Annotated in this window: 56 protein-coding genes (1 of these 56 cut by a window edge); 18 read left to right on the top strand and 38 right to left on the bottom strand. The window is 69.0% G+C overall.

Going from position 1 to position 53,873, the window contains the following annotated elements:
- Positions 1-13 precede the first annotated feature (13 nt).
- The 4 genes from dbpA to EJO66_RS12435 all read left to right on the top strand — a co-directional run bounded on the left by dbpA (position 14) and on the right by EJO66_RS12435 (position 3,055).
- On the top strand, positions 14-1,444 hold the full coding sequence (dbpA, locus tag EJO66_RS12445; protein ID WP_125965360.1) for an ATP-dependent RNA helicase DbpA: 1,431 nt from the start codon (positions 14-16) through the stop codon (positions 1,442-1,444).
- A 99-nt stretch (positions 1,445-1,543) separates the two neighbouring features.
- Complete coding sequence (locus EJO66_RS32540) at positions 1,544-1,714, top strand: hypothetical protein (protein WP_164547821.1); 171 nt, start codon at positions 1,544-1,546, stop codon at positions 1,712-1,714.
- 92 nt (positions 1,715-1,806) lie between these two features.
- Entirely contained in the window at positions 1,807-2,127 is a 321-nt protein-coding gene (locus EJO66_RS12440; RefSeq protein WP_125965359.1) for a hypothetical protein, read from the top strand.
- A 40-nt stretch (positions 2,128-2,167) separates the two neighbouring features.
- Positions 2,168-3,055 (top strand): EamA family transporter, encoded by an 888-nt coding sequence (locus EJO66_RS12435; protein ID WP_125965358.1) that lies wholly within the window; start codon positions 2,168-2,170, stop codon positions 3,053-3,055.
- Here EJO66_RS12435 and EJO66_RS12430 read toward each other — a convergent pair.
- The 25 genes from EJO66_RS12430 to EJO66_RS12310 form a co-directional block, all read right to left on the bottom strand.
- Entirely contained in the window at positions 3,052-3,987 is a 936-nt protein-coding gene (locus EJO66_RS12430) for a fatty acid desaturase family protein (RefSeq protein WP_125965357.1), read from the bottom strand. The genes EJO66_RS12435 and EJO66_RS12430 overlap by 4 nt on opposite strands.
- Before the next feature lie 86 nt (positions 3,988-4,073).
- Entirely contained in the window at positions 4,074-4,742 is a 669-nt protein-coding gene (locus EJO66_RS12425) for a GntR family transcriptional regulator (protein ID WP_124959166.1), read from the bottom strand.
- A 35-nt stretch (positions 4,743-4,777) separates the two neighbouring features.
- The gene (locus EJO66_RS12420; RefSeq protein ID WP_125965356.1) at positions 4,778-6,073 is read right to left on the bottom strand and encodes an NAD(P)/FAD-dependent oxidoreductase; all 1,296 of its coding nucleotides are present in this window, start codon (positions 6,071-6,073) and stop codon (positions 4,778-4,780) included.
- Complete coding sequence (locus tag EJO66_RS12415) at positions 6,070-6,306, bottom strand: (2Fe-2S)-binding protein (RefSeq protein ID WP_420856685.1); 237 nt, start codon at positions 6,304-6,306, stop codon at positions 6,070-6,072. The genes EJO66_RS12420 and EJO66_RS12415 overlap by 4 nt, the downstream gene beginning before the upstream one ends.
- A gap of 11 nt (positions 6,307-6,317) precedes the next feature.
- Positions 6,318-7,421 (bottom strand): NAD(P)/FAD-dependent oxidoreductase, encoded by a 1,104-nt coding sequence (locus tag EJO66_RS12410; RefSeq protein ID WP_125965355.1) that lies wholly within the window; start codon positions 7,419-7,421, stop codon positions 6,318-6,320.
- 120 nt (positions 7,422-7,541) lie between these two features.
- Positions 7,542-8,477: a 4-hydroxyproline epimerase gene (locus EJO66_RS12405; protein ID WP_124959254.1), complete on the bottom strand. Its 936-nt coding sequence runs from the start codon at positions 8,475-8,477 to the stop codon at positions 7,542-7,544.
- Between the two features lie 17 nt (positions 8,478-8,494).
- Positions 8,495-9,634 carry a branched-chain amino acid ABC transporter substrate-binding protein gene (locus tag EJO66_RS12400; protein ID WP_125965354.1) on the bottom strand — a complete coding sequence of 380 codons (1,140 nt, stop codon included), beginning with the start codon at positions 9,632-9,634 and terminating at the stop codon, positions 8,495-8,497.
- Between the two features lie 43 nt (positions 9,635-9,677).
- The gene (locus EJO66_RS12395) at positions 9,678-10,592 is read right to left on the bottom strand and encodes a dihydrodipicolinate synthase family protein (protein ID WP_124959171.1); all 915 of its coding nucleotides are present in this window, start codon (positions 10,590-10,592) and stop codon (positions 9,678-9,680) included.
- A 253-nt stretch (positions 10,593-10,845) separates the two neighbouring features.
- Positions 10,846-11,820 (bottom strand): tripartite tricarboxylate transporter substrate-binding protein, encoded by a 975-nt coding sequence (locus EJO66_RS12390; protein WP_399281411.1) that lies wholly within the window; start codon positions 11,818-11,820, stop codon positions 10,846-10,848.
- Between the two features lie 42 nt (positions 11,821-11,862).
- Positions 11,863-13,068, bottom strand: a complete 1,206-nt coding sequence (locus EJO66_RS12385; protein WP_124959173.1) for a M20 aminoacylase family protein — start codon at positions 13,066-13,068, stop codon at positions 11,863-11,865.
- Positions 13,069-13,148: 80 nt separating this feature from the next.
- Positions 13,149-14,432, bottom strand: a complete 1,284-nt coding sequence (locus tag EJO66_RS12380) for an aspartate aminotransferase family protein (RefSeq protein ID WP_124959174.1) — start codon at positions 14,430-14,432, stop codon at positions 13,149-13,151.
- A gap of 10 nt (positions 14,433-14,442) precedes the next feature.
- Entirely contained in the window at positions 14,443-15,498 is a 1,056-nt protein-coding gene (locus EJO66_RS12375) for a phosphotransferase (protein ID WP_125965353.1), read from the bottom strand.
- A 73-nt stretch (positions 15,499-15,571) separates the two neighbouring features.
- Positions 15,572-16,600 (bottom strand): histone deacetylase family protein, encoded by a 1,029-nt coding sequence (locus EJO66_RS12370; protein WP_124959176.1) that lies wholly within the window; start codon positions 16,598-16,600, stop codon positions 15,572-15,574.
- Between the two features lie 18 nt (positions 16,601-16,618).
- Complete coding sequence (locus EJO66_RS12365) at positions 16,619-17,407, bottom strand: GntR family transcriptional regulator (RefSeq protein ID WP_124959177.1); 789 nt, start codon at positions 17,405-17,407, stop codon at positions 16,619-16,621.
- On the bottom strand, positions 17,394-18,320 hold the full coding sequence (locus EJO66_RS12360; protein WP_124959178.1) for a DMT family transporter: 927 nt from the start codon (positions 18,318-18,320) through the stop codon (positions 17,394-17,396). The genes EJO66_RS12365 and EJO66_RS12360 overlap by 14 nt, the downstream gene beginning before the upstream one ends.
- A complete protein-coding gene (locus tag EJO66_RS12355) occupies positions 18,317-19,375 on the bottom strand; it encodes a histone deacetylase family protein (RefSeq protein ID WP_124959179.1) in 1,059 nt (352 codons plus the stop codon). The genes EJO66_RS12360 and EJO66_RS12355 overlap by 4 nt, the downstream gene beginning before the upstream one ends.
- Positions 19,372-20,742: an aminotransferase gene (locus EJO66_RS12350; protein ID WP_124959180.1), complete on the bottom strand. Its 1,371-nt coding sequence runs from the start codon at positions 20,740-20,742 to the stop codon at positions 19,372-19,374. The genes EJO66_RS12355 and EJO66_RS12350 overlap by 4 nt, the downstream gene beginning before the upstream one ends.
- A 30-nt stretch (positions 20,743-20,772) precedes the next feature.
- On the bottom strand, positions 20,773-21,729 hold the full coding sequence (locus tag EJO66_RS12345) for a 2-hydroxyacid dehydrogenase (protein WP_124959181.1): 957 nt from the start codon (positions 21,727-21,729) through the stop codon (positions 20,773-20,775).
- Positions 21,729-23,387, bottom strand: coding sequence for an ABC transporter ATP-binding protein (locus EJO66_RS12340; protein WP_124959182.1), 1,659 nt, complete (start codon positions 23,385-23,387; stop codon positions 21,729-21,731). Before EJO66_RS12340 ends, EJO66_RS12345 begins: the two co-directional genes overlap by 1 nt.
- Complete coding sequence (locus EJO66_RS12335; RefSeq protein ID WP_125965352.1) at positions 23,384-24,235, bottom strand: ABC transporter permease; 852 nt, start codon at positions 24,233-24,235, stop codon at positions 23,384-23,386. The genes EJO66_RS12340 and EJO66_RS12335 overlap by 4 nt, the downstream gene beginning before the upstream one ends.
- Positions 24,232-25,203: an ABC transporter permease gene (locus EJO66_RS12330; protein ID WP_124959184.1), complete on the bottom strand. Its 972-nt coding sequence runs from the start codon at positions 25,201-25,203 to the stop codon at positions 24,232-24,234. The genes EJO66_RS12335 and EJO66_RS12330 overlap by 4 nt, the downstream gene beginning before the upstream one ends.
- A gap of 40 nt (positions 25,204-25,243) precedes the next feature.
- Positions 25,244-26,812 (bottom strand): ABC transporter substrate-binding protein, encoded by a 1,569-nt coding sequence (locus tag EJO66_RS12325; RefSeq protein WP_124959185.1) that lies wholly within the window; start codon positions 26,810-26,812, stop codon positions 25,244-25,246.
- A 97-nt stretch (positions 26,813-26,909) separates the two neighbouring features.
- Positions 26,910-27,701 (bottom strand): class II aldolase/adducin family protein, encoded by a 792-nt coding sequence (locus tag EJO66_RS12320; protein WP_185738322.1) that lies wholly within the window; start codon positions 27,699-27,701, stop codon positions 26,910-26,912.
- 314 nt (positions 27,702-28,015) lie between these two features.
- Positions 28,016-28,879 (bottom strand): pirin family protein, encoded by an 864-nt coding sequence (locus EJO66_RS12315; RefSeq protein WP_124959187.1) that lies wholly within the window; start codon positions 28,877-28,879, stop codon positions 28,016-28,018.
- 28 nt (positions 28,880-28,907) lie between these two features.
- Positions 28,908-29,294, bottom strand: coding sequence for a DoxX family protein (locus EJO66_RS12310; protein WP_124959188.1), 387 nt, complete (start codon positions 29,292-29,294; stop codon positions 28,908-28,910).
- 85 nt (positions 29,295-29,379) lie between these two features.
- Here EJO66_RS12310 and EJO66_RS12305 point away from each other — a divergent pair, with 85 nt between their 5' ends.
- Positions 29,380-30,312 (top strand): LysR family transcriptional regulator, encoded by a 933-nt coding sequence (locus tag EJO66_RS12305; RefSeq protein ID WP_124959189.1) that lies wholly within the window; start codon positions 29,380-29,382, stop codon positions 30,310-30,312.
- Positions 30,313-30,319: 7 nt separating this feature from the next.
- On the opposite strand, the gene EJO66_RS12300 is transcribed toward EJO66_RS12305, so the two are convergent.
- From EJO66_RS12300 to EJO66_RS12275, 6 genes are read right to left on the bottom strand one after another with little or no spacing between them, the layout of a single operon-like run.
- The gene (locus tag EJO66_RS12300; RefSeq protein ID WP_124959190.1) at positions 30,320-31,003 is read right to left on the bottom strand and encodes a GntR family transcriptional regulator; all 684 of its coding nucleotides are present in this window, start codon (positions 31,001-31,003) and stop codon (positions 30,320-30,322) included.
- Positions 31,004-31,040: 37 nt separating this feature from the next.
- A complete protein-coding gene (locus tag EJO66_RS12295; protein ID WP_124959191.1) occupies positions 31,041-31,709 on the bottom strand; it encodes an amino acid ABC transporter permease in 669 nt (222 codons plus the stop codon).
- Between the two features lie 2 nt (positions 31,710-31,711).
- Positions 31,712-32,392: an amino acid ABC transporter permease gene (locus EJO66_RS12290; protein WP_124959192.1), complete on the bottom strand. Its 681-nt coding sequence runs from the start codon at positions 32,390-32,392 to the stop codon at positions 31,712-31,714.
- A gap of 33 nt (positions 32,393-32,425) precedes the next feature.
- Positions 32,426-33,277 (bottom strand): transporter substrate-binding domain-containing protein, encoded by an 852-nt coding sequence (locus EJO66_RS12285; protein WP_124959193.1) that lies wholly within the window; start codon positions 33,275-33,277, stop codon positions 32,426-32,428.
- Positions 33,278-33,328: 51 nt separating this feature from the next.
- Positions 33,329-34,282, bottom strand: a complete 954-nt coding sequence (locus EJO66_RS12280) for an aminotransferase class IV (RefSeq protein ID WP_124959194.1) — start codon at positions 34,280-34,282, stop codon at positions 33,329-33,331.
- 16 nt (positions 34,283-34,298) lie between these two features.
- Entirely contained in the window at positions 34,299-35,084 is a 786-nt protein-coding gene (locus tag EJO66_RS12275; RefSeq protein WP_124959195.1) for an amino acid ABC transporter ATP-binding protein, read from the bottom strand.
- Positions 35,085-35,221: 137 nt separating this feature from the next.
- Between EJO66_RS12275 and EJO66_RS12270 the strand changes: the two genes are divergently transcribed.
- Positions 35,222-35,698 (top strand): FKBP-type peptidyl-prolyl cis-trans isomerase, encoded by a 477-nt coding sequence (locus tag EJO66_RS12270; protein WP_124959196.1) that lies wholly within the window; start codon positions 35,222-35,224, stop codon positions 35,696-35,698.
- Positions 35,699-35,712: 14 nt separating this feature from the next.
- Positions 35,713-36,549 carry a DUF6216 family protein gene (locus EJO66_RS12265; protein ID WP_124959197.1) on the top strand — a complete coding sequence of 279 codons (837 nt, stop codon included), beginning with the start codon at positions 35,713-35,715 and terminating at the stop codon, positions 36,547-36,549.
- Here EJO66_RS12265 and EJO66_RS12260 read toward each other — a convergent pair.
- Positions 36,546-38,165: a CYTH and CHAD domain-containing protein gene (locus EJO66_RS12260; RefSeq protein ID WP_125965351.1), complete on the bottom strand. Its 1,620-nt coding sequence runs from the start codon at positions 38,163-38,165 to the stop codon at positions 36,546-36,548. The genes EJO66_RS12265 and EJO66_RS12260 overlap by 4 nt on opposite strands.
- A 75-nt stretch (positions 38,166-38,240) precedes the next feature.
- Between EJO66_RS12260 and EJO66_RS12255 the strand changes: the two genes are divergently transcribed.
- The 3 genes from EJO66_RS12255 (at position 38,241) to EJO66_RS12245 (ending at position 41,384) form a co-directional block, all read left to right on the top strand.
- Positions 38,241-39,611: an amidase family protein gene (locus EJO66_RS12255; RefSeq protein WP_124959199.1), complete on the top strand. Its 1,371-nt coding sequence runs from the start codon at positions 38,241-38,243 to the stop codon at positions 39,609-39,611.
- Positions 39,612-39,718: 107 nt separating this feature from the next.
- The gene (locus EJO66_RS12250; RefSeq protein ID WP_124959200.1) at positions 39,719-40,135 is read left to right on the top strand and encodes a VOC family protein; all 417 of its coding nucleotides are present in this window, start codon (positions 39,719-39,721) and stop codon (positions 40,133-40,135) included.
- A 76-nt stretch (positions 40,136-40,211) separates the two neighbouring features.
- Entirely contained in the window at positions 40,212-41,384 is a 1,173-nt protein-coding gene (locus tag EJO66_RS12245; protein WP_124959255.1) for a pirin family protein, read from the top strand.
- Positions 41,385-41,403: 19 nt separating this feature from the next.
- On the opposite strand, the gene EJO66_RS12240 is transcribed toward EJO66_RS12245, so the two are convergent.
- Entirely contained in the window at positions 41,404-41,694 is a 291-nt protein-coding gene (locus EJO66_RS12240; protein ID WP_021013135.1) for a YciI family protein, read from the bottom strand.
- A gap of 147 nt (positions 41,695-41,841) precedes the next feature.
- On the opposite strand from EJO66_RS12240, the gene EJO66_RS12235 reads away from it, so the two are divergent.
- Both EJO66_RS12235 and EJO66_RS12230 read left to right on the top strand, forming a co-directional pair.
- Complete coding sequence (locus EJO66_RS12235; RefSeq protein ID WP_124959201.1) at positions 41,842-42,912, top strand: M4 family metallopeptidase; 1,071 nt, start codon at positions 41,842-41,844, stop codon at positions 42,910-42,912.
- Positions 42,909-43,250, top strand: coding sequence for a protealysin inhibitor emfourin (locus tag EJO66_RS12230; protein ID WP_124959202.1), 342 nt, complete (start codon positions 42,909-42,911; stop codon positions 43,248-43,250). Before EJO66_RS12235 ends, EJO66_RS12230 begins: the two co-directional genes overlap by 4 nt.
- A 21-nt stretch (positions 43,251-43,271) precedes the next feature.
- Here the strand turns inward: EJO66_RS12230 and EJO66_RS12225 are convergent, their stop codons facing one another.
- The gene (locus EJO66_RS12225) at positions 43,272-44,600 is read right to left on the bottom strand and encodes an Nramp family divalent metal transporter (RefSeq protein ID WP_124959203.1); all 1,329 of its coding nucleotides are present in this window, start codon (positions 44,598-44,600) and stop codon (positions 43,272-43,274) included.
- Positions 44,601-44,702: 102 nt separating this feature from the next.
- On the opposite strand from EJO66_RS12225, the gene EJO66_RS12220 reads away from it, so the two are divergent.
- The 3 genes from EJO66_RS12220 to EJO66_RS12210 all read left to right on the top strand — a co-directional run bounded on the left by EJO66_RS12220 (position 44,703) and on the right by EJO66_RS12210 (position 46,311).
- Positions 44,703-45,011, top strand: coding sequence for a putative quinol monooxygenase (locus EJO66_RS12220; protein ID WP_124959204.1), 309 nt, complete (start codon positions 44,703-44,705; stop codon positions 45,009-45,011).
- A 77-nt stretch (positions 45,012-45,088) separates the two neighbouring features.
- Positions 45,089-45,685 (top strand): hypothetical protein, encoded by a 597-nt coding sequence (locus EJO66_RS12215; protein ID WP_124959205.1) that lies wholly within the window; start codon positions 45,089-45,091, stop codon positions 45,683-45,685.
- Positions 45,686-45,714: 29 nt separating this feature from the next.
- The gene (locus EJO66_RS12210; protein WP_124959206.1) at positions 45,715-46,311 is read left to right on the top strand and encodes a hypothetical protein; all 597 of its coding nucleotides are present in this window, start codon (positions 45,715-45,717) and stop codon (positions 46,309-46,311) included.
- A 74-nt stretch (positions 46,312-46,385) separates the two neighbouring features.
- Here the strand turns inward: EJO66_RS12210 and gap are convergent, their stop codons facing one another.
- Together gap and EJO66_RS12200 are read right to left on the bottom strand one after the other, a co-directional pair.
- Positions 46,386-47,387: a type I glyceraldehyde-3-phosphate dehydrogenase gene (gene gap / locus EJO66_RS12205; RefSeq protein ID WP_124959207.1), complete on the bottom strand. Its 1,002-nt coding sequence runs from the start codon at positions 47,385-47,387 to the stop codon at positions 46,386-46,388.
- Between the two features lie 63 nt (positions 47,388-47,450).
- Complete coding sequence (locus EJO66_RS12200) at positions 47,451-49,562, bottom strand: transketolase family protein (protein ID WP_124959208.1); 2,112 nt, start codon at positions 49,560-49,562, stop codon at positions 47,451-47,453.
- A gap of 135 nt (positions 49,563-49,697) precedes the next feature.
- Between EJO66_RS12200 and speD the strand changes: the two genes are divergently transcribed.
- From speD to EJO66_RS12185, 3 genes are read left to right on the top strand one after another with little or no spacing between them, the layout of a single operon-like run.
- Positions 49,698-50,078 (top strand): adenosylmethionine decarboxylase, encoded by a 381-nt coding sequence (gene speD / locus EJO66_RS12195; RefSeq protein ID WP_124959209.1) that lies wholly within the window; start codon positions 49,698-49,700, stop codon positions 50,076-50,078.
- A gap of 23 nt (positions 50,079-50,101) precedes the next feature.
- Positions 50,102-50,812 (top strand): nucleotidyltransferase family protein, encoded by a 711-nt coding sequence (locus tag EJO66_RS12190; RefSeq protein ID WP_124959256.1) that lies wholly within the window; start codon positions 50,102-50,104, stop codon positions 50,810-50,812.
- Positions 50,809-52,203, top strand: coding sequence for an aminopeptidase P N-terminal domain-containing protein (locus EJO66_RS12185; protein ID WP_124959210.1), 1,395 nt, complete (start codon positions 50,809-50,811; stop codon positions 52,201-52,203). Before EJO66_RS12190 ends, EJO66_RS12185 begins: the two co-directional genes overlap by 4 nt.
- Here EJO66_RS12185 and EJO66_RS12180 read toward each other — a convergent pair.
- Entirely contained in the window at positions 52,145-53,119 is a 975-nt protein-coding gene (locus EJO66_RS12180) for a LysR family transcriptional regulator (protein ID WP_124959211.1), read from the bottom strand. The two genes, EJO66_RS12185 and EJO66_RS12180, sit on opposite strands and share 59 nt — an antisense overlap.
- Positions 53,120-53,164: 45 nt before the next feature.
- Positions 53,165-53,873 carry the 3' portion of an esterase-like activity of phytase family protein gene (locus EJO66_RS12175; RefSeq protein ID WP_124959212.1) on the bottom strand. The gene runs 653 nt beyond the window's last position, so the window shows 709 of its 1,362 coding nt (coding positions 654-1,362); its start codon lies off the right edge, out of view — the gene reads right to left on this strand; its stop codon occupies positions 53,165-53,167.

Below are 53,873 nucleotides of genomic sequence, written 5' to 3'. Positions count from 1 at the left end.
CGGCTGCAAAACGATGACCACATCCCATTCCACAGCCGGCGGCCCGCCAGCCGGCAACGGTTTTGCCACGCTGGCGCTCTCGCCCCAGATGCTGGCCAACCTCACGCAGCTCGGCTACACGCAGATGACGGCGATCCAGGCGGCCGCGCTGCCGCCGGCGCTGCTCGGCAAGGACCTGATCGGGCAGGCCAAGACCGGCAGCGGCAAGACCGCCGCCTTTGCCCTCGCGCTGCTTGCCAACCTGAACCCGCGCCGCTTCGCCATCCAGGCGATGGTGCTGTGCCCGACGCGCGAACTGGCCGACCAGGTCACGACCGAAATCCGCCGCCTGGCGCGCGCGGAAGAGAACATCAAGGTGGTCACGCTCTGCGGCGGCGTTGCGCTGCGCGGGCAGATCGCCAGCCTGGAGCACGGCGCGCACATCGTGGTGGGCACGCCGGGCCGCATCATGGACCACCTGGAGCGCGAGAACCTGAACCTCGAGGCGCTCAACACGCTGGTGCTCGACGAAGCCGACCGCATGCTCGACATGGGCTTCTTCGACGACATCGTGAAGGTGGCGCGCCAGTGCCCCAAGGAGCGCCAGACGCTGCTGTTCTCGGCCACCTACCCCGAAGGCATCGCCAAGCTCGCGCAGCAGTTCATGAAGAGCCCCGAGCAGATCACGGTGCAGGCCCAGCATGAAGGCAGCAAGATCCGCCAGCGCTGGTACCAGGTGAAGGAAAGCGAACGGCTGCACGCCGTGAGCCTTTTGCTCGACCATTTCCGCCCCGTGAGCACGCTGGCCTTCTGCAACACCAAGCAGCAGTGCCGCGACCTCGTCGAGGTGCTGCAGGGCCAGGGCTTCAGCGCGCTCGCCCTCTTCGGCGAACTGGAGCAGCGCGAGCGCGACCAGGTGCTGGTGCAGTTTGCCAACCGCAGCTGCTCGGTGCTGGTGGCGACCGACGTGGCGGCGCGCGGGCTCGACATCGCGCAGCTCGAAGCCGTGATCAACGTCGACGTGACGCCCGACGCCGAAATCCACATCCACCGCATCGGCCGCACCGGCCGGGTGGGCCAGCAGGGCGGCGCCGAGGGCCTCGCGCTGAACCTGGCCAGCATGGACGAGATGGGCAGCGTCGGCAAGATCGAGCAGCTGCAGGGCCGCGAATCCGAATGGCACCCGCTGGCCGAGCTCACGCCGGGCAAGGGCGCGCCGCTCGCGCCGCCCATGGCCACCTTGCAGATCGTGGGCGGGCGCAAGGAGAAGATCCGCGCCGGCGACGTGCTGGGCGCGCTCACCGGCGACTGCGGCTACGCCAAGGACCAGGTCGGCAAGATCAACGTCAACGAGTTCTCGACCTACGTGGCCGTGGAACGCGGCATTGCGGCCGAAGCGGCGCGCAAGCTCTCGAGCGGCCGCGTGAAGGGCAAGAGCGTGAAGGTGCGCCTGCTGGAGCTCTGAAAGTCACCCTGCCGTGCCGGTTGCTTCGGCTTCCGGCAGGCAAAATCCCCGCTGTGGCCTAATTGAGCCTCGAACATCACTTTTTTACCCGAGCTTTTCATGCCCAAGAAAATTCGTACCGAAGCCGACCGCGTTGCCACCCCGAAGCCGACGCCCCTGCCCGGCTACGCCCTGCCCAAGTCCGGTGGCGGCCAGAAGGTCAGCCTGGAACGCGGCACCGCCACGCGCAGCAAGAAGAACCCCGGCAAGCGCGCCAAGAAGGGCGGCTGATCCAGCCCCCACTGGCTCGCAAGAGCCGCGACGAACGCGCCCCCGGGCGCGTTTTGTCATTGGGGAGCCCCCGTCAGATCCACAGGCCCGCGATGTCCGACGACAACCAGATCTTCATTCCGCCCTCGTTCTTCGCGGTCTACAGCGATGCGCGCCAGCGCCTCCTGGAGCCGATCGGCGTGGTGCGCGAGCGCTACGAGATCTGCGAGGACCTGGCCAGCCACCTGGTGGGCCACGCGCAGATCCAGCACCACACCGAGGTGCCGGTCGAGGGCGAGATCCTGCGGCGCATCCATGCCGGGCTCACGGCGCCCGAAGCCGGCGTGTCGGCGGCCGAGGCCGGCTGGATCGTGCAGCGGCTGGCCGAGCTGCTGGGCTGGCCCGGACCCGAGCCGGCGCCGGCCGAAGACTGAAGCGCGGACGCCCAATGGGGCAACTGGCTACATTCATCGAATGACCAGCCGCACCACCGACCTCCTGCTCACCGCGGCCGCGCCCGCCATCTGGGGCAGCACCTACATCGTGACCACCGAGCTCCTGCCGGCCGACTACCCGCTGACGGTCGCGCTGCTGCGCGCGCTGCCGGCGGGCCTGCTGCTGCTGCTGATCGTGCGCCAGCTGCCCGAACGGGCGTGGTGGGGGCGCATCCTGGTGCTGGGGGCGCTGAACTTCTCGATCCTCTGGGCCATGCTGTTCCTCGCGGCCTACCGCCTGCCGGGCGGCGTCGCCGCGACGATCACCTCGGTGCAGCCGCTCTTCGTGGTGTTCCTGGCGAGTTTCTTCCTGGGGTCGGCGGTGCGCGCGCTCTCGGTGGCGGCGGCGGTGGTCGGCATCGGCGGGGTCGCGCTGCTGGTGCTCACGCCGAACGCCGCGCTCGATGCGCTCGGCATTGCCGCGGCCTTTGCCGCCGCGGTGTCGATGGCCTTCGGCACGGTGCTCAGCCGACGCTGGCAGCCGCCGGTTTCGGCACTGGCCTTCACGGCATGGCAGCTGACCGCGGGCGGCCTGCTCCTGCTGCCGGTGGCGCTGTGGCTGGAGCCGCCGCTGCCGGCGCTCAGCGCCGCGAACTGGATCGGCTTCGCCTGGCTCGGCCTCGTGGGTGCCGCGCTGACCTACATCGTCTGGTTCCGCGGCGTGGCCCGGCTGGAATCGTCGGCGATCGCGCCGCTGACTTTCCTGAGCCCGGTCACGGCCGTGATCCTCGGCTGGGCGCTGCTGGGGCAGAGCCTGTCGGTGCTGCAGGTCGTGGGCATCCTCGTGGTGATCACGAGCATCTGGCTCAGCCAGCATGCGCAGCGCGGCGTGCAGCCGCCGGCGCTGGCAAGGCCGGCCGCCCGCTAGACCGAGCGAGCCGGGGCGGCGCGCTTCAGCAGGGCCAGGTAGCCGCCGGGCTGAACTTCCATGCGCGCGGTGGCGCCGCGCCGCTGCAGCAGGCGGTGCGCCCTCGGCAGGCTCCAGCAGGGCAGGCTGGTGAACATGTGGTGCTCGCAGTGGTAGTTGACCCAGTAGGGCGCCACCAGCGCGCGTTCGAGCCAGCCGGCGTGCGTAGTGCGCGCCTGGCGCAGCGGATCGGCCTCGTTCTGCGCCACCAGCGCATGCTCGGCGATGTTGCGCACGCGGCTCACGAGCGGCAGCCAGGTGGCCATGGGCAGCAGCCACATCAGAAGCCAGGCCCATCCATACCCGGCCAGCGCGAAGGCCAGCAAGCCGAGGCCGTTGCCGGCAAGGAAGCGCCGGTCTCTTGCCAGCTCGCGCCCGAATGCCTTCAGCGCCGATTCGCCGGGTGCGCGACGGCGGATGCCATCGGCGATGTGGCCGAAGCGCTGCTTGTAGAAGGTCTGGCCGGTCAAGTCGCGCACGACCTTGCGCCACATCGAATCGCGCGTGACCGGAAAGGGCGCCGACAGCACGAGGTCCGGGTCTTCGGTCTGCTGCACGAAGCGGTGGTGCTGCAGGTGATAGGGCCGGTAGTCGCGCAGCGTGGACGAGCACAGCCAGTGGCCCACCCAATCGTTGACCTTGCGGTTGCGGTGCAGGCCCGCATGCGCGGCATCGTGCATGAGAATGAACAGGCCGAGCTGCCGCGCGCCGACGATCGGCACCATGAGCGGCATGGTCCACGGCCAGACGATGCCCACGAGCATCGCGGCGCCGATGACGCCCCAGCAGTGCGCCACCAGCCACAGGCCCTTCCATGGCGAGCGGCGGGTGAGCGACTGCCACTCTTCGGCGCTGAAGAAGTCCTCGGGTTGGGCGCGGGGGGCGACGGCCATCGGGCCAGTATGCGCCGATGGCCCGGCCGCGGCACGCGGAATTCCCCGGGCTTGCCGCCCGGCGGATGCGCCCGCAAGCCAGGACCTCAGTTGTCGATCACCTTGCGGGCGAACAGCTCGAGGTAGTCCATCAGACGATCGGCGCCGGCAACAGCCGCGGCCTCGTCGCCGGTCGCGATGCCCTGCGCGAGTTCGAGGTGCGCATTGGCGCCCTCGACGATCTCGCCCTCATGCTGGTAGGCGTACCAGAAGCGCCGGCACTGCACGATGAGCGGGATCACGGCCTTCACCGCCGAATCGTTGTGGCTCGCCTGGTGGTTGACGAGGTCGAGCGCACGGTCGGCCTGCATGTAGTCGTTCAGGTCGCCGCGATGGGCGGCCTTCACCATCAGCTCGGCGCAGCGCACGATCTCCTTGCGCTGCAGCGCGGTGGCGCGGCGCGCCGAGCAGGCTGCGATCAGCCGTTCGAGCACGCGCCGGGTCTGGATCACGTCGAGGTGGTCGGCCAGGTCGATGGTCGACACCAGCAGGCCGCGGCGCGGCTGCTGCACGATGAGGCCGATGGATACCATGCGCATCAGCGCCTCGCGCACCGGGGTGCGGCCGAGGCCGGTGCGCTCGGCGAGATCGGCCTCGACGATCTGGCTGCCGGGCTCCAGCTGCAGCGTGGACAGCAGCGTCTCGATCGCGTCGTAGGCGAGGTCGGCGGCTCGTCGCTTGGGCTGGGGGCGGGGCACGGTCTTCGGGGGGGCCATTGGTTTCTTTTGCTACTGGTGCTGCTGCTTCGGCTTCATTGTCGGTCCACATCGCCATCGGGGCGCGCGAGGCCGGCCAGGGTGGCGATGCGCGCCGGCGAGAGCGGCGGCCGCGGCGCGGGCGGCGTCCAGCCGAACAGGAACTGGGCCGCATCGCCGCAGACACGGCCCTGGCAGGCGCCCATGCCGCAGCGGCGATGGAGCTTGGCGTCGGTCCAGCCGCTGCAATCCGCGAGTGCCGAAAAGGGCACGTCTTCGCAGCGGCACACGAGGGTGTCGGGCTGGGGCATCTGCCTGATGGCGGGGCCGAGCGCGAAACTGCGGTGCAGCTGCGCGGCGAAGGCATCCCAGCGGGCGCGCCCGGCTTCGTGCAGCCTCGCTGCGCGCTCGTTGCCGACGGCTGCATGGCCGGCGATGGCGCCCTGGGCCAGCGCGCGCTCGCTGCCGCCGAAACCGGTGCATTCGCCGGCCGCGTAGATGCCGGGCAGGCTGGTGGCTTGCAGCGCATCGACGGCCAGCGCCTGTGCGCCGCCGTCGGCGGGCGCGAGGGCACACCCGAGCATCCGGCCGAGCTGCGTGTTGGGCACGAGGCCGAAGCCGCAGGCGATGCGGTCGCATGCGATCTCCTCTTCGCGGTGGCCCCGGAGAAGCCGAACCGATTCGACCTGTGCGCCGCCGTGTGCCGAGACGACGTGCGACGAGGTGCGGTACTGCAGATCGGCCAGCGTCACCGCCTGCGCTGCCTTGCCAGGCCAGCGCAGCAGGCTGGCGGCGAAGCCCGCGACTGCCGCGAACGAAGCCTGCTCGGCGGTGCGCACGACCTTTGCGCCCGCCGCGCGCGCAGTCGCCGCGGCGGCAAGCAGCAGAGGTCCGCTGCCGGCGATCACGATGCGCTCTCCTTCGACCGGCAAGCCCGCCTTGATGAGCGCCTGCAAACCACCCGCGCCCGTGACGCCGGGCAGCGTCCAGCCCGGGAAGGGCAGCAGCAGCTCGCGCGCGCCGGTGCAGAGGATCAGCTTGTTCCACCGCATGCGCCAGCCGCGCTCGGCATCTTCGAGCAGCAGTTCGTCGCGCGCCGGCGCCGCGACGACGCGCGTGCCGCTGCACACGCGGATGTTGGCGTGGCGCCCGAGCGCATCGCGCCAGGTGCGGGCAGCCGCGGGCAGCGTTGCGCCGGGGCCGTCGCGCCAGATCTGCCCGCCGGGTGCGGGGTTGTCGTCGATCACGGCGATCGATGCGCCGCTCGGCGCTGCGGCCACCGCCGCAGCCATGCCGGCAGGGCCTGCGCCGACGACAAGCAGGTCGCAGTGCTCCAGCGCCATGGCCGTCATGCCGAGGTCTCCACGCGCATGCCTTCGGCGCAGACCGCCTGGCAGGCGAGCCTTTGCCGGCCGTCGATCCGCACGCGGCATTCCTGGCACGCGCCCATGCCGCAGAAGGGCGCGCGCGGCTGGCCCGTGACGGAGGTGCGCGCCACGCCCATGCCGCCGGCCAGGCGCAAGGCGGCGGCGACCGAGCTGCCCGCCTTCACGCGGACGGGTTGGCCGTCGATGTGCAACAACAGCACGGGCGCGCTCATGCCGTCTCCAGCAAGCCGCGCGGCGCATAGGGCGCCGCGTCGAACCCGGGTGCGGCGCCGGTCATCAGCGCCGCGAGCAGGTGCGCGCTGCCCGGCGCGGTGGTCACGCCCAGGCCTTCGTGGCCGACCGCGAGCCAGAGCTTCTCGCGCCAGGGGTGCTTGCCCAGCAGCGGCAGCCCGTCGGGCGTGGCCGCGCGCATGCCAGTCCACGAGCGGACCGCGTTGAGCTCCGCAAGCCCCGGCAGGTAGCCGAGCGCGCGCTGCAGCATGCGCGCGAGCATCGGCGCTTCGACGGCCGGATCGGTGGTGCCGAACTGGCGCGAGGAGCCGATCAGCAGCTGGCCCGTGGGCCGCGGCTGCACGTTGAAGGCGACCGAATCGCCGTCGCTGTGGTGTGCGCTCGTCACATAGCCGAGTTCGACGAGCTGATGGTGCACCGTGCCCGGGTAGCGGTCGGTGATCAGCAGGTGGCCCTTCTTGGGGCGGATCGGGAGTTCGGGGCACAGCGCCGTGGCCTCGATGCCGCTGGCCAGCACGATTTGCGGCGCGCTGCGGCGGCTGCGGTCTGCGAGGCGCAGCGTGCCGTCGTCTTCGATGGCATCGACCTTCGCGTGCTCGACGCGGATCGAAGCGCCGCCCTGCGCGAGCAGCCAGCGCGCCGCGTTCGGCGCATAGAGGATGCCGTCGCCGGGCACTTCGAGCGCGCCCGCAAGGCCCTTGCGCAGTGCGGGCTCGGCGCGCGCGAGCGCAGGCGCATCGAGCAGGCGGCTTTCGACGCCGTGTGCATGCAGCCGCTGCCGCTTGCGCTCGGCCTCGGCCATTTCGTCTTGGTTCGCGGCGATCCAGAGCGTGCCGCAGGCGCGGTACGCGCAGTCCTCGCCCATGCGCGGCGCCAGGGCGCGCCACTGCGCAATCGAATGGCGGCTCAACGCAAGTTCGGCCGGGTTGTCGTCCATCACCACCAGGTGCCCCATGCCCGCGCCGGTGGCGCCGCCGATGCGCGCATCGAGCACCAGCACGCGACGGCCAGCCTGCGCCAGCGCATGCGCGCAGGCGGCACCGACGATGCCGGCGCCGATGACGATCACATCCGCGTTCATGAAGTGTGGCCTAGCGTTCTTCGCGAAACACCGCGGAACCGGCTTCGCCGGGCCGCAGGTGTTGTCCCCGGTAGGGGGGAGGAGAAGCGACACGAAGTGCGCGAAGCCTGGGGGCGAGCCTCACGTTCTGATGCCCCAGCCGAAGGGGTCGCTGTCGTCGATCAGCAGCGTGGCTTCGGCGCTGATGTGCGCGCGGCCGCGCAGCGTCGGAATGACCTTGCCGTCTTCCAACGTGTAGCTGGCCTCGAAGCGGCTGCCGATCACGCTGGCCTGCGTCCACGCTTCGCCCGGCGCGAGCTTGCCGTCGGCCGCGAGGCAGGCGATCTTGGCGCTGGTGCCGGTGCCGCACGGCGAGCGGTCGTAGGCATTGCCGGGGCACAGCACGAAGTTGCGGCTGTCGGCGCCTTCGCTGTCGTCGGAAAAGAGTTCGATGTGATCGATCTCCGCACCCTCGGCGCCCGTGATGCCTTGCGCCGCGAGCGCGCGGCGCAAGGCGGCGGTGTAGCCGGTCAGCGCGGCGAGGTTGTCGCTGGCCACGCGCTGGCCGTGCTCGCTCACAAGGAAGAACCAGTTGCCGCCCCAAGCCACATCGCCGCGCACGGTGCCATGGCCAGGCAGCTGCACCGCCGCCTGGTGCAGATGCCGGTAGGCCGGCACGTTGCGCACGCTGACCGAACCATCCGCATGCAGCGTGGCCGTGACCGTGCCCACGGGCGTCTCGATGCGGTGTTCGCCGGCGCCGATGCGCCCCATGTGCGCGAGGCTCGCGACCAGGCCGATGGTGCCGTGGCCGCACATGCCGAGATAGCCGGTGTTGTTGAAGAAGACCACGCCGGCTGCGGCATCCTTCGACACGGGTTCGCACAAGAGCGCACCCACGATCACGTCGCTGCCGCGCGGCTCGAGCACCGTGGCCGCGCGCCATTTGTCGTGCTGGTCGGCCAGCAGCGCGCGGCGCTCGGCCATGGAGCCGCCGCCGAGGTCGGGAAATCCGCCGACGACCAGCCGCGTGGGCTCGCCGCCCGTGTGCGAATCGATGACCTGGATGCGCTGCAGCATGTCGTTCCTCGGGTTCAGTAGCTCGCGAGGGGAACGGGCGCGGCGTTCTTGAAGGTGAACACCGTGATCGGCGCCTGCTTCATGTTGCCCTTGTCGTCGTAGCTGTAGGTGGCGGCCACGCCTTTGTAGGTGGTCTTGTAGAGCTCGGCGCCCACCTTGTCGGGGTCGATGGAGTTGGCCTTCTGCATCGACTCGCCGATGAACAGCAGCTGGTCGTAGTACGAGGCGGCGTAGGCATCGGCGTCGGCGTTGAAGCGCTTCTTGAACTTGGCCTTGAAGGCCGGGCCGCTCTGCGCCTTCTCGAGGATGGAGCCGCCCTGCGCGCAGAACACCAGGTCGTTGACCGCATCGCCGCCGAGCTTGCCGGTGGCCGGGCTGCAGACGGTGTCGCCGCCCAGCAGCTTGCCGGGCACGGCCAACTGCTTCATCTGGCGCGCCATGGGTGCGGCCTGCGGCGCATAGCCGCCGAAGAAGATGGCTTCGGGCGCCTTGGCCTTCATGTTGGTGAGGATCGCGGTGAAGTCCACGGCCTTGTCGGTGGTGAACTCCTGGCCCACGATGGTGAGGCCCTGCTTCTTCGCTTCCTTGGTGAACTCTTCCGCCAGGCCCTGGCCGAAGGCGGTGCGGTCGTCGATCACGCCCACCTTCGTCACCTTGAGCACCTTGGCCGCATACACCGCCATGCTGGAGCCGATCTGGTTGTCGCTCGCGATGATGCGGTAGAGGTTCCTGTAGCCGCCCTGCGTGACCTTCGGGTTGGTGCCCACGGTGGAGACCATGGTGCCGCCATCGGCATAGATGCGCGACGCCGGAATGGCCACGCCCGAGCAGTACGGGCCCATGACGTACTTGACGCCGTCGTCCACGAACTTCTGCGCCACGCTGACGCCGGACTTGGCATCGCACTGGTCGTCTTCGGACACCAGCTCGAACTTCAGCGTCTTGCCGCCGGCCGTGATCTTCCTCGCGTTGAGTTCCTCGATGGCCAGGCGCACGCCGTTTTCGTTGTCCTTGCCCGCGAAGGCATTGGGGCCCGAGAGCGGCCCGCTGTGGCCGATCTTGACGACCTGCTCCTGCTGCGCATGCGCATGGCCTGCGATGGCGATGGCCGCCACGAGGCCGAGAAACGGAATCATGTGTTCTTTGGACTTCATGCTTGTTCCCAGGTAAGGACGATGAAAAAGAGTGAGAGCGCTATTACACGACCGACTGGTACTGCACCGGCCGCGTGGCCAGCGCCTTCTTCACGATGGCCTCGATGGCCGCGCGCTCCTGGCCGATGAGCGGCAGCCGCGGGCGGCGCATGTGCTCGCTGCCCACGCCCACCAGCACGTCGATCAGCTTGAGGTTCTGCACCAGCTTGGTCGACACGTCCAGGTGCAGCATCGGCGTCATCCACTGGTAGAGCTTCAGCGCTTCGGCGAACCGGCCCGCCTTCATCAGGTCGTAGAGCGCCACCGTCTCGCGCGGGAACGCGCAGCCCACCCCGGCCAGCAGGCCGTCGCAGCCCAGCGCCAAGCCTTCGTAGGCCAGGTCGTCCACCCCCAGGAACAGCTGGTAGCGATCGCCCACCGTGTTGCGCAGGTCGGTGATGCGGCGGATGTCGTCCGAACTCTCCTTGATGGCCGCGATCCATTCGCAATCCGCCAGCTCCAGCATGTGCTCGGGCTTCAGGTCCACCCGGTAGGCCACCGGGTTGTTGTAGACCATGACGGGCTTCTGGGCCGCGTTGGCGATGGTGCGCACATTGAGCATGGCTTCGCGCGCGTCGGCCACGTAGATCACCGAGGGCATCACCATGAAGCCGGCCACGCCGAGCTGGTTGGCCCCGTCCACGTAGCGCAGCGCCTCGCGCGTGCTGGTTTCCGACACATTGGCCAGCACCGGGATGCGGCCGTCGGCGGCTTCCAGCGCGATCTTGGCGACTTGCAGCTTTTCTTCGAGCGTGAGCGTGCTGGCTTCGCCGAGCGAGCCGCAGGTCACGAGGCCGTGGATGCCGTTGCGGATCTGGAAGTCGATGTGGCGGGCGGTGCCCTCGGCATCGATGCTTTCGTCGGCGTGGAACTTGGTGGTGATGGCGGGGAAGATGCCTTGCCAGCGGGGTTGGGTCACGTGAGCGCTCCTGGATGTGCGGTGGGGAAGGCCCGTACTTTAAATATATTAACGATATATCGTCAAGATATGCGTCGAGTGGGCGCTCTTCCGGGTCGGGTTCTTCTGTGATTTCGGGGCGAAGGCGGGACGCGTTATTCAGGGCGCGATCACGCCGACGGGGGACATTCGCGGAGGGGAGTACCCGGTGGCCTGTGCACGCGCCCCGAACAACGGCGCCCTGAACAAGAGCGCCAAGAACAACAGCACAAGATCAGTCGATCTTCGCCCCCGAAGCCTTCACCACAGCCCCCATCGCATCCCAGTCCGCGCGCAGCAGCTTCTGGAACTCTTCGGCGCTCTGCGTGCGCGGCTCCACGCCCAGGCGCTTGAAGCGCTCCTGGATCGCCGGATCGGACAGCACCTTGTTGGTGGTCGCGTTGAGGCGCTCGACCTCGGCCTTGGGCGTGCCGGCCGGCGCGAGCAGGCCGATCCATGAATCGAAGGCGTAGCCCGGCAGGCCGCTCTCGGCCACCGTCGGCAGGTTCGGCAGGAACGGGCTGCGCGCCTGGCCCGTGGAGGCGAGCAGCTTCATGCGCGGATCGGCCTGGAAGCCCATCACGCCGATGCTCGACGAGATCACCGCCTGCACGCGGCCCGCGAGCACCTCGTTGACCGCCTCGCCGGTGGACTTGGTCGGGATGTGCGTCATCTGCAGCCCGGCCTTGGCAAGGAACGACGCCATCGCCAGGTGCGTGGCGCTGCCGTTGCCGGCCGAGGCGTAGTTGTACTTGCCCGGGTTGGCCTTGACCTCCTTGATGAAGTCGGCCGTGCTCGACACGTTGAGCCCGCTCGCCACCGCCAGCACATAGCCTGCGTTGCCGATGCTGGCCACGCCCACGAAATCCTTCAGCGGGTCGTAGGAGAGCTTGCTGTACAGGAAGCCCGCGATGTTGTGGCTCGCGGCCGCGAGCACCAGCGTGTTGCCGTCCGGCGGCGCCTTGGCCACGACGGCCGCGCCCACCGTGCCGCCCGCGCCCGCGCGGTTCTCGACGATGGCGCTGGCGTTGAGCGCCGCGCCCAGCTCGGCGTTGAAGGCGCGCGCCACGGTGTCCTGCACCGCGCCGGTGCCGAAGGGCACGACGATGTGGATCACGCGCTGCTGCGCGTGCACGGGCGTGAAGGCGCCGAGCGCCGTGGCGGCTGCAAGGGCAGCGAGCGAGCGCCGGGTGAGCAGGGTGGGGGTCATCGGGGTGGCCGCTTTCATCATCGTCGTTGGCAGTGGAAAAATTCAGGCACCCGACGGCAGCCAGCGCTGCACCAGCTTCACGAAGTAGCTGGCGCCGATCGGAATGATCTCGTCGTTGAAGTCGAACGAGGTGTTGTGGATGATGCAAGGGCCGGGCCCGTGGCCATCGAGCCGGTGGTCGCCGTCGCCATTGCCGAGGAACGCATAGCAGCCGGGCCGCGCGAGCAGCATGTGGGCGAAGTCCTCGGCGCCCATCACGGCGGGGAAGTTGTCGGTGACCATGCCGTCGCCCACCACTTCGCGCATCACGCTGGCGGCAAAGCGCGCCTCGGCCACGTGATTGACCACCGGCGGCGAGGAGCGGTTGAAGAAGACCTCGGCCGTGCAGCCGTGCGCCGCGGCCACGCCGGCGGCCACTTCGCGCAGCCGCGCCTCGATCTTGTCGATGGCCTCGATGGAGAAGGTGCGGATGGTGCCGCCGACCGTGGCCACGTCGGGAATCACGTTGGGCGCATCCGAGCCCTGCAGCTGCGTGACCGCGAGCAGGGCGCGCTCGGTGCTCGGAATGGTGCGCGGCACGATGGTCTGCAGCTGCTGCGCGAGCGTGACCACCGCGGCCACCGGGTCGATGCCGGTGTGCGGCATCGAGGCGTGCGTGCCGCGCCCGTGCATGGTGATCCTGTAGGTGTTGCTCGAGGCCATCAGCGCGCCTTCGTTGAGCGCGAAGCGGCCCACGTCGCCGACGGGAAAGTTGTGCAGCGCAAAGACCGCGTCGCACGGAAAGCGCTCGAACAGGCCGTCCTGGATCATCTTCCTGGCGCCGGCCTTGCCCATCTCCTCGGCGGGCTGGAAGATGAAATGCACGGTGCCGTCGAAGTCACCCGGGCCCTGCTGCGACAGGTGCCAGGCGGCGGCCAGCAGCATGGTGGTGTGGCCGTCGTGGCCGCAGGCGTGCATGCGGCCGGCATGCGTGGACTTGTGGGCGAACTCGTTGGCCTCGTGCAGCGGCAGCGCATCCATGTCGGCGCGCAGGCCGATGGTGCGCGTGCCGGTGCCCTTGCGCAGCACGCCGACCAGGCCGGTGCCGGCAATGCCGCGGTGCACCTCGATGCCCCATTCGGCGAGCAGGCCCGCCACCTTTTCGGAGGTGCGGTGCTCCTCGAAGCCGAGCTCGGGATGGGCGTGGATGTCGCGCCGGATATCGACGAAGCGGGAGGCGTGGGCGGCAAAGGAGTCGACGATGTTCATGGTGGCAAGGGTCGTGGGGGCGAACGATTCTGGCGCAAGGCGGCGAGGGGCGCCATGCGCAGTGGCGAAGAGGCGATCGGTCAGAGGCCGGCCAGCACCTGGCCGAGCGTCTCGGCCAGCAAGTCGGCATGGGCTTCGGTAAACACCAGCGGCGGACGGATCTTGAGCGTGCTGGCGTGCTCGCCGGTGGCGCTCAGCAGCACCTGCCGCTCGCGCAGGCCGTTGACGATGCGCGCGGTTTCCGCGGTGGCGGGCGTTCGGGTGCGGCGGTCGGTGACGAGCTCCACGCCCACGAACAGGCCCGCGCCGCGCACGTCGCCGATCAAGCTGTGGCGCTCGGCGAGCTTCGCGATCTGCGCACGCAGGTAACTGCCGACGCGCTGCGCATGGGCCATCAGCCCTTCGCGCTCGACCACGTCGAGCACCGCCATGCCCGCGGCCATCGAGACCGGGTTGCCACCGAAGGTGTTGAAGTAGCGGCACTCGCGGCCGAAGGCGGCCAGCACCCCGGGGCGCACCGCGAGGCCGGCCAGCGGATGGCCGGCACCCAGCGGCTTGCCCATGGTGACGATGTCGGGCACCACGCCGTGCCGCTGGAAACCCCAGAACGCATCGCCGGTGCGGCCGAGGCCGGGCTGCACTTCGTCGGCGATGAAGAGGCCGCCGGCCTCGCGCACCGCCTCCACCGCCTCGGCCATGAAGCCGGGCGGGTCGGTGAAGATGCCGTCGCTCGAGAACACCGTGTCGACCATCAGCGCGGCCGGGCGCATGCCATGCTCCTTGAGGTCGGCGATGGCCGCGCGCACGCCGTTCGCGAACGCGCGGCCCAGTTCGCCGGGCGCGATGCGGTAGCTGTCGGGCGCCGGCACGGTGCGCACCGCATCGCCGAGCTGCACGAACTTGCCCAGCGAGGGCGAGGCCTCGGCGATCGACGCGGTGACGCCGTGGTACGCGAAGCGCGTGACGATCAGCCCCTCGGCCTTGGTGTGCGCGCGTGCGATGCGCATCGCGAGGTCGTTGGCCTCGCTGCCGGTGCAGGTGAACATCGCATGCGCGAGTTCGCCCGGCATGGTGGCGAGCAGCCGCTCGGCGTAGTCGAGCACGCCTTCGTGCAGGTAGCGCGTGTGGGTGTTGAGCACGCCGGCCTGGCGCGCGATGGCCTCGACCACGTGCGGGTGGCAATGGCCGACCGAAGCGACGTTGTTGTAGGCGTCGAGATGGGGCCGGCCCTCGGCGTCGTACAGCCACACGCCTTCGCCGCGCACCGGGTGCAGCGGCGTTTCGTAGAACAGGCGGTAGGCCGGGCCGAGCACGCGCGCGCGGCGCTCGACGAGGGCCTGGATCGAAGGGGCGAGGGTGGTCATGGGCAGTCTCTCAGAGATTCAGCGCGCGGCGGAAGGCGGCCGTCGCGGCGGCGCTGCCGACGCGCTCGCAGGCCTGCAGCCGCGCCCACGACAGCGGGTTGTTGCGCAGCAGGTAGGGCGCGTTCTCGGGATAGCGCGCGGCGCGCCAGCCGCTGATGGCCACCACCATCACGAGCCGCGCCGTGATCAGGTCGAACAGCACGCCGGCCTCGGCCGGCGACAGCGGCCGCACCGCGTGGTACGCGGCGACCAGCGGCACGATGGCCGCGAGCGGATCGCCGTCGGTGCCGGCCTGGTAGGCGGCGGCCACGGCGAGGTCGTTGATGCACGGTGCGCGCACCATGTCGCCGAAGTCGAGGATCGCGGCGATGCGGTCGGTGTCGGCCGGGTCGACCAGCAGGTTGTAGATGTTGAAGTCGTTGTGGATCGGCTGCGCGGGCAGCGTGCGCAGCACGGGCTTGGCATCGCGCTCGAAGCGGTCGAGCGCGGCGGCGGCCAGCGCGCGGCGCTCGGGCTCGGCGATGTGCGCGAGCAGGCCGCGCACGCCGTCGGCGCGCTGCAGGTCCCAGGGCAGCGGCAGCTCGCCGGCCGGGTGGTCGAAGCCGGCGAGCGCGAGGTCGAGCCGGGCCAGCATGCGCGCGATGTTCTGCTGCTGCAGCGGCGTGCGCGGCGCCTCGGGCAGCGGCAGGCCGGGGAGGTAGCTGAAGAGGCGCACCACGCGCGGCAGGCCGTCGCCCGGGTCGCACACGAAAGAGGCGGCGCCGCCTCGCGTCGGCACGATGCGCTGCACCGGCAGGCCCGGGTCGGTGGCCGCGAGATGCAGCAGGGCCTTGGTCTGGAAGTCGGCGACCAGCGCAGTCTCGGCCGGGTGCGAGATCTTCAGCATGAAGCGGGCACCGTCGGCGGCGCGCTCGAGCCGGTAGTTGCGGTCGCGCTCGCCGGTCAGTGGCTTCATCTCGCCGTCGATGCCGTAATGCTCGCGCGCGAGCTCGCGCACCCAGGCGTCGTCGAGTGCGGGCGAGGCATCGCTGAGCACCTGCGCGTCGGCGAACTCTGCATTGGTCATGAGTGCACCCTTGGCGCTGCGCGCCTTCCCGCCGAGCGGGAGCGAGCTTGCTTGGGGCGGCCCGGTGCTGCGCTCATGCCGCGCTCTCGAATCCGCGCAGCGCGCTCGCGATGTTCGGACCCAGGTCGTCGGAAAGGTAGCCGCCTTCCTGCACCAGCACCGTGGGCAGCCCCAGGCGCGCGATCTCGGCCAGCAGCACGGCGAAGCCGGCGGTCTGGATCTTCATGCCCTTGTAGGGATCGCGCTCGTGCGCATCGAGCCCCAGCGCCACCACCAGCGCGCCGGGCGCATAGGCGCGGATGCTGTCGCAGGCGTCGCGCAGCGCGGGCAGGTAGCCGTCGATGTCGGTGCCCAGCGCGAGCGGCTTGTTGATGTTGTAGCCGAGGCCTTCGCCTTCGCCGCGCTCGTGCGCATGGCCGATGAAGAAGGGCGTGAAGTTGCGCGGATCGCCGTGCAGCGAGATGGTCAGCACGTCGGCGCGGCGGTAGAAGATGCCCTGGGTTCCGTTGCCGTGGTGCACGTCGATGTCGAGGATGGCCACGCGGTCGTGCACGCCGCGCAAGTGCTGCGCGGCAATCGCCACGTTGTTGAGGTAGCAGAAGCCGTTGGCGCGGTCGGCGTACGCGTGGTGGCCGGGCGGGCGGCACAGCGCATAGGCCGCGCGCTCGCCATCGAGCACCAGCTGCGCCGCATGCGTCGCCATGTTCGCCGAGGCGATGGCGGCCTCCCAGGTGCGCGCGCCGATCGAGCAGGCGTTGTCGCCCATGTGGAAGCCGGCCTGGCCGACCACGCTGTCGGGGTAGGTGCAGGGCTGGCCCGGGAAGGGATGGATGTTGGGCATCACCTCTTCGGAGGGGTCGTCCAGCAGCTGCCAGCGCGCGTAGGCGTTTGCTAGAAATCGCAGGTACTCGGGCGTGTGGATGGCGGCGCGCGGGCCGGCGCCGAAGTCGCGCGTGGCGACGATCTCGTGGCCCTCCCGCTGCACCGCCTCGAGCAGGCGGAACGCGCGCTCGGGCTGCTCGTTGCTGCGCTTGAGCTTGCCGCGCACCATGAAGAGCTGCGGATCGTGGTCCTTGTGCGTGTCGCTGTAGACGACTTTCATCGGTGTGTTTCTCCAGTCTCAGGCATTGGCGGGAAGGGGTGCGGCGCCGTGCTGCTTCACGAACAGTGCACGCACGTGCTGCCAGGCGTCTTCCAGGTGCACGCGCATCGCGGCCTTGGCGGCCTCGGGGTCGCGGCGCACCAGGGCGTCGACGATGGGGCGGTGGGTCGCGGCCATCGCGGTGGGGTCGTGGTAGACCGCGTCGATCAGCGCGATGATCATCTGCATCTCGGTCTGCGTGTTCATGAAGATGCGGTGCAGGTGCGCGTTGCCCGAGAGCTCGCAGATCAGCGTGTGCAGCGCCAGGTCGTTGGCGATGCGGTGGTGCTGCGGCTGCGTGTTGGCCTCGCGCACCATGGCCTCGACCAGCGCCTGCACGCGCGCGATGCCCGCGTCGTCGGCCTTGCGGCAGGCCAGCTCGATGGAGGTGAGCTCCAGGCTCAGGCGCACTTCGAACAGATCGTCGATCTCCTGCACGCTGATGGTCCGCACCGCGAAGCCGTGGCGCGGCTTGGCGACCAGCACGCCCTGGCGCTCGAGCCGCCGCGCCGCCTCGCGCACCGGCGCGCGGCTCACGCCCATGCGGCGCGCGATGTCGGCTTCGACGATGCGGCTGCCGGGTGCCAGGCGGCCTTCGACGATGGCGCGCGTCAGCTGGGCCTCGACCAGGCCGACGAGGTCGGTCGACTCGACCGATTCGAACAGGGCCGCGTCGGCAGCAGCAGGAGGAGGAGAAATTGTGGAAGTTGCCATGTTGCTTGTCTCGTCATTGGTGTGCGCCAGGGGCGATTCTTCACCGGATGGCATCCGGCGCGGCCGGTGCGGTCTTCAGGCCCCGCCCCGCGCGCGCCAGGTAGATGCCCGCCGCCATGATCAGCGCGATGCCGGCCATCGCGATCGCGTCGGGCGGCCGGCGGAACCAGAAGGTGCTGAAGGCCACGGCCAGCAGCAGCTGGAAGTAGTTGAGCGGCGCCAGCGTCGAGGCCTCGACACGCTCGAAGGCGGCCAGCAGCAGCCACTGCGCCGCCGCGCTGCAGGCGCCGCCCGCCAGCAGCAGCGCCACGTCGCCCCAGGGCGGCGGCTGGGCGGGCAGGAAGAAGGGCGCGGGCAGCAGCGTGACGACGAAGCAGGCCAGCGCGGTCCAGGCGTACTGCACCGGCCCCGCGACCAGGCCCGCGAGCCGCCGCGTGAGCAGCTGGAAGATCGCATAGCAGACGGCCGCCACCGCCATCAGCACCGTGCCGAGCAGCGGCAGGTCGGCGCCCGGCCGCACGATCAGCAGCATGCCGCCGAAGCCGACCGTCACGGCCACCCAGCGGCTGCGCCGCACCTGCTCGCCGAGCAGCCACGGCGACAGCGCCACCATCAGCAGCGGCGCGGTGAAGTAGATGGCCGTGGCTTCGGCCAGCGGCATCCAGATGAGCGCCGTCATGAAGCAGGTGGCGACCGTCGCGAGCATCAGCCCGCGCAGCAGCAGCAAGGGCTTCTGCGGCGTGCGCCACATGCGCAGGTCGCCATGGCGCAGCAGCATCGCGAAGGCAATGCCGCTCACCGCGACATAGCGCATCACGTTGACGAAGGGCGCCGGGTAGAACTGCAGCATGTACTTGCAGAACGCGTCGTAGGAGGCAAAGGCCACCAGCGCGCAGAAGAACAGCGCCACGCCGGCGCGCCTGGAGCCCGCCGGACGCAGTGCGAGGGCCGTGGCGGCGGTGCTCATCGCGCGGCCTGGAAGCCCCGCAGGAAATTGTCGAGCGCGGGGCCGATGGCCTCCACCATGTAGCCGCCCTCCTGCACGACCACCGTGGGCAGCTTCAGCGCGCCGACGCGCTCGCCGATGTGGCGGTAGGCGTCGAGGTCGAGTTTCAGCACGCTGATGGGGTCGTCCTTGTAGCTGTCGAAGCCGAGCGCGAGCACCAGTGCCTTGGGCGCGAATTCGCGCAGCGCGGCCGCGCCCTGGTCCACCGCCTTGAGGAACACCGCGTTGTCCGCGCCGTGCGCGAGCGGCAGGTTCAGGTTGAAGCCTTCGCCCGCGCCCACGCCGCGCTCGTGCGCGTAGCCGGTGTAGAACGGGTAGTAGCCCGAGGGATCGGCATGCGTCGACACGGTCAGCACGTCGCCGCGCGCATAGAAGATGTTCTGCGTGCCGTCGCCGTGGTGCGCATCGACGTCGAACACCGCCACGCGGCCGTGCCGCTCGCACAGGCGCTGCGCCGCGATGGCGCTGTTGTTGATGTAGCAGAAGCCGCCCGCGCGGTCGCGGTGCGCGTGGTGGCCCGAGGGGCGGCACAGCGCATAGGCCGCGTCGCCGCTTTCCAGCACCGCATCGGCCGCAGCCACCGCGGTGTGGGCCGAGCGCAATATCGAGCGCCAGGTGTGCGGGCCGAGCGGGCACGAGAGGTCGCTGATGTAGTAGCCCGTGCGTGCCACCAGCGAAGGCGACGGACACGGCGCGCGTGCCACGCCCGGCGTGCCGTTGTCGTAGGGCGAAAGATTCGGCAGCACCTCGATGCCGGGCTCCACGCCGGGCACCTCGAGCTCGCGCCACAGCGCGTAGGCGGTTTCCAGGTAGTCGAGGTAGTCGGCGCTGTGCACGGCTTCGAGCGGCGCGCGGCCGTAGTCGCGCGGCTCGGCCAGCGCAATGCCGCGCAGGGCCAGCGCATCGCGCAGCGCATGCGCGCGGCTCGGCAGGTCGGTCGGCTTGCAGATGCGGCCCAGCCGCATGAACTGCTGCGGGTCGTGCAGCAGCTGCTCGTCGGTGAAGAAGGCCTTCACGCGAAGCTTTCTTCGAAGATCGCCATGGCACGGCCGAAGCGCGCGAACATGTCGTCGACCTGTTCGGCCGTGATGATGAGCGGCGGGCAGAAGGCGATCGAATCGCCCATCGCGCGCACGATGAGCCCCTGCGCCAGCGCGAGCTCGGCGAGGCGGGCGCCGGCCTTCTGCGCGGGATCGAAGGGCGTGCGCCTGGCGGGGTCGGCATACAGCTCGATGGCGCCGATGAGCCCCACGCCGCGCACCTCGCCGACGTACCTGCGCGCGGCGTGGGCCTGCAGCCCTTGCTGGAATTGCGGCACGAGCGACTGCACGTGCGCGAGGATGTTCTCGTCCTCGTAGACCTTGAGCGTCTCCAGCGCGATGGCGCAGGCCACCGGATGGCCCGAGTAGGTGAAGCCGTGGCCGAAGGTGCCGATCTTGCCGCTGTTGGCGGCCACGGCCGCATGCACCTTCTCGCTGACCATCACGGCCGAGATCGGCACGTAGCCCGAGGACAGCGCCTTGGCCGCGGTCAGGATGTCGGGCCTGAGGCCGAAGGTGGCCGAGCCGAACATCTGGCCGGTGCGGCCGAAGCCGCAGATCACTTCGTCGGCAATGAGCAGCACCTCGTACTTCGCCAGCACCTTCTGCACCTTGTCGAAGTAGGTGGCCGGCGGCACCAGCACGCCGCCCGCGCCCATCACGGGTTCGGCGATGAAGGCACCGACCGTCCCGGGGCCTTCGTCGAGGATGCGCTGCTCGAGCGCGGCGGCCAGCCGCGTCGCGAAGTCTTCCTCGCTCTCGCCGGCTTCGGCGTAGCGGAAATGGTGCGGGCAGTCGACGTGCAGGATGCGGTCGATCGGCAGATCGAAGTCGCGATGGTTCGGCACGAGGCCGCTCAGGCTCGCGGCCGCGACGGTGACGCCGTGGTACGCATTGCGGCGCGCGATGATCTTTTTCTTTTCGGGCTTGCCGATGGCGTTGTGGTAGTACCAGACCAGCTTGACCGCGGAGTCGTTGGCCTCCGAACCCGAGTTGGCGAAGAACACCTTGGACATCGGCACCGGCGCCAGCGCGAGCAGCTTTTCGGCCAGCGCGATGGCGGCCGGGTTGGAGCGGCCGTTGAACGTGTGGTAGTACGGCAGCCCGTGCAGCGCCTCGCTGCCGGCCTTGGCCAGGCGTGCGTTGCTGAAGCCGAGCGACGCGCACCACAGGCCCGACATCGCCTCGAGATAGCGGCGGCCCTGGTCGTCCTCCACGAAGATGCCGTCGCCGCGCTGGATCACCAGCGGGCCGAGCTGCGGATGGGTCGCAAGGTTGGTGAAGGGGTGCAGGTGCGCGGCGATGTCGTTGGCGGCGTTCTCTGCGTGCGTGCTGGCGTTCATGAAGGCGGTTCCGTTGTGTAGGGAGTTCAATCAATAGCCGCGCGCCAGGTCGACCTGGTTGGCGGGGCGGCGGCCCTGCCGCACCGACGTGAGGTTGTCGAGCGTCTGGCGCGCGATCACGAGGCTGTCGGTGCGCGTGGCGATGTGCGGCGTGACGAGGATGCGCGGGTCGCCCCAGAACGGATGGTCCGGCGGCAGCGGCTCCTGCGAGAACGCATCGAGCGTGGCCGCCGAGAGCTGGCCCGCATCGAGCGCCGGCTGCAGGTCGGCCTCGACCAGATGGTCGCCGCGGCCGACGTTGATCAGGTGCGCGCCGCGCGGCAGCTTTGCGAACAGCGCGGCATCGAGAAAGCCGTGCGTCTCGGCGGTGAGCGGCAGCAGGCACACCAGCGTGTCGCACCCCGAGAGAAATTCGTCGAGCTGCGCCGCACCGTGGAACCCGGCGACGCCGGACGGCAGGGATTCTTTCGCGCTGCGGCTCCAGCCGCGCACGGGGTAGCCGATGGCGGCCAGCGCCTCGGCGCAGGCCATGCCCAGCGTGCCCAGGCCCGCAATGCCCACGCGATGGTGGCGCGGCGACACGATCGGCTGCTCCTCCCACCGGCGGACCGCGGAACTCGCGACGTAGGCCCGCATGCCGCGGTGCTGCTGGACCACGGCCCAGCAGACATAGGCCGTCATGCCGGCCGCCATGCCGGTGTCGACGATGCGGCACAGCGGCAGATGGCGCGGCAGCTGCGCATCGGCCGTGATGTGCTCGATGCCCGCGGCCAGCGACTGCACGAGCCGCAGCTTCGGCATCTGCGCGAGCAGGCCATGCGGCGGAAACCAGCAGACGGCCGCATCGATCTCGTCCAGTGCGCCGAGCTCCGCGCCCAGGCGCAGGTCGATGCCCGGATGGGCCTCGCGGAAGGCCGCGGCGAGGTACTCCATGTCCAGCACCTCGCTCAGGATCGCCACGCAGGGCACGTCGTCCTTCGGCGCCATCACGCGACCAGCGCCTCGGCCGGCGACGCGGCGGACACCAGCCGCGGCACCGCCTCGATCAGCTTGCGCGTGTAGGCGTGCTTCGGATCGCCGAGCACCTTGTGCGTCTCGCCGTATTCGACGACCTCGCCGCGCTGCATCACCGCGATGTGGTCGCACATCTGGCCGGCCACGCGCAGGTCGTGCGTGATGAAGACCATCGCGAGCTGGAACTGCTCGCGCACCTGCGCGAAGAGTTCGAGCACCTGCGCCTGCACCGACACGTCGAGCGCCGACACCGGCTCGTCGGCCACCAGCAGTTCGGGCTGCATGGCCAGCGCGCGGGCAATGCCGATGCGCTGGCGCTGCCCGCCCGAGAACTCGTGCGGATAGCGCTCGGCCGCGTCGGCGCCCAGGCCCACGAGCTTCAGCAGCTCGAGCGCACGCGCCATGGCTTCGGCCTTGCCCACGCCCTGCGCAATGGGCCCGCCCGCGATGGCCGCGCCCACGCGGTGGCGCGGGTTCAGCGATGCGTACGGGTCCTGGAACACCATCTGGATCCTGCCCGCGGCCTCGCGCCGGAAGGCCGGCCCCTGCGACAGGCTGCGGCCCTTGAAGAGGATGCGGCCGCTGTCGAACGGCGAGAGCCCCACCAGGCAGCGCCCCACGCTCGACTTGCCCGAGCCCGATTCGCCGACCAGCCCCAGCGTCTCGCCGCGGCGCAGCTCGAAGCTGACGTTCTTCGCGGCCTGCACCGAGCGGCCGCGCTTGAACAGGCCGTTGCCCGAGCTGTAGGTCTTGCACAGGTCCTGCACCTGCAGCACGCGCGCGACCTCGCCGGTCGGCGTGGCGCGCTCGGCATGGCCGGTGGGAATGGCGGCGATGAGCTTGCGCGTGTAGGGGTGCTGCGGCGCATCGAGCACCTGGCGCACCGGCCCGGCCTCGACCACCTGGCCGGTCTGCATCACGACCACGTGGTCGGCAATCTCGGACACCACGCCGAAGTCGTGCGTGATGAACAGCACCGCCGTGCCGCGGCGCTGCTGCAGCTCGCGGATCAGCGCGAGGATCTGCGCCTGCGTGGTCACGTCGAGCGCGGTGGTCGGCTCGTCGGCAATCAAGAGCACGGGCTCGAGCACCAGCGCGCAGGCGATCATCACGCGCTGGCGCTGGCCGCCCGAAAGGCGGAACGGATAGGCGTCGATCAGCAGTTCCGGGTCGGGCAGGCCGACGTCGGCCAGCGCGGCCAGGATGCGCCGCCGCTTCTCGGCCGCGGGCACGCTGCCGTGCGCATCGAAGACTTCGCCGATCTGCTCGCCGATGCGCATCACGGGGTTGAGCGCCGTCATCGGCTCCTGGAACACCATGCCGATGCGCCGTCCGCGCAGCTCGCGCATCTGCGGCTCGGTGAGCTGCAGCAGGTCGCGGCCCTCGAACAGGATCTGCCCGGCCACGGGCTCCACGTGCGGACGCGGCAGCAGGCCCATCACGGCATTGGCGATCATCGACTTGCCCGAGCCCGATTCGCCGACCACGCACAGCGTCTGGCCCGGCAGCACCGACAGCGTGGCGCCGTCGACGGCCAGCGCGCGGTCCGCGCCCCTGGGCAGGCGGATGCCCAGGTTGACGACGTCGAGCACCGGCTGCACCGGCTTCATGGGCGTGACGGTGGCGCTCATTTGCCCCTCCCGTCGAGCCGCGTGTTGAGCCCGTCGCTGAGGCCTTCGCCCACCAGGTTGAGCGCAAGCACGGTCAGCACGATGGCCAGGCCCGGGAACAGCGCCATCCACCAGGCCTGGCGCAGCACCGTGCGCGCGGCGCCCACCATGTAGCCCCAGCTCATCTGGTTCGGGTCGCCCAGGCCAAGGAAGCTCAGGCTCGACTCCAGCAGGATGGCCGTGGCCGTCATGAGCGAGGCCATCACGATGATGGGCGACATGGCGTTGGGCAGTATCTGCGTGAGGATGATGCGCGGTGTCGACTGGCCCGCGAGCAGCGCGGCCTGCACGAAGTCGCGCTGGCGCAGCGTGAGGAACTCGCTGCGCACCAGCCGCGCCACCGGCGGCCAGGAAACGATGGCAATGGCCACCACGATCGAATTGACCGAGGGCTGGAAGATGGCCACCAGCACGATCGCGAGCGCAAAGCTCGGCACCGCCTGGAACAGCTCGGTGAAGCGCATCAGCGCCGCGTCGATCCAGCCGCCGAAGTAGCCGGCAATGGCGCCGAGCGTCACGCCGATCAGCAGCGCGACCACGGTCGACACCAGCCCGATCAGCAGCGAGATGCGCGCGCCGTGGATCACGCCCGAGAGGATGTCGCGGCCCAGCGTGTCGGTGCCGAGTGCGAAGCCGGGCTCGGTCCACGGCCGCAGGAACGGCTGCTCGACCATGTTCCACGGATCGTTGGTCGCGACCCACGGGCCGATGAGGGCGACGACCGCCACCAGCACCAGCACGGCCATGCCGAGCACGGCGCCCTTGTTGCGGCAGAAGCGCCGCCAGAATGGACTTTGCAGCAGGGTCATAGCTCGATCCGGGGATCGACCAGCGTGTAGACGAGGTCGGTGATGAGATTGAACAGCACGGCCATGGCCGCGGTCACGAGGAAGGCGCCGAGCAGCAGGTTGTAGTCGCGCTGCAGCAGCGCGTCGAACATCAGGCGGCCGATGCCGGGCCAGGCGAACACGGTCTCGGTCAGCACCGCGCCGCCGATCATTCCGCCGGCCTGGATGCCCGCGAGTGTGACCACCGGCAGCAGCGCGTTGCGCAGCACGTGCGCGCGCAGGATGCGGCCGGGCTTCACGCCCTTGGCGCGCGCGGTCTTCACGAAGTCCATCTGCGCCACCTCGAGCATGGCGGCGCGCGTCATGCGCGCATACACCGCCATGTAGAAGAGCGCGAGCGTCAGCGCCGGCAGCACCAGGTGGCCCGCGATGTCCCAGGCCAGCGCCAGGCCGGTGGCGCCGGAGCCCACGGTGCTGAAGCCGAAGCCCGGCAGCCAGTCGAGCTGCACCGTGAACACCAGCACCGCCATCAGCGCGAGCCAGTAGAGCGGCGTAGCATAGAAGATGAGCGCCACCACGGTGATCGAGCTGTCGACCCAGGTGCCGGCGCGCCGCGCGGCCAGCGCCCCGAGCGTGATGCCGAACAGCAGCGACAGCGCAAACGCGGTGCCGGTGAGCAGCAGCGTGGCGGGCAGCCGGTCCATGATGAGCTTGAGCACCGGCTGCTGCTGGCGGTACGAGAAGCCCAGGTCGAGCTGCACCACCTTGCCGACGTAGGTGGCGAGCTGCGTCGTGATCGGCTGGTCGAGCCCGAACTGCGCGCGCAGCTGCGCCACGAACTGCGGATCGGACGCGCCCGCCTCGCCCGCCAGCACCGACACCGGATCGCCCGGCGCCGCGCGCACCAGCATGAAGTTGACCGTGGCGATCAGCAAAATCGCCAGCAGGCCCTGCATCACGCGGCCCAGCATGAACTGCGTACGTTTCATCGGCAACTCCTGTTGCGTTGCATGTGCTGCGGGCTGGCCGTCATGCGAGCGTGGCTGTGCCCAGGCTGTCGTTCAGGCCGATGCCGGAGGTGATCAGGTTGCCAAGCTTGGTGCGGTACAGCGTCGGAAAGTTGAGCTCGTGCAGCCAGGCCACGGGCACTTCGTCGAGCAGGATCTTCTGCACCTGCAGGTAGATGGCCTTGCGCTTCTCGGGATCGCTCTCTTTGGCGCCGGCGTCGAACAGCTCGTCGACCTTCGGGTTCGAATAGCCCTCGACGTTGTTGAAGGGCGAGCCCTTGGCGATGTTGCTGGTGGTGTAGTTGCGCGCCACGCCGAGCGCCGGGTCGCCGTACTGGTAGACGTAGGTGAAGGCGAGGTCGTAGTCCCACTCGTTGAGCTTCTGGTTCCAGCCGGCCACGTCGGTGGCCACGAGCTCGACCTTGATGCCGGCCTGCGCGAGGTTCTGGCGCAGGATCTCGGCCGAACGCGCCCAGGTCTCGCCGTAGGGCAGCGGCAGCAGGCGCAGCGTCTCGCCCTTGTAGCCGGCTTCTTCGAGCAGCTTCTTGGCGGTGGCCACGTTGCGCGGGTACTTGGCGACGTCGGTGCTGTGGAACTTGATGTTGCTGTTGAACGGCCCGGTCGCCGGCTTGGCGAAGCCCTGCCAGGCGATCTTGGCCATGGCTTCGCGGTCGATCGCGTACATCACGGCCTGGCGGAACTTGACCTTGTCCATCGGCGCCTTGCGGTTGTTGAGCCACAGCCACGAATGCGGCGCGAAGAACTCCCAGCCCTTGGTGGTGACCGCCGCGCCCGGCAGCTTGGAAAGCCGCAGCACGTCGAAGTACTCGACCGCGCCGCCCGGCACCAGGTCGACCTTGCCCGACTCGAAGGCCGCCGCGCGCGAAGCGGCATCGGGAATGATGTGGAAGTAGACGCTCTCGACCAGCGGCACGTCCTTGACGTGGTACTTGTCGTTGGCCACGAGCTGGATGTACGAGCCCTTGACCCACTCCTTGAACTTGAACGGCCCGGTGCCGATGGGCGTGGCATTGGCCGGGTTGGTCGCGAACTCGGTGCCTTCGTAGATGTGCTTGGGGATCATCGGCATGCTGCCGACCTCGAAGATGCCGATGAAGGGGCCGAAGGGGTACTTGAGCTTGAACTCCACCGTGAGCGGATCGACGGCCTTGATGCTTTCCACCGCCGCCAGGTTGGCGCGCAGCCGCGCATGCGTCTTGCGCAGGAACACGTCGGCCGAGAACACCACGTCGGCCGAGGTGAAGGGCTTGCCGTCATGCCAGGCGACGCCGGGCTTGAGCTTGAAGGTGTAGAGCGTGCCTTCCTTGTTGACGGTCCACGAGGTCGCCAGCGAGGGCAGCGGGTTGATCTTCTCGTCGTAGCGCAGCAGGCCCTCGTAAATGTTGCCCGAGATCATCTGCGTGGGGCCGTTCTGCGTGATGCCCAGCATCAGGCCCGGCGGCTCCGGCTGCACCACGGCGTTGATCACGCCGCCCTTCTTGCCTTGCGCCAGCAGGTGCAGCGGGACACCCGCCAGCGTCAATCCGGCGGCCGAGGCGGCGCCCATCTGGATGAGGTTGCGACGTTTCATGTGCGGAAACTCCTTGTGGCTCTGTGCGAGCGGGTGGGGACGAAGAAACAACGGGAACGCAAGAACGCGGGCGCCGCAAATGGCGGCGCCGCCGCGCTCAGTCGCGGTACGACGTGGCGGGAAGCGGGTCGATGCGCTGCAGCAGTGCGCGCCATTCGCGCGCGTTGGGGTCGGGCTGGCCCGGCTGGCGCACGCTGTCGCCGCTTTCGTACTGCTGCGCGGTCTTCTCGCAGACCTCGGCCGGCACCGGATACACCGGCAGGCCGCTCGACTGGATCGCCACCTGCACGCGGCAGGCGCGCTCCAGGTTCAGCATCAGGATGAAGGCCTCCGAGACCGTGCGCCCCAATGTGACCAGGCCGTGGTTGCGCAGGATCAGCGCGCGCGCGGTCGGGCCCAGGTCGGCCACCAGGCGCTCGCGCTCGTCGGCATCGAGCGCGATGCCCTCGAAGTCGTGATAGACCACGCGGTTGTAGAACTGCAGCGCCCACTGGTTGCAGGGCTGCAGCCCGCCCGCCAGCGACGACACCGCCACGCCCGCCACCGTGTGCGTGTGCAGCACGCAGGCCGCGTCGTGGCGCGCCGAATGCACCGCGCTGTGGATGGTGAAGCCGGCCGGGTTCACGTCCCAGGGCGAGTCGTCGAGGATGCGGCCGTCCAGGTCGATCTTGACCAGCGACGAGGCCGTGATGTCCTTGAACAGCATGCCGAAGGGGTTGATCAGGAACTGGTCCTCGGTGCCCGGCACGCGCGCGGAGATGTGCGTGTAGATGCTGTCGTCCATGCCGTAGTGCGCCACCAGCCGGTAGGCGGCGGCCAGGTCTTCGCGCACCTGGCGCTCGGCATCGGAAACGGGTGGGGCCTTGCGGCCCACTGCCTGCAATTGCATGTCGCGTTCCTTTATCAGGCCCGGCGGAAGGCCGCCGGCGCCATGTTCGGGGTTCATCGGATCGACTGTGAAAACTGTCGACAGTCAACCGACGACAGTCTTAAGCAATATGCAGGCCTGCGTGATGGGGTAAGCCCTTGGTGAGGCGGATCGAAGTGCGCAAAGGCGCGCCGGCAAAGGGCGGGTGCCAGGAAAAACGCCGCGCGCACCAGGAAAAGTGCGCGCGGCGCGTGGGGCCGGACGATGCCTTTGGGGCGGCTTGGCTGCGCCACGAAGGCGCCGGATGCACCAGGGTGCAGCGGGAAAGACGCACCTCAGCGCAGGCGGCCTTCCTCGCGCAGCCGCGCGCCGATGCGGCGGATCTCGGCCTCGCCCTGCTCGAGCGCCGCCTTGCTGGTGTGCACCGAGTAGTGCCCCATCACCAGTTCATGCGGATGCTTTGCGGCCGAGCCCAGCACGAAGGACGTGTCGCCGTGGGCCACGAAGCCGATGGCTGCGCCCGATTCCTCGAACACCGCCAGCTCGCCGGCGGCGACCGGTTCGCCGCCGCCCGCATCGAGCCGGCCCGCGTCGACCGCGATCCAGCCCACCGTGTGGCCGGCGGGCGGCGTGTAGCGCCAGTGCTCGCCGTCCTTCAGCTGCACGGCCAGGTAGTTCATCGGCGCCGGGGCCGGAATGGGGCTTTGCGCCGCGCCGTGGCGCCCCAGCAGCACGCGCGCCGGGCCTTCCCGCGGCACCTGCGAGGGCGACAGGTAGATGCTCTGCGCCGGCGCGTTTTCCTCCGAGGCCGGCAGGGCCACCCAGAGCTGGAAGCCCTGCACGCGCTTCGTGTCCGGCGCGGGCGCGCCGTCGTGCCACACGCCGTTGCCGGCGCGCATCCACTCGACGCCGCCGGCCGGCAGCACGCCCTGTTCGCCGGTCGTGTCTTCGTACAGCGTGTCGCCTTCGATCAGCCAGGTCAGCGTGGCAATGCCCGAATGCGGATGCATGCCGAAGCCCTTGCGGCCGCCCGAGGTGTCGAAGCCGAAGAGGTCGAGGAACACGAAAGGCTTGAGGAATTCGCCCAGGTCGCCCGGGCTCATGAGCCGCGTGATCGGCCCGTGCTGGGTGCCGCGCGTGCGGTAGACGATGGCGCGGGCTTCGGTGGTGGTGGCGGTGTTTGCAACGGCGGTGGTCATGGGAGGCTCCTTAACCGATGGAAAAAAATCAGGCGGCGCTGGACATCGGCACGGGCCGCAGGCGCCAGGCCACCAAGGCCGACAGCAGCATGAGCACCACGGCCGGCGCGGGACTGCCGCCGATCAGCACGAGGTGCGTGGCCACGGCGCCGGCCATGGTCGCGGCCAGCAGCAGGCCGCCGGTGAAGCCGGTCGCCGGCACCAGCAGCAGCACCGCGCCGCCGACCTCGACCACGCCCGTCACGTAGCGGAACCACTGGCCGAAGCCGACCGCCTCGAACACCTGGACCATCTGCGGCACGCCGGCCAGCTTGGCGAGGCCGGCGGCACCGAAGGCCAGCGCCAGAAGAATGCGAACGCCCCAGACCATGCGGCGCTGGGTTGGTGAAGTGGAAGCGAGAGCTGAGGAAGTCATGGGCACAAGGTTAGGGCTGCACCCATTGGTCGACTAGACGGCAGAATCGGATTGCACTCGTCCATCAATAGAAGGAATCACCGCCATGCTCGACCTCAACGACATCGCCATCTTCGTGCAGGTGGTGCGCCACGGCAGCTTTGCCGGGGCGGCGCGCCGGCTGGGCCTGCCGCCCAACACCGTGAGCCGGCGCATCCAGCAGCTCGAGGCGCAGCTGGGCACGCGGCTGATGCAGCGTTCCACCCGCAAGCTCACGCTGACCAGCGCGGGCCAGGCGTTTCACGAGCGCTGCGCGGGCGCGGTCGACGGGCTGGTCGAGGCCGGACAGGCGCTGATCACCGGCAGCCAGCAACCCAGCGGGCTGGTGCGCGTGGCGGCGACGGCCGATTTCTTCGACTTCTTCCCGATGGAGTGGGTGGCCGATTTCCTGGCCGCGCATCCGCTGGTGCGCGTCGACTTCGTTCTAAGCGACGCCCGGGCCGACCTGATCGCCGAGCAGATCGACATCGCGTTCCGCGGCGGCGCGCTGCCCGACTCGGGCTACGTCGGCCGCAAGCTCCTGGGCGCCCGGACCGACGGCATGGTCGCGAGCCCCGCCTACATTGCCGCGCGCGGCGCGCCCGCCACCCTGCAGGACCTGGCGGACCACGACTGCGTCACCTCGCCCCATCCGAGCGGCCGCACCCTCTGGCGCCTGGCCGGCCCCGGCGGCGCGGAAGAAGAAGTGCAGGTCACGGGGCGCTTCAGCGGCAACACCGCGCAGGCGCTGCGCAAGGCCGCGCTCGCCGGCCTGGGCATCGCGCTGCTGCCGCCCACCATGGCCAGGCTCGACCTGGAGGCCGGCCGGCTGGTGCCGGTGCTGCCGCAGTACCAGCGCACGGGGCAGGGGCTGAGCGTGCTCTACCCGAGCCGCAAGCACCTGCCGCTGGCGGTGTCGGCATTCATCGGGATGGTGATGGAGAAGCTCAGTGCGGTGGAGGCGCTGCCGGAGATGCTGCGCACCGACCGGATTTCATGACCCATGCTCAGCCGCGCGGGGCCGTGTTGCGCAGCGCGTGCCGAATGGTCGACAGGCCGCGCAGCAAGTGCGCATCGAGCTCCTCGAGCATCGCGTTGAGGTCATTGCCGATGGCCAGCTCGAGGAACAGGCGGTGGTTCTCCGCGAAGTCGGGCTTGGGCGCGTGGGTCAGGCGGCACACCGCAAAGCCGAGCTGGATCTTCTGCGTCATCTGGCGCCAGACATCGAGCAGCAGCTGATTGCCGCAGCGCTCGTAGACCAGGCCGTGGAAGTGGGCCTCCGCCGCGCTCTCGCGATGCAGCTCGCTGCTGGAGGCGGCTTCGGCCAGTGCCTCGTAGCGTGCGGTCATCTCGGCGCGAAAGGCTGCGTCGCGCTGCGGCCACAGGCGGATGAACGCCTGCCTTTCCATGATGCGGCGCACTTCGTACACGTCGCTCATGGTTTCCTCGCTGATGTCGGTCACGTAGGTGCCGGCGTAGGGCTTGTTCACGAGCAGGCCGGTCTCGATGAGCTCGCGGATCGCCTCGCGCAGCAGGCCGCGGCTGACGCCGAACTGGGTGGCGAAGTGGCTCTCGACCAGCTGCGTGCCGGGCGCGATCTTGCCGGTGAGGATGGCGTCGCGCAGGGTCTGCGCCACGTAGTCGCGCCGCGTGGCCGAGGGAGCGGGGGCGAAATCGGGGAGGGTCTTCATCGCGGCGGGTCGGGTGTCGGGGCGTGGGCGGTGGGCGTCAATGGCTGCGCGAGGCAAGGCGCTTTTCGAGGCGGCTTGCGGCATAGGCGCCAGGGTAGATGAGCACGAAGTACACCACGGCCACGGCCGTCAGGATTTCCAGCGGCCGGTAGTAGGCGGCGCTCAGCGCGCGCCCCTGGTACATGAGCTCGTGCACCGCGATGACGGATGCGATGGATGTGTTCTTCGCCAGCTCGATGCCGCGGTTGGTGAAGGCCGGCAGCATGCGCTTGAGCACCTGCGGCAGCACCACGCGGCGCAGCACCTGCACGCGCCGCATGCCCAGGGCGCGCGCGCCCTCCCACTGGCCCGCCGGCAGCGAGGCGATGCCGCCGCGGAAGATCTCCGAGCAGTAGGCCGATGCGTTGAGCGAAAGCGCCAGCAGCGCCGCCACATAGGGCGTGAGCTGCCAGCCCGTGAGGATCGGAAACGCGTAGAAGAACCACACCAGCTGGATCAGGATCGGGATGTTGCGGAACAGCTCCATGTAGCCGCGCGTCGCGGCGCCCACGAGGCGGCTTTTCGAGCGCGCGCCCAGCGCGACCAGGAGGCCGATCGCCATGGCCGAGGGAAAGGCCACGGCCCACAGGCCGGCCGTGACGCCCACGCCCTTGAGCAGCACGGGCCAGTGCTGCAGCACAGCCGAGAAGTCCCAGGTGAAGTCCATCGTCAGTGTCCTGCGGCGCGGGAGGAAATGGCCAGGCGATGCTCGGCCATGCGTGCGACGAGGCTCAGCGAGAACAGCGCCAGGAAGAAGATGGCCGCGACCACCGTGTACACCTCCAGCGGCCGGAAGGTGATCGAGTTGACCTGCATGGCCTGGTAGAGCAGGTCGGAGTAGGCCAGCGTGGAGGCCAGCGCGGTGGTCTTGATGAGTTCGAACGAACGCTCGATGAACGGCGGCAGCATGCGCGCGAGCGCCTGCGGCAGCACCACGCGGCGCAAGGCCTGGTGCGAGCGCATGCCGATGGCGCGGGCCGCCTCCCACTGCCCGCGTTCGATCGACACCAGGCCGCCGCGGAACACCTCGGCGAAGAACGCGCCCGACTGCGTCGACAGCGCGATGACCGCCGCCGCGTACGGGTCCAGGCTCACGCCGATGAGCACCGGCAGTGCGTAGAAGGCCCAGAAGAAATGCACCAGCGGCGGCGTGTTGCGATAGAACTCGATCACCCACAGCGCGGGCCTCGCGAGCCACCCCCTGCCCGAGAGCCGAAGAGCCGCGAGCACGATGCCGAACACCACGCCCAGCGCGATGGCGACGGCGGCGATCTTCATCGTGCCGACGAAGCCCGCCAGCAGCATGTCGCGATGCGCCCAGACGCCGCTAAAGTCCCATTCGTAGTTCATGTGCGCCCGCCTGCCCGTTCGATGCGTCCCGGCCTACTGGCCGAGCGTTTCCTTCATCACGCCGGGCACGGTGGCCGGGTCGATGCCCTTGGTCTTGAGGTACTGGCCGTACAGCGCCTGCGTCTGGCCCGAGGCGTAGAGCTTGCCGATCAGGCCGTCGAGCTGGTTGCGAAAGCCCGCATCGGCCTCGCGCCGGATGCCCACGCTGGTCGGCAGCGCGACGACCGGCTGCGGCACCTGCACCTTGCCCTTGCGGATCTTCGAATACGCGATGACCAGCGCCGGGTGATAGAAGCCGATCGCGTCGACGCGGCCCGACATGAAGGCCGCCACGGTCTCGTCGGTGTTGGTGAAGCGTTCGATCTTCGCTTTCGGCAGGCGCGTGGTCAGGTCGCGGTCGGTCGCCGTGCCGAGCGCCACGCCGATGCGCACTTCGGGCTTGTCGAGGTCGGCCCAGTTCTTCGCAACAAGGCCGTCCTTCGCGAGCACGCCCTGCGCATACCAGAGCAGCGGACTGGCCGGAAAGTCGATGGCCTTCTTGCGCTCTTCGGTGGCATCGAGCACGAACATGGCATCGATCTGCCCGGCCTGCAGCGCCGCCACGCTGTTGCCCCAGGTGGTCTCGACCGGCGTCATCTTCACGCCCATCTCCTTGGCGACCTGTTCGCCGAGCAGCACGCCGAGCCCGGTCCAGGTGCCCGAGGCGGGATCGCGGAAGTACCACGGATCGCCGGGCGCAACGCCGATGCGCAGCTCGCCGCTTTGCTTGATCTTCTGCAGCGTGCTGGTCTGCGCGCCGGCGGCAAGGCTGCCGAGCGACAGGGAGGCGGCCAGCGCAAGGGAGAGGGCACGGCGCAGGCGCCGGAAGGGAGTGGTGGCGTTCATGGGATGGCTTTCCGTGGACTGAAGTTGAAGGGAGCAGGCGGTGTGCGGTGTTCAGGCGGCGGCGGGCAGCGCGCCGTGGGCCTCGTTCGCGCTGGCGATGTAGGCGCGGTAGAGCGCGTCGAGCCGCTGCGTGAGCGGGCCGAGCGGCGCCAGCGCACGGCCGTCGACCGACGACACCGGCGTGAGGCCGGCCAGCGTGCCGGTGACGAAGGCCTCGTCGGCCGCGTAGACCTCGGCCAGCGTGAAGTCGCCTTCGTGCACCGGGATGCCCGCCTCGCGTGCGAGCCGCACCACGGTGGCGCGCGTGATGCCGTTGAAGCAGTAGCGCCCCGACGAGGTCCACAGCGCGCCGTGGCGCACCACGAAGAAGTTGGTGGAGTTGCAGCTCGAGACGAAGCCGCTCGGGTCGAGCATCAGCGCCTCGTCCGCGCCGGCCTGGATGGCCTGGATCAGGGCCTGGATCAGGTTGAGGCGGCTGTGCGAGTTGAGCCGCAGGTCGAACACGTCCGGCCCGCTGCAGCGCAAGGTCGAGGTGAAGAGCTTCAGGCCGTTGCGCTTGGCCTCCGGCGTGACCACCTTGTGCTCGGCCACGCACACCACGGTGGCGCCGCCGATGATGAAGCGCGGGTCCTGGTTGGGCGTTTTCTTGACGCCGCGCGTGACCATGAGCCGCGCGTGCGCGCCGTCGCGCATGCCGTTGCGCAGGAAGGTGTCGACGACCACCTGCTTCGTCTGCGCCCGGGTCATGCCGATGTCCAGCGCGATCGACTTCGCGCCCTCGTACATGCGGTCGATGTGGGCGTCGAAGGACACGATGCGGCCGTCGACCAGGCGCACGCCCTCCCACACGCCGTCGCCGCACACGTAGCCGGCGTCGAACACCGACACCACCGCCTGGTGACGCGGCACGAACTGCCCGTTCACGTAGACGAGCACTTCGTCGTTGCGTGCATCGGGCGCGTAGGCCTGGGAACTGGTCTTCGAGGGGGCGCTGTCGGCGTGCATGAATGAGGTCCTGGGATCAGAAGTGGAAGGCGGTGAAGCGCTCGATGAAGCGCTGCGTGCGCTCCTGCTTCGGGTGCTTGAGCACCTCGTCGGGCGTGCCGCTCTCGTGCAGCAGCCCGTCGGCGAGGAACACCACCTTGCTCGCGAAGTGGTAGGCAAAGCCGAGCTCGTGCGTGACGAGCAGCATGGTCCGGCCTTCATCGGCCAGCGCGCGGATGGTGCCGAGCACCTCGCCGACCAGCTCGGGGTCGAGCGAGGAAGTGGGCTCGTCGAACAGCAGCACCTCGGGCTCCATGGCCAGCGCGCGGGCGATGGCGACGCGCTGCTGCTGGCCGCCGGACAGGTGGCCCGGGTAGGCGGCGGCCTTGTCCGCCAGGCCCACCTTGGCGATTTCGGCCAGCGCGCGCTCGCGGGCCTGCGCCGCGGGCAGGCGCTTGACGGTCACCAACCCCTCCATGACGTTCTGCAGCACCGTCATGTGCGGGAACAGGTTGAACTGCTGGAACACCATGCCGACCTGCTTGCGCACCTCGCTGAGCTCGGCCTCGCCATAACGCAGCGTGTCGGAACCCGGCACGGGCCGGCCCACGGCGCGCCCCTTGAGGACCACCTGCCCGGCGGAGGGCACTTCCATGAAGTTGAGGCAGCGCAGCAGCGTGCTCTTGCCCGAACCGCTCGCGCCGATGATGGCGATGCGGTCGCCCGGCAGCACGTCAAGGTCGATGCCGCGCAGCACGTGGTGGCTGCCGTAGCGCTTGTGCAGGGCCTGGATGCGGAGAACGGGCGGCGGGGCGGCTGTCATGGCATGGGATGTTATTGATTGTCGGACAATCGACAATCGGGAGTTGTACTATCCATGCAAAGTCCATGCCATATGCCTCACGGGGCCGCTCGCCAGCCGCACGCGCCCGCTTCGCCCCTGCGGGAGAATCGCCCCCCATGAAAATCGAAAAAGACACAGTCGTCACCCTCAAGTACAAGGTCGCCGACGCCCAGGGCAAGCTCATCGAAGCCAGTCCCGAGCCGATGGCCTACCTGCATGGCGGCTACGAGAACACGCTGCCCAAGATCGAGGAAGCGCTCGATGGCAAGGAAAAGGGCTTCCAGACCACGCTGAACCTGGCGCCCGAGGACGCCTTCGGCCTGCGCGACGAGTCGCTGGTGCGCAGCATTCCCAAGTCCGAATTTCCGCCGGGCGTGAAGGTGGGCGGGCAGCTCGAGGGCCGGCTCGACGATGGGCGCGAGCACCTCTTCACCGTGATGAAGATCAAGGGCCCGGTCGTGCTGCTCGATGGCAACCATCCGTGGGCAGGCAAGGCGCTGAAATTCAGCCTCCAGGTGACGGACGTGCGCGCGGCGCTGCCGGTGGAGATCGAGCATCGGCACGTGCATGGTGCGCACGGGCACCACCACTGACCTGTAGCTGGGTCATGGATTTCCCGAACGCTTCCAACATCTCCAGTGTCTTTGGCGTTGTCGCGCCCTTGCTGATCGGGGTGGCTTTCCTCTGGGTGGTGTGGCGAACTGAATCACGCCACGTCCTCTTGAGCCGCTTATGGCAGTTGGTTCATGGGAAGCAGGAAATTTCTGATCCACAGGTTCGCGCTTTCGTCGATGAGCAAACAAGCCTGATCTCCTTTCGTATGTTTGCCGGCGTGCCCGTCGCCAGCTTGGAAGAGGCACATCGACTCATTGAATGGACGAAGCTGAACGGAGTGCAGATGCGCACGCTGAGCGTGTGCGGAGAACTCTTTGATGCGGAGCTTCGTCAGGTTCGGGTTCACAAGCTGCCGTCGCGTTCTTCGCAAACTTTGAGGCTGGGCTGGCTTTTTTTCGTAGTCGCGATCGGCCTCGTCTGTGTGACGAGTCTCTTCTCCTCTCAGACGCTCCTCACGCTGAAAAGCACGCAACGATCTTTCTGGGCAAGTCCAACTGAGATGAAGCCTGCTTGGCCTCTCAGCGCCGCGGCATTGAAAGCCGACGACTGCTTACAAGCTGCAAGTGCGAATTCAGCGCGCACGTCGTTCAGCGAACAGGAAGTCAACATTCTTTGTGGCATTCTGAAATCGGATGGCATGGCCGAGTTCATGAAGAAGGCATTGGGCGAGCAGCGATGGTCTCTGGTCATGTTGATTGCCTTCGCTCTGTGGCTCTCGTGGATGGGCCTGTTTTCATGGGCGTCCGGATCCGTAGCTCACAAGTTGGCAAAGCGCGGCATTGATCCATCGCTCCCAGGTTCTCAGCTGAACCTGGATCTGAGCGCCTAGCTTCGCTTTTCCCAGAACCGCGGCGCCTTTTCGATCCTGCCCAATGCCTTGCGGCAGGCCTTCGCGCCCGCCGCATGGCGTCCGCTGAACCAGCCGACGGCAAACCATGCGCGGGCATCGCGCCCCGTGGCTTCGCGGTAGAGCGCGAGCGCCACGGCTTCGTCGTTGAATTCGCCCAGCGCGTCCTGCGCGGGACGCAGGCGCTTCAGGTAGCGCTCGGCGGCCGGTTTTTTTCCCTCGTCCTCATCGGCGAACAGCGGCGCCACGAATTCGGCCAGGTAGCGCAGGCGCTTGAGCCGCTTGCGCGTGCGGTGCTGGTCCTCGGCGGCCAGCGATTCGAAGCGCTGGCCGTCGCGCACCACCTGTCTGTGCAGGCGCTGCAGGCGCTTGCGCAGATGGCGTCGCGCCTCGCCGGCGTCGAGCGGCGCCGGCGCTGACGCTGACGCGGGCTGCCCGGCACCTTCGGCATCGGCTTGCGGCGCAGATTCCGCAGCGGTCGCTGCGGTAAAGCCGATCAGCGACACCAGCACCGACTGGAACGCGGGTGCGCGCACCACCTCGCCGGGCGACGGCGCCTCGGCCGCCGCATCGTCGCCAGCCAAGGGATCGAACTCCGGCGCCCCCGCATCGCGCAGTTGCGGCTGCGCCAGCTTCACCACCTGCTCGCGGTCGCGCAGGGCGCCGAGCGCGCGAAAGGCCTCGACCAGCGGCGGCTCCCATTCGGCGCCGTTGAAAAGATCGGTGCGCGGGTCGAGCCCCACCAATTCGCGCAGCGCGGTGCGCAGGCGCCGGATGCCGATGCGCAGCTGGTGGATCTGTTCTTCATCCGTGCTGCCCGCGGCGATCTCGCTCGCATTGGGCAGCATCTGCGCCAGGCAGGACGCGACCACGGCCTGCTGGATGGCGCGGCCGTCCGGCTTTTCTTTCTCGTCGGCAAAGCGCGGCGCCTCGGCCTTCACGGCCGGAACCACATCGAGCTTCGCCAGCAGGCGCGCGCCGCGCTCGGCCTTGGACACGGTGCTGAACCACAGGCCATGCTGCTGCGACCAGCGGTGCGCGAGCGCGACCAGGCCCGTCACGTCGCCGCGCTTGAGTTCGAGCTCCAGTTCGCACACAGGCGATTCGCTCTGGTCGGGCGTGCCCGCATGGGCGACGACCTTGCCGACATCGAGCGCCAGTTCCACCACGGCCGCGCCGGCGCCGGTGGTGCGCACGTCGCGCGTGAGCCGCGCGATGTCGGTGGACTGCCGCTCGACCAGCGGGGCACCGCTCGCGGCCAGCACCTTGGCAAGCCGCTCGCCCACGGGCGTGCCCTGGTGGCGCTGCGGGTCGATGGCCGGCGCTGCACCGCCCGCCGCCGCGGCGCCAAGGTCGACGTTGTGTTCGAGCCGGTGCAGCGCGTTGTCGCCGGTGGCCTTGGCGGTCTGCACCCAGCGCCGCCCCTCCTTGCGCAGGCGCAGCACGATGCCCTCGGCGGCCAGCGCCTGGTCGGCGGTGTCGAAGTAGCGCGCCTGCAGGCGGGTGCGCACCACGGTGCCGCGCCGCATGGCGGCCTCGACGGCTTTCAGGCGCCCCGCGGGAATGTGAAACTTGAACTCGATTTCCATGGCGGCCATGATGCTCTGTCTTTCTCACTTCGCGCCATCCGGGCACTGCCGCTGCAATGGATAGGCGGCAGGAAGGCATGCACCATGACCACCCTCGACCCCACCGCTCTCCTGGCCGCCGGAGCCGCGCAGTCAGCCAGGGCACTGGCCGCCAGGCAGGTGAGCGCGGTGGAATTGTGCGAAGCCGCCATCGCCCGCATCGAAGCGCTCGATGGCACGCTCAACGCGGTGGTGGTGCGCGACTTCGCCCGCGCGCGCCGCCAGGCCGCCGAAGCCGACGCGGCCCTTGCGCGCGGCGAGCGCCGGCCGTTGCCGGGCGTGCCGATGACGGTGAAGGAGGCTTTCAACGTCGCCGGCCTGCCGACCAGTTGGGGCCTGCCGCCGTTTCGCGATTTCGTGCCGCGACAGGACGCCGTGGCCGTGGCGCGCCTCAAGGCTGCAGGCGCGGTGATTCTCGGCAAGACCAACGTGCCGCCGGCGCTGGCCGACTGGCAGTGCGCCAATCCGGTGTACGGCCGCACGGTGCACCCGCTCGACGCCGGGCGTACGCCGGGCGGCTCGTCGGGCGGCGGCGCGGTGGCGGTCGCCACCGGCATGGTGGCGCTGGAACTGGGCTCCGACCTCACGGGCTCGCTGCGCGTTCCCGCAAGCTTTTGCGGCGTGTACGCGCACAAGCCGAGCGATGGCCTGCTGCCGACGCGCGGCTTCGCGTTTCCGGGCACCGAGGAGGCGCCGGCCGCGCTGCCCTCGGTGGTCGGGCCGATCGGCCATTGCGCTGACGACCTCTCGCTGGCGCTCGATGTGCTGGCCGGGCCCGATGCGGCCCATGTGGCGCAAGGCCGCTTCATGCTGCCCGCGGCGCGCCATGCAGCGGCGAAGGATTGGCGCGTGCTGGTGGTCACCGCCCATCCGCAGGCCGCGGTAGCGGCCGATGTGCGCGCCGCGGTCGAAGGCGCCGGGCAGCGGCTGGCGAAGGTCGGCGCCTCGGTGGCCCAAGCCTCGGACCTGCTGCCTGATCTGGCCGAGGTCGGCGACACCTACGGCCAGATCGTGCAGACCGTGCTCGCGCATGCCGAGCCGGGCGGCCGTTCGCCGATGCAGCTGCACACCTGGTTCGACCTGCTGGCCACGCGAACGCGCATCCGTGCGCAGATGCGCACGTTCTTCACCCGGTTCGACGCCGTGCTGTGCCCGGCGGTGGGCTGCGAGGCCTTCGAGCATGTGGCCGAGCCCGATTTTGAGAAGCGCACACTCACTATCGATGGAAAGCCCACCCCCTATGGCGCGCTAGCTGCCTGGTCCGGACTCGCGAGCCTGGGCGGGCTGCCCGCCACGGTCGCTCCCGCGGGCTTCACGGCCGGCGGATTGCCGCTGGGCGTGCAGATCGTCGGCCCGTATTTCGAGGACCGCAGCACCCTCGCGCTGGCCGGGCTGCTGGCAAAAAGTGCCGTTTGAAAAAATGATGTGGACGCCGTCCATTTTCTTTGGTATCTTTTGTGGACGGTGTACACAACACACCGGCAAACCTCCGATCCACTCTTCATCGATACAGGAAGACAACCATGGCCAACAAGCAGATCTTCGTGAACCTCGCCGTCAAGAACCTCGACAAGTCCAAGGCGTTCTTTGCCGCGCTGGGCTACGCCTTCAACGAGAAGTTCACCGACGCCAACGCCGCCTGCATGGTGATCCAGGAAGGCAGCATCCACGCCATGCTGCTGGTGGAAGACTTCTTCAAGACCTTCACGAGCAAGAGTCTCACCGACACCAGCAAGAGCACCGAGGTGCTGCTGTGCCTGTCGTGCGAAAGCCGCGCCGAGGTCGACGAAATGGTGGCCAAGGCGGTGGCCGCGGGCGGCACGGTGCCGCGCGAGCCGCAGGACTACGGCTTCATGTACGGCCACGGCTTCCAGGACATCGACGGCCACCTGTGGGAGCTGATGTACATGGACCCGAACGCCGAAATGCCCGCGCAGTGACGTTCCGCCACAGCGGACAAGAGCGATGCCCATCGTTCCATATGCGCTCCTCACTGTTGCGCGGAAGGCCCCTTCCCTGAAGCGGGTGCGCCCCGATATTCCACAAAGCAGCGTCGCCGCGCATTCAGCGGCGGCACACCCAAACGAAAGGAATACCGAGGTGTCCAGCAACAACAGCAGCAGCCATATCGAGGAAGGCCGCAGCCCCGTGCTGCAGGTGAGCCCGCTCGGCTTCCCGTGGCAGACGATCGACCCGTTCCTGTTCTGCGTCTATCACGACGACGCCTATCCGAAGGCCAACGCGCAGATGGGGCCCGAGGCCCCGCTGGCGGGCCGCCAGATCGGCCAGGACTTCAGCCGCAAGGACGGCTGGAGCATGTACCACGGCGACACGGTGCCGGGCTTTCCCTCGCACCCGCACCGCGGCTTCGAGACGGTGACCATCGTGCGCAAGGGGCTGGTCGACCATTCCGATTCGCTGGGCGCCACCGCGCGCTTCGGCGGCGGCGACGTGCAGTGGCTCACGGCCGGCAAGGGCATCGTGCATTCGGAGATGTTTCCGCTGCTCGACGCGAACGCGCCCAATCCGCTGGAGCTGTTCCAGATCTGGCTCAACCTGCCCGCCAGAAGCAAGATGGCCGAGCCGCACTTCACGATGTTCTGGTCGGAAGCCATTCCGCACTTCGCGTCCGACGACGCGGCGGGGGGCCGCACCGAGGTCGCGGTGATCGCGGGCCGGTTCGGCGCCGCTGCCGCGGGCAGCGCGCCGGCGCCGATCCACCCGCTGGCGCCGCCGCCCGATTCATGGGCCGCGCAGGCCGATGCCGACGTGGCGATCTGGACGCTCAAGATGACGCCCGGCGCGCAATGGACGCTGCCGCCCGCTGCGGGCGAAGGCACGCGGCGCATGCTGTACTTCTTCAAGGGCGCGGTGGCGACCATCGCAGGCCGGCGCGTGGAAGGCCCGGCCGCCATCGAGCTGCGCGCCGGCGCGGCCGTCGAGTTGCGCAATGGCGATGAGGAAGCGGGCGAATTCCTGCTGCTGCAGGGACGTCCCATTGCCGAGCCGGTGGTGCAGTACGGCCCGTTCGTGATGAACACGCAGGCCGAGATCAGCCAGACGCTGGCCGACTACCGCCGCACGCAGTTCGGCGGCTGGCCCTGGAGCGATCCGGCGCCGGTGCATGACCGCGATGCGGCGCGCTTTGCGCGGCACCCCGGCGGGCGCGAGGAAAAGCCGGCGGCCTGAACCACGCGGGCCCGCGGCCTCAGAGCGCCTTGAGGATCTCGGTCGCGGGTGCGGTCATGCTGGGCACGAACTCGATCACGTGCGTGCTGGCCACACCGCTCTGCACGAACGGGTCGCGTGCGAGCACCGCATCGAGCGCGGCGCGGTCGCCCGAGCGCGCGAAGATCACGCCGCCCTTGCGCGGCACCTGCCGGCCCGAGGCCAGGAACAGACCGCTCTGGTAGTGCTTTCGCAGCCACGCCATGTGCCCATCCATCAACGCATCGAGCTCTTCAAGCGGACGGATGTAGGTGAGGGTGACGATGAACATGGCAGGGGCGGCAAGTGGATCGGAAGGCTCCGATCGTATGGCCTGAAGCGCGGGCATTCCATGACCAGAAGTAACGGAGTGATCCAGGTTTTACGGCTTTCTGATACGGTCTTTTTTGTTGCCCTCAGCTGCAAAGGAGAGTCGCCCATGCCGCTTCGCTCGCCGGGCCTTTTGCCGCCCAGCTTCGTACCGCCGTACCTGCTGGACCGGCTCGCGCAACATGCCAGTGCGCATGCCAGCGCGAAGGCGGCGCAGACGCTGATGATCGATCGCCAGCACCGCGCCCTGCGCGAGGCGGTGGCCGGGCAGGGCGTGTCGTCGGGCCCCGCGCCCAGCTATGTGCGGCGCGGCTCGCCGGCGCGCGCCATCCACGACGCACAGCACACCATGACCCTGCCGGGCCGGCTGGTGCGCGCCGAAGGGCAGGCCGCCACCGGCGACATCGCCGCCGACGAGGCCTACGACTACCTGGGCGCCACCTACCGCCTGTTCCACGACATCTACGAGCGCGATTCCATCGACGGCGCAGGCCTGCCGCTCACGGGCAGCGTGCACTACGGCAACGACTACGACAACGCCTTCTGGAACGGCAGGCAGATGGTGTTCGGCGACGGCGACGGCGAGGTCATGAACCGCTTCACCATCGCGGTGGACATCATCGGCCACGAGCTCACGCACGGCGTGATCGACCACGAGTCGGGCCTCGTCTACCAGGGGCAGCCGGGCGCGCTCAACGAGTCGATCTGCGACGTGTTCGGCGCGCTGGTCAAGCAGCAGCTGCTCAAGCAGACGGCGCAGCAGGCCGACTGGCTGGTGGGCGCGGGGCTCTTCACCGGCAAGGTGAAGGCGCGCGCGCTGCGCTCGATGGCCGAGCCCGGCACGGCCTACGACGACCCGGTGCTGGGCAAGGACCCGCAGCCCGCCCACATGAAGGACTTTGTCGACACGCGGCAGGACAATGGCGGCGTGCACATCAATTCCGGCATTCCGAACCGCGCCTTCCATCTCGCTGCCACGGCCATCCAGGGCCCGGCATGGGAGACGGCCGGGCGCGTCTGGTACGACACGGTGTGCGACCGGCGGCTGCGCCAGGATGCCGATTTCCTGGCCTTTGCACAGCTCAGCGTGGAAAATGCGGCCAGGCGCTTCGGCGCCGGCAGCGCGGTGCACAAGGCCGTTGGCACCGCATGGGACACCGTGGGAGTCACACCATCATGATTCAGCTTCCGCCCCTGGACCAGGCTTCCGTCGTGCGCGTGACGCGCGAAGGCGGCGTGGCCTACGTGCCGGGCCTGTCGCGCCCGCGCAGCTACCAGCTGGGCAACTGCAGCGAGGAACTGCGCCAGCAGATCGGCGAAGCGCTGCAAAGCGCGGCGCCCCACGCAGGGCCGCGCGGCGGCCCCGGTTCGCCGGGCGGCGACCAGCGCTTCTACCGCGTGGAAGTGGTGGTGGAAAGCGCCACCTCCCATTCGGGTTCTTCGGTCAGCTTCGAGGTGCCCGAGAACGAGGCGCCCGAGTCGCTGGTGCACCTGTGGAAAGACGCGGCCGAGCGCTGAGGCTCCGTCTTCACCACCGAATCAAAGGCCGCCGAGCACCGTCGATGCCACCAGCCACACGTTGGCCGAGCTGATCACGCCGAACAGGCCCCAGGCCAGCAGCTTGACCAGCGCGCCGCTGGCAAAGCCGCCCATCAGCGCGCGGCTGCTCGTGAAGCGGATCAGCGGCCACATCGCGAAGGGCAGCTGAAAACTCAGCACCACCTGGCTCAGCACCAGCATCTTGCCCACGCCGCCATCGCCGAACCACCAGACCCCCAGAAACGCCGGCCCGAGCGCCAGCCCCCGCGTGATCAGGCGGCGCTGCCAGCACGGGATCTTCAGGTCGAGAAAACCTTCCATGATGATCTGGCCCGCAATGGTGCCGGTGAAGGTCGAGCTCTGGCCCGAGGCCAGGAGCGCAATGCCGAACAGCGTGGCCGCCATCGCACTGCCCACGATGGGCTCGATGAGCCGGTAGGCGTCGTCGATCTCGGTCACCTCCACATGGCCGGTGCTGTGGAAGGCGCTGGCCGCCAGCACCATGATGGCTGCGTTGACCAGGAGCGCGAGCGAGAGCGAGAACACCGCGTCGAAGGTGCAGAAGCGCACCGCCTCGCGCCGCGCCGCGTCGCTGTCGGCCACCAGCCGGGTCTGCACGATCGACGAATGCAGGTACAGGTTGTGCGGCATCACGGTGGCGCCGACCACGCCGATCGCAAGGTACAGCGCGCCCGGCTGCTGCAGCCGCTCGAAGCTGGGCGCAAAGCCCATCGCCACGCCGAACCAGTTGGGCTGCGACATCGCAAGCTCCACCACGAAGCAGCCTGCAATGGTGCCCACCAGTCCGAGCACGATCGCTTCGACGCGACGGAAGCCGGCGCCCTGCAGCCCCAGCACGAGCAGCGTGTCGAATGCCGTGATGCCGATGCCGACCGGAATCGACACGCCGAACAGCAGGTGCAATGCGAGCGCGCTGCCCAGCACCTCGGCCAGGTCGCAGGCCACGATGGCCAGCTCCGCGCCCAGCCACAGGAAGCGGTTCACGCGCGGCGAATAGTGCTCGCGGCAGGCGCGCGCCAGGTCTTTCTGCGCCACCAGGCCGAGCCGCACACACAGCGTCTGCAGCAGCATGGCCGCGAGGCTCGCGAGCAGCACCACGAAGAGCAGGCCGTAGCCGAAGCGCGAGCCGGCCTCGATGTCGGTCGCCCAGTTGCCCGGGTCCATGTAGCCCACCGAAACCAGGAGGCCCGGGCCCGCATAGCGCAGCAGCTTCTTGCCGAAGGGCAGGTCCTGCGGGACCGCCACGCTGCCCTTGACTTCGGAGGGACAGAACGGCGCGGTGGCCGTGCGGGGCAGGGGAAAGAACATGCGGGCGATGATAGGGTCGCGCGCGGGACCGCCGGCGGGGCGGCCGGTCTTTTAGATTCGGCGGTCCCCTTCCGCACACATGCAACAACGGAGCTTTTTTCCATGATCCACGTCGTCGCCGTCATCACCGCCAAGCCGGGCCAGCGCGCCAGGCTGCTCGAAGCCTTTGCCGCCAACCGCGCGGCCGTGCTGGCCGAGGAGGGCTGCATCGAGTACGGCGCCACGGTCGACGCAGCAGGCGTGCCGGCATCGAAGGCCAGCTTCGGGCCGGACACCTTCGTGGTGATCGAGAAATGGGAAACGCTGGCCCACCTGCAGGCCCACGCGGTGGCACCGCACATGGCGGCCCACGGGGCGAAGACCAAAGAGTTCGTCGAGAGCAAGCTGATCCACGTGCTCGAACCGGTCTGAAAGATCGGCCTTCGCACGCGGCGCAATGCCTGCTACCCTCGCGCCGGGATCAGGCATCCCGAGGAGGGACACAAGGCATGGCGATCTTCTTCAGACCGCAGGGTGCGCGCTTGCGCGCTTTCACCGCAACGCTCTACGCATCGGCCGCGGTCGTGCTGGCGTCTGGCTGCGCGCAGCTCGCCGCGCCGCCCTATGCGGCCGACTACGAGGCGCTCGACCGCCTCGAAGCCGCGCGCCCCGGCATGGTGGCGGTCGCCAAGGTGCAGCCGACCGACCCGAACGACAAGGTCAACACCCTGAGCCTGCGCCGCGCGAAACTGCTTTCGCCCAGCGGCACCTTCGCGCAATACCTGGAAGACGCGCTGATGCGCGACCTGGGAGAGATATCGGCCTACGACCCCAAGGCCCCGACCCGCATCGCGGCGCGGATACTCGTCAATGAACTCGACCTCGGCGTGATCAACGGCACCGGCCGCATGGACGTGGAGGTGGTCGTGACGCGCGCGTCCGCGCAGAGGCTGCGCAAGACCTACCGCGGCGAGCTTGCCTTCGATTCGAGCTACGCCAACATCGTGGCCGTGCCCGCCGGCCAGGCCGCCTACCCGCGGCTGGTGCGCGCGCTGCTGCGCCAGGTGTATGCCGATCCGCAGTTCATCGCGGCCATTGCGCCCTAGCCACAGCCATCGCCGGAGAAAGCCGCACCATGCCTTTTCTTTTTTCTTCGTGCGCTCGCCTGTTTGCCGCTGCGGTCCTGACGGCCTTGCTGGCAGCCTGCGCCCATCCGATCACGATGATCACGGAAACCGCGCCGCCGCGGTCGCAGGCGCGCCTCCTTCCCAAGAAGGTGGCCTACGTGATGACCGACGCCCAGCGCGACCAGCAGGTGATCACCGCCGGCGGCAGCGGCGACCGCGTGAGCTACTACCCGTACCGCGACCTCGAGAAGTCGATCCGCGACGCGCTGCGCGCGGTCTACCGCGACGTGGTGGTGCTGCGCACCGCCGGCGATGCAAAGGCCAACGAAGCGGCGGGCGTGTCGCTGGTGTTCACGCCGCAGATCAAGACCGATTCGAGTTCGTCCTCGTGGATCACCTGGCCGCCCACGTCGTTCACTGCCGAGGTGAGCTGCGTGGTGAGCGATGCCGCCGGCGCCGAGGTCACGCGGGTGCGCGCGGTCGGCAACGGCACGGCGGAGTTCGGGGAGTTCAACGGCGACTACGGGCTCGCCGCACGGCGCGCCGCGACGCGGTTGACGTCGCAGCTCAGCAGCGAGATCCGCAGGAACGAGAAGCTGCGCTGAAACGCCCAAGTGCCTCGCCCATGAAAAAAACGCGCCCGAGGGCGCGTTTTTTATTGCCGAGGCCGCGAAGCTTTTTACTTCGCCACGACCTTCACCATCTCCAGGCACTTGTTCGAGTAGCCCCATTCGTTGTCGTACCAGCTCACGAGCTTCACGAAGGTGCCGTCGAGCGCAATGCCGGCTTCGGCGTCGAAGATCGAGGTGCGCGGGTCGCCGCGGAAATCGGTGGCCACCACCTTGTCCTCGGTGTAGCCCAGCACGCCCTTGAGCGCGCCTTCGCTCTGCGACTTCATCTCGGCGCAGATTTCCTTGTAGGTGGCTTCCTTCTCGAGCTCCACCGTGAGGTCGACCACCGACACGTCGGAGGTCGGCACGCGGAAGCTCATGCCCGTGAGCTTCTTGTTGAGCTCGGGAATCACCACGCCCACGGCCTTGGCGGCGCCGGTGCTCGAGGGAATGATGTTTTCCAGGATGCCGCGGCCGCCGCGCCAGTCCTTGTTGCTCGGGCCGTCGACGGTCTTCTGCGTGGCGGTGGCGGCGTGCACGGTGGTCATCAGGCCGCGCTTGATGCCCCACTTGTCGTTCAGCACCTTGGCCAGCGGCGCCAGGCAGTTGGTGGTGCAGCTGGCGTTGCTGACGATGGCTTCGCCGGCATACTTCTTGTCGTTCACGCCGTAGACGAACATCGGGGTGTCGTCCTTCGACGGCGCCGACATGATCACCTTCCTGGCGCCCGCGTCGAGGTGCTTCTGGCAGGTTTCCTTGGTGAGGAAGAGGCCGGTCGATTCGAGCACGATGTCGGCGCCGACTTCGTTCCACTTCAGCTGCGCCGGGTCGCGCTCCTGCGTGAGGCGGATCTTCTTGCCGTTGACGATCAGCGTGTTGCCTTCCACCGTGACTTCGCCCTTGAAGCGGCCGTGCACCGAGTCGTACTGGAGCATGTAGGCCAGGTAGTCGGGCTCGAGCAGGTCGTTGATGGCGACGATCTCGATGTCGTTCTTGAAGTTCTGCACCGCTGCGCGCAGCACGTTGCGACCGATGCGACCGAAGCCGTTGATACCGAGTTTGATAGCCATCTGATTTGCTCCTAAGGTTGAAAAACTTGTGGTCGGACAGAAAGGGAGAACGCCTCGCCGGGCTCAGCCGCGCAGGGCGGCTTCGACCGTGGCGGCAACGTTCTCGGCCGTGAAGCCGAAGTGCTTGAACAGCGCCGGTGCCGGTGCCGACTCGCCGTAGCTGTCGATGCCCACGACGGCCGCGCAGCCGTATTTCCACCAGCCGCCGGTGCAGCCCATTTCCACCGCGATGCGCGGCAGCTTCTTGGGCAGCACGGCCTTCTTGTAGGCCACGTCCTGGCGGTCGAAGGTGGTGGTCGAGGGCATCGACACCACGCGCACGGCAATCTTCTTTTCGGCCAGCAGCTTCTGCGCGGCCAGCGCGAGCTGCACTTCGGAACCGGTGGCGATGATGACCGCGGCGGTCTTCTTGCTCTTGAGGCCGACGGCTTCGGGCTCCGACAGCACGTAGGCGCCGCGGCTGATGTCGCCGAGGTCGCCCTTGGGCGCATAGGCGATGTTCTGGCGGCTGAGCAGCAGCGCGGTCGGGCGCGACTGGTTCTGCAACGCCACGGCCCAGGCCACGGCGGTTTCGGCGGTGTCGCCCGGGCGCCAGACGTCCAGGTTCGGAATCAGGCGCAGCGACGCGGCGTGTTCGATCGACTGGTGCGTCGGGCCGTCTTCGCCGAGGCCGATGGAGTCGTGCGTGAACACGTGCACCACGCGGCGCTTCATGAGCGCGGCCATGCGGATGGCATTGCGGCTGTAGTCGCTGAAGGTCAGGAAAGTGCCGCCGTAGGGAATGAAGCCGCCATGCAGCGCAATGCCGTTCATGATGGCCGCCATGCCGAACTCGCGCACGCCGTAGTTGATGTGGCGGCCGACCACGCCGTGGGGCGGTTCGGTGTTGTCGGCGGTGCTCTCGGGTGCGGCTTCGTCTTCGGCACCCTGGTTCGGCTGCTGGACCGGCACATCCATGACCACCGCGCCGGTCTTCGCATCGAAGCGCAGGGCGGCCGTGCTCTTGGTGTTGGTGAGGTTGGAGCCGGTGAGGTCGGCGCTGCCGCCGAGCATTTCGGGCAGCGCGGCGGTGAAGGCCTCGAGCGCGAGCTGGCTGGCCTTGCGGCTGGCCACGGTTTCGCCCTTGGTGTGGGCGGCCACCACGGTGTCGAATGCCACCTGGTGGAAGTTCTTGGGCAACTCGCCCCGCATGCGGCGGGTGAACTCGGCGGCGAGTTCGGGGAAGGCCTTCGCGTAGGCGGCGAACTTGTCGTTCCAGGCGGCTTCGGCCTTGGCGCCTTCAGCCTTGTGGTCCCAGTCGGCGCGGACTTCTTCCGGCACTTCGAAGGCCGCATAAGGCCAGTTCAGCGCAGCGCGGGTGAGCGCGATTTCATCGGCGCCCAGCGGCTCGCCGTGGGCCTTGGCGGTGTTGGCGCGGTTCGGGCTGCCCTTGCCGATCTGCGTCTTGCAGATGATGAGGGTGGGCCTGGACTCTTCCTTCTTGGCCTTGGCGATGGCCTTGGACACGTCCTTGGCGTCGTTGCCGTCGATCGGGCCGATCACGTTCCAGCCGTAGGCCTTGAAGCGTTCTTCGGTGTTGTCGATGAACCAGGGCAAGACCCTGCCATCGATGCTGATGCCGTTGTCGTCGTACAGCGCGATCAGCTTGTTCAGGTGCCAGGCGCCGGCCAGCGCGCAGGCTTCGTGGCTGATGCCTTCCATCATGCAGCCATCGCCCAGGAAGGCGTAGGTGTGATGGTCGACGATGGCGTGGTGCTTGCGGTTGAACTCGGCCGCGAGCAGCTTCTCGGCCAGCGCAAAGCCCACCGCATTGGTGATGCCCTGGCCCAGCGGGCCGGTGGTGGTTTCCACGCCGGGGGTCACGTCGACCTCGGGGTGGCCCGCGGTCTTGCTGTGCAGCTGGCGGAAATTCTTGAGCTCGGGAAGGGGCAGGTCGTAGCCCGTGAGGTGCAGCACCGAATACAGCAGCATCGAGGCGTGGCCGTTCGACAGCACGAAGCGGTCGCGGTCGAACCAGTGCGGGTTCGCGGGGTTGTAGCGCAGGTGTTCGCCCCAGAGTGCGACGGCCATGTCGGCCATGCCCATCGGTGCGCCCGGATGGCCGGAGTTTGCTTGTTGGACGGCATCCATGGCCAGCGCGCGAATCGCGTTGGCCATCAGGGCTTGGTTTGCCATGGGCGGTGGACTTTCGGGGAATGTGGATTGGGGGGAACCCGCGATTTTACCGGCCTCGCTCCAAGCCCCTCCGATACGGCCAGAACACCCCACTGATGCTCTTTGGCGACACCCGGGCTGCTAGAGTTGCCACCCATGCACGGGCTGCACCTCACCGCCGATCTCCACGACTGCCAATGCGCCATGCAATGGCTCACCGACAAGGAGGCGCTCGGCGCCGTCTGCCTCAAGGCGGCGACGGCCGCCGGGCTGCAGCCGGTGGGCAAGCTGGTCCATGGCTTTCCGGCCACGCCGCAAGGGCCGGGCGGGGTCACGGCCACCGTGCTGCTGGCCGAATCGCACCTGTGCATCCACACCTGGCCCGAACAGCGCGGCGCCACGCTCGACGTGTATGTGTGCAACTTCGGCGGCGACCATTCGGCCAAGGCGCATGCGCTGATGGAATGCCTGGTCGCGCTTTTCCAGCCGCGCCACAGCGAACGCAACGAGCTGCTGCGCGGCCGCGTCGCCGCGTGAGCACCCCGACGTCCGCGCGGGCGATGATCCTTGCCGCCGGGCGCGGCGAGCGCATGCGGCCGCTGACCGACACCACGCCCAAGCCGCTGCTCGAAGTGCGCGGCAAGCCGCTGATGCAATGGCCGATGGAGGCACTGGCTGCGGGCGGGTTCACCGAACTGCTGGTCAACACCGCCTGGCTCGGCGAAAAGATCTCCAGCCGCTTCGGCGCCAATCCCTTGCTGGACGGTCACCCTGCGCTATCGATTTCATACTCCGACGAAGGCCGCGACTTCGGCGAAGCGCTGGAAACGGCCGGCGGCATCGTGCGTGCGCTGCCGCAACTGGGCGAGATTTTCTGGGTCGCGGCCGGCGACGTGTTCGCGCCGGATTTCACCTTCACGCAGGCGTCGGTGGACCGTTTCGCGGCCAGCGGCAGGCTGGCGCACCTGTGGCTGGTGCCGAACCCGGCGCACAACCCGAAGGGCGATTTCGGCCTTTCCGCGGGCGGCCTGGCACTCAACTCGGCGGCCGAGAAGTACACCTTCTCGACCATCGGCCTCTACCGGGCCGCACTTTTCGCGCCGCCTTACTGCGGCATCCCGGCCGGCAACCCGGCGGGCGCCAAAGCCCCGCTGGCACCGATCCTGCGCGCCGCGATGGACAATGAACTCGTGAGCGCCGAGCTCTACGCCGGTCCCTGGACCGACGTGGGCACGCCCGAACGGCTTCTTCAACTGAACACGCCAAGATGACCTCAGAAGACAACAGGATCTACGCCGAGCGCCGCGCGCGCCTCGCCTCGCAACTGGGCAAGGACGGCATCGCCATCGTCCCGACCGCGCCCGAGCGCCAGCGCAACCGCGACAGCGACTTCCTGTTCCGGCACGACAGCTACTTCTACTACCTGACCGGCTTCACCGAGCCCAACGCCTGGCTGGTGCTCGCGGGCGACGGCCGCAGCATGCTGTTCTGCGCGCCCAAGGACCTGGAGCGCGAGATCTGGGACGGCTATCGCCTGGGCCCCGACGCGGCCCCTGCGGCGCTTGGCGTGGACGAGGCCTTCTCGGTCGACGAACTCGACGCCCGGCTGCCCAAGCTGCTCGAGAACAAGTCGACCGTGTGGTTTCCGTTCGCGATCCACAAGGGCCTGGAAACCCGCGTCGACGGCTGGCTGCAATCGGTGCGCGCGCGCGTGCGCTACGGCGCGCTGTGCCCCGAGGAGCTGCACGACCTGTGCGGCCCGCTCGACGAAATGCGCCTGGTGAAGGACGCCCACGAGCAGGACATCATGCGGCGCGCCGCGCAGATCAGCGCACGCGCCCACATCCGCGCGATGCAGCTGTCGGCGCGCATGCTGCGCGAAGGCAAGGACGTGCGCGAATACCACCTCGATGCCGAGCTGCTGCACGAGTTCCGCCTGGGCGGCTCGCAGTACCCGGCCTACGGCTCCATCGTGGCGGCAGGCGCCAATGCCTGCGTGCTGCACTACCGCGCCGACGCGGCGCCGGTGCGCAGCGGCGAACTGGTGCTGATCGACGCGGGCTGCGAGCTCGACGGCTACGCGAGCGACATCACCCGCACCTTCCCGGCCAACGGCAGGTTCAGCGGGCCGCAGCGCGCGCTGTACGACCTGGTGCTGGCCAGCCAGGACGCCTCGGCCGCGGCCACCAGGGCCGGCAACCGCTTCAACGATCCGCACGACGCGGCAGTGAAGGTGCTGGCGCAGGGCATGCTCGACCTCGGCCTGCTCGACGCCAACAAGGTCGGCGGCGTCGACGACGTGATCGACTCGCGCGCCTACTTCCAGTTCTACATGCACCGCACCGGCCACTGGCTCGGCATGGACGTGCACGACTGCGGCAGCTACGTCGAGCCCACGCAGGTCGGCGAGGTGAGCGAGCGCAAGGATCCGCTGTCGAACGAGGTCATCAAGAACCGGCCGAGCCGCATCCTGCAACCCGGCATGGTGCTGACGCTGGAGCCCGGCATCTACGTGCGCCCCGCCGAGGGCGTGCCCGAGCAGTTCCACAACATCGGCATCCGCATCGAGGACGACGCAATCGTCACGGCCACGGGCTGCGAACTCATTTCGCGCGGCGTGCCGGTGAAGGCGGACGAGATCGAGGCACTGATGCGAGCTTGACGGCGCGCTGCGACACCGGCGGCGGCGCATGCCGCGCCTGCAGGAAGTCGATGAACACCCTGAGCTTGCGCGGCATCTGCGCGCGGCTCGGGTGGTACAGGTAGAAGCCCGGAAAGGTGGGCCACCAGGGCTCGAGCAGCGGCACCAGGCGGCCGCTTTCCAGATCGCCGCGCACCATGCCTTCGAAGGCCACCATGATGCCCGCGCCGTCGCGCGCGGCGGCCAGCAGCACATCGCCGTCGTTGCTGATCAGCGGCCCGGCCACTTCGACGTCGAGCACGCGGCCGTCCTGCGCGTATTCCCAGCGATAGAGGCCGCCCGTGGTCAGGCGGTAGTTCAGGCACTGGTGCTCGCGCAGGTCCTCGGGCGTCTTCGGCGGCCTGCGCCCCGCCAGGTAGCGCGGCGACGCGAGCGTCACCATGCGCTGCGGCCCACCCACCGGCAGGGCCACCACGTCCTGCGCCAGGCTTTCGCCGAGCCGGATGCCGGCATCGAAGCCGCCTTCTACCAGCTCGATCATGCGGTTGTCGCAGACCAGCTCCAGCGTGATGTCGGGATAGGCCTCGGCAAAGTCCGCGAAGTGCGGGTTCAGCAGCAACTCGGCCGACACGCGCGCGACGTTCAGGCGCAGCAGCCCGGCCGGCTTGTCGCGCGCCTCGTCGAGGCCTTCGATCGCCTGCGCGAGCGCGGCCAGCGCCGGCTGCGCGCCCTTGAGCAATTGCTGGCCCAGCTCGGTCACGCCGACGCGCCGCGTGGTGCGGTCGAGCAGGCGCACGCCCAGCCGCCCCTCGAGCGTGCGCACGGTCTGCGACAGGGCCGAGGGCGATACGCCCAGCTCTTGCGCGGCCCGCGTGAAGCTGGCGTGGTGCGCAACGCGTGCGAAGGCGGCGATCGCGGGGAGCAGTTCGGGGGACATGCGCGAATTATGAGGACGCGCTTGCGCCGGCGGCTCGCGCCGGCACTACCTGGCCTGCAGCAGCGCCCCCACCTCCAGCAGCACCAGTTCGTTGTCGTCCGCCTTGTTGGGCTCCCGGCTGCTGGAGAAAGGCAGGTTGTTGTCGTTGCCCACCACGATGTGCGTGGCATCGACCACGTCGACGTTCTCGATCGTGAAGAACGGGAACTTGAGCACGCCGTCGTTCAGCGGCTTGCGCGCGAGCTTGGCCGGGTCGGCCATGTTCAGCAAGTCGATGTAGCCGATCTTGCGCACCGCGCCGCCCGCATTGGCCTCGCTCAGCTCGATCTTGTAGACGCGCTTGAACTTCGCGATGTCGTGGAAGCAGTCGCTGCGCTTCTGGCCTTCGGGACAGGCCTTGTCGCTGGTGCCTTCGCCGTTGTCGCGCTCGATGATCAAACCGGTGGTCGCATCGATCATGTTGAAGTCGCCGATGGCGTGGCCGTTGGCTTCGAGCGGGTATTTCCAGTGGCGACCCGTCCACTTCTCGGTGGCCACGTCGAACTCCAGCACGCGCAGCGCTTCCTTGCCGTCCAGCTTCTCGTAGTCCTTCGCCTCGGCATTCCACACCGGGCCTTCGAGCAGCGCGTAGAGCTTGCTGCCGTCCTTGGACGCGGCCATGCCTTCGAAGCCCTTGGAGCGTTTGACCTGGAAATCGACCGCGCCGCCCGGTGCGCCCGGCGTGGTGACCGCCGGATGGTCGGGCGAGCGCACG

The organism is Variovorax beijingensis, from assembly GCF_003951285.1.
GTDB lineage: Bacteria > Pseudomonadota > Gammaproteobacteria > Burkholderiales > Burkholderiaceae_C > Variovorax > Variovorax beijingensis.
Note: the sequence above shows the minus strand (reverse complement) of the source record. Positions and strands in the feature narration are given on the sequence as shown.

Excerpts from the sequence above, each read along its gene's own strand:
- dbpA (WP_125965360.1), top strand. The coding sequence starts at position 14 with ATGACCACATCCCATTCCACAGCCGGCGGCCCGCCAGCCGGCAACGGT.
- EJO66_RS32540 (WP_164547821.1), top strand. The coding sequence starts at position 1,544 with ATGCCCAAGAAAATTCGTACCGAAGCCGACCGCGTTGCCACCCCGAAG.
- EJO66_RS12440 (WP_125965359.1), top strand. The coding sequence starts at position 1,807 with ATGTCCGACGACAACCAGATCTTCATTCCGCCCTCGTTCTTCGCGGTC.
- EJO66_RS12435 (WP_125965358.1), top strand. The coding sequence starts at position 2,168 with ATGACCAGCCGCACCACCGACCTCCTGCTCACCGCGGCCGCGCCCGCC.
- EJO66_RS12430 (WP_125965357.1), bottom strand. The coding sequence starts at position 3,987 with ATGGCCGTCGCCCCCCGCGCCCAACCCGAGGACTTCTTCAGCGCCGAA.
- EJO66_RS12425 (WP_124959166.1), bottom strand. The coding sequence starts at position 4,742 with ATGGCCCCCCCGAAGACCGTGCCCCGCCCCCAGCCCAAGCGACGAGCC.
- EJO66_RS12420 (WP_125965356.1), bottom strand. The coding sequence starts at position 6,073 with ATGACGGCCATGGCGCTGGAGCACTGCGACCTGCTTGTCGTCGGCGCA.
- EJO66_RS12410 (WP_125965355.1), bottom strand. The coding sequence starts at position 7,421 with ATGAACGCGGATGTGATCGTCATCGGCGCCGGCATCGTCGGTGCCGCC.
- EJO66_RS12400 (WP_125965354.1), bottom strand. The coding sequence starts at position 9,634 with ATGAAGTCCAAAGAACACATGATTCCGTTTCTCGGCCTCGTGGCGGCC.
- EJO66_RS12390 (WP_399281411.1), bottom strand. The coding sequence starts at position 11,820 with ATGACCCCCACCCTGCTCACCCGGCGCTCGCTCGCTGCCCTTGCAGCC.
- EJO66_RS12385 (WP_124959173.1), bottom strand. The coding sequence starts at position 13,068 with ATGAACATCGTCGACTCCTTTGCCGCCCACGCCTCCCGCTTCGTCGAT.
- EJO66_RS12380 (WP_124959174.1), bottom strand. The coding sequence starts at position 14,432 with ATGACCACCCTCGCCCCTTCGATCCAGGCCCTCGTCGAGCGCCGCGCG.
- EJO66_RS12375 (WP_125965353.1), bottom strand. The coding sequence starts at position 15,498 with ATGACCAATGCAGAGTTCGCCGACGCGCAGGTGCTCAGCGATGCCTCG.
- EJO66_RS12370 (WP_124959176.1), bottom strand. The coding sequence starts at position 16,600 with ATGAAAGTCGTCTACAGCGACACGCACAAGGACCACGATCCGCAGCTC.
- EJO66_RS12365 (WP_124959177.1), bottom strand. The coding sequence starts at position 17,407 with ATGCCATCCGGTGAAGAATCGCCCCTGGCGCACACCAATGACGAGACA.
- EJO66_RS12360 (WP_124959178.1), bottom strand. The coding sequence starts at position 18,320 with ATGAGCACCGCCGCCACGGCCCTCGCACTGCGTCCGGCGGGCTCCAGG.
- EJO66_RS12350 (WP_124959180.1), bottom strand. The coding sequence starts at position 20,742 with ATGAACGCCAGCACGCACGCAGAGAACGCCGCCAACGACATCGCCGCG.
- EJO66_RS12345 (WP_124959181.1), bottom strand. The coding sequence starts at position 21,729 with ATGGCGCCGAAGGACGACGTGCCCTGCGTGGCGATCCTGAGCGAGGTG.
- EJO66_RS12340 (WP_124959182.1), bottom strand. The coding sequence starts at position 23,387 with ATGAGCGCCACCGTCACGCCCATGAAGCCGGTGCAGCCGGTGCTCGAC.
- EJO66_RS12335 (WP_125965352.1), bottom strand. The coding sequence starts at position 24,235 with ATGACCCTGCTGCAAAGTCCATTCTGGCGGCGCTTCTGCCGCAACAAG.
- EJO66_RS12330 (WP_124959184.1), bottom strand. The coding sequence starts at position 25,203 with ATGAAACGTACGCAGTTCATGCTGGGCCGCGTGATGCAGGGCCTGCTG.
- EJO66_RS12325 (WP_124959185.1), bottom strand. The coding sequence starts at position 26,812 with ATGAAACGTCGCAACCTCATCCAGATGGGCGCCGCCTCGGCCGCCGGA.
- EJO66_RS12320 (WP_185738322.1), bottom strand. The coding sequence starts at position 27,701 with ATGCAATTGCAGGCAGTGGGCCGCAAGGCCCCACCCGTTTCCGATGCC.
- EJO66_RS12315 (WP_124959187.1), bottom strand. The coding sequence starts at position 28,879 with ATGACCACCGCCGTTGCAAACACCGCCACCACCACCGAAGCCCGCGCC.
- EJO66_RS12310 (WP_124959188.1), bottom strand. The coding sequence starts at position 29,294 with ATGACTTCCTCAGCTCTCGCTTCCACTTCACCAACCCAGCGCCGCATG.
- EJO66_RS12305 (WP_124959189.1), top strand. The coding sequence starts at position 29,380 with ATGCTCGACCTCAACGACATCGCCATCTTCGTGCAGGTGGTGCGCCAC.
- EJO66_RS12300 (WP_124959190.1), bottom strand. The coding sequence starts at position 31,003 with ATGAAGACCCTCCCCGATTTCGCCCCCGCTCCCTCGGCCACGCGGCGC.
- EJO66_RS12295 (WP_124959191.1), bottom strand. The coding sequence starts at position 31,709 with ATGGACTTCACCTGGGACTTCTCGGCTGTGCTGCAGCACTGGCCCGTG.
- EJO66_RS12290 (WP_124959192.1), bottom strand. The coding sequence starts at position 32,392 with ATGAACTACGAATGGGACTTTAGCGGCGTCTGGGCGCATCGCGACATG.
- EJO66_RS12285 (WP_124959193.1), bottom strand. The coding sequence starts at position 33,277 with ATGAACGCCACCACTCCCTTCCGGCGCCTGCGCCGTGCCCTCTCCCTT.
- EJO66_RS12280 (WP_124959194.1), bottom strand. The coding sequence starts at position 34,282 with ATGCACGCCGACAGCGCCCCCTCGAAGACCAGTTCCCAGGCCTACGCG.
- EJO66_RS12275 (WP_124959195.1), bottom strand. The coding sequence starts at position 35,084 with ATGACAGCCGCCCCGCCGCCCGTTCTCCGCATCCAGGCCCTGCACAAG.
- EJO66_RS12270 (WP_124959196.1), top strand. The coding sequence starts at position 35,222 with ATGAAAATCGAAAAAGACACAGTCGTCACCCTCAAGTACAAGGTCGCC.
- EJO66_RS12265 (WP_124959197.1), top strand. The coding sequence starts at position 35,713 with ATGGATTTCCCGAACGCTTCCAACATCTCCAGTGTCTTTGGCGTTGTC.
- EJO66_RS12260 (WP_125965351.1), bottom strand. The coding sequence starts at position 38,165 with ATGGCCGCCATGGAAATCGAGTTCAAGTTTCACATTCCCGCGGGGCGC.
- EJO66_RS12255 (WP_124959199.1), top strand. The coding sequence starts at position 38,241 with ATGACCACCCTCGACCCCACCGCTCTCCTGGCCGCCGGAGCCGCGCAG.
- EJO66_RS12250 (WP_124959200.1), top strand. The coding sequence starts at position 39,719 with ATGGCCAACAAGCAGATCTTCGTGAACCTCGCCGTCAAGAACCTCGAC.
- EJO66_RS12240 (WP_021013135.1), bottom strand. The coding sequence starts at position 41,694 with ATGTTCATCGTCACCCTCACCTACATCCGTCCGCTTGAAGAGCTCGAT.
- EJO66_RS12235 (WP_124959201.1), top strand. The coding sequence starts at position 41,842 with ATGCCGCTTCGCTCGCCGGGCCTTTTGCCGCCCAGCTTCGTACCGCCG.
- EJO66_RS12230 (WP_124959202.1), top strand. The coding sequence starts at position 42,909 with ATGATTCAGCTTCCGCCCCTGGACCAGGCTTCCGTCGTGCGCGTGACG.
- EJO66_RS12225 (WP_124959203.1), bottom strand. The coding sequence starts at position 44,600 with ATGTTCTTTCCCCTGCCCCGCACGGCCACCGCGCCGTTCTGTCCCTCC.
- EJO66_RS12220 (WP_124959204.1), top strand. The coding sequence starts at position 44,703 with ATGATCCACGTCGTCGCCGTCATCACCGCCAAGCCGGGCCAGCGCGCC.
- EJO66_RS12215 (WP_124959205.1), top strand. The coding sequence starts at position 45,089 with ATGGCGATCTTCTTCAGACCGCAGGGTGCGCGCTTGCGCGCTTTCACC.
- EJO66_RS12210 (WP_124959206.1), top strand. The coding sequence starts at position 45,715 with ATGCCTTTTCTTTTTTCTTCGTGCGCTCGCCTGTTTGCCGCTGCGGTC.
- gap (WP_124959207.1), bottom strand. The coding sequence starts at position 47,387 with ATGGCTATCAAACTCGGTATCAACGGCTTCGGTCGCATCGGTCGCAAC.
- EJO66_RS12200 (WP_124959208.1), bottom strand. The coding sequence starts at position 49,562 with ATGGCAAACCAAGCCCTGATGGCCAACGCGATTCGCGCGCTGGCCATG.
- speD (WP_124959209.1), top strand. The coding sequence starts at position 49,698 with ATGCACGGGCTGCACCTCACCGCCGATCTCCACGACTGCCAATGCGCC.
- EJO66_RS12190 (WP_124959256.1), top strand. The coding sequence starts at position 50,102 with ATGATCCTTGCCGCCGGGCGCGGCGAGCGCATGCGGCCGCTGACCGAC.
- EJO66_RS12185 (WP_124959210.1), top strand. The coding sequence starts at position 50,809 with ATGACCTCAGAAGACAACAGGATCTACGCCGAGCGCCGCGCGCGCCTC.
- EJO66_RS12180 (WP_124959211.1), bottom strand. The coding sequence starts at position 53,119 with ATGTCCCCCGAACTGCTCCCCGCGATCGCCGCCTTCGCACGCGTTGCG.